Annotated in this window: 52 protein-coding genes (1 of these 52 only partly in view); 26 read left to right on the top strand and 26 right to left on the bottom strand. The window is 71.5% G+C overall.

The window, feature by feature from the left end; translation table 11 throughout:
• The 4 genes from AC07EJ_RS20830 to AC07EJ_RS20815 all read left to right on the top strand — a co-directional run.
• Positions 1-252, top strand: partial view of a DUF6643 family protein gene (locus tag AC07EJ_RS20830; RefSeq protein ID WP_478884682.1) — the 3' portion only. Its footprint begins 189 nt before the window's first position; only the last 252 of its 441 coding nucleotides appear in the window; the start codon falls outside the window, past its left edge; the stop codon is at positions 250-252.
• A gap of 45 nt (positions 253-297) precedes the next feature.
• Positions 298-1,122 (top strand): MOSC domain-containing protein, encoded by an 825-nt coding sequence (locus AC07EJ_RS20825; RefSeq protein WP_478884681.1) that lies wholly within the window; start codon positions 298-300, stop codon positions 1,120-1,122.
• 172 nt (positions 1,123-1,294) lie between these two features.
• The gene (locus tag AC07EJ_RS20820) at positions 1,295-1,900 is read left to right on the top strand and encodes an Rv1733c family protein (RefSeq protein ID WP_478884680.1); all 606 of its coding nucleotides are present in this window, start codon (positions 1,295-1,297) and stop codon (positions 1,898-1,900) included.
• Positions 1,901-2,015: 115 nt separating this feature from the next.
• On the top strand, positions 2,016-4,424 hold the full coding sequence (locus AC07EJ_RS20815; protein ID WP_478884679.1) for a right-handed parallel beta-helix repeat-containing protein: 2,409 nt from the start codon (positions 2,016-2,018) through the stop codon (positions 4,422-4,424).
• Here AC07EJ_RS20815 and AC07EJ_RS20810 read toward each other — a convergent pair.
• Positions 4,394-6,730: a hypothetical protein gene (locus AC07EJ_RS20810; RefSeq protein WP_389484821.1), complete on the bottom strand. Its 2,337-nt coding sequence runs from the start codon at positions 6,728-6,730 to the stop codon at positions 4,394-4,396. The two genes, AC07EJ_RS20815 and AC07EJ_RS20810, sit on opposite strands and share 31 nt — an antisense overlap.
• A 216-nt stretch (positions 6,731-6,946) precedes the next feature.
• Here AC07EJ_RS20810 and AC07EJ_RS20805 point away from each other — a divergent pair, with 216 nt between their 5' ends.
• Both AC07EJ_RS20805 and AC07EJ_RS20800 read left to right on the top strand, forming a co-directional pair.
• Positions 6,947-7,774, top strand: coding sequence for a DeoR/GlpR family DNA-binding transcription regulator (locus tag AC07EJ_RS20805; protein WP_389484819.1), 828 nt, complete (start codon positions 6,947-6,949; stop codon positions 7,772-7,774).
• A 66-nt stretch (positions 7,775-7,840) separates the two neighbouring features.
• Positions 7,841-8,338 (top strand): SRPBCC family protein, encoded by a 498-nt coding sequence (locus AC07EJ_RS20800; RefSeq protein WP_478884678.1) that lies wholly within the window; start codon positions 7,841-7,843, stop codon positions 8,336-8,338.
• 43 nt (positions 8,339-8,381) lie between these two features.
• Here the strand turns inward: AC07EJ_RS20800 and cds1 are convergent, their stop codons facing one another.
• Positions 8,382-9,539 (bottom strand): L-cysteine desulfhydrase Cds1, encoded by a 1,158-nt coding sequence (cds1, locus tag AC07EJ_RS20795; RefSeq protein WP_393581696.1) that lies wholly within the window; start codon positions 9,537-9,539, stop codon positions 8,382-8,384.
• 306 nt (positions 9,540-9,845) lie between these two features.
• Here cds1 and AC07EJ_RS20790 point away from each other — a divergent pair, with 306 nt between their 5' ends.
• Both AC07EJ_RS20790 and AC07EJ_RS20785 read left to right on the top strand, forming a co-directional pair.
• Positions 9,846-10,190: a hypothetical protein gene (locus AC07EJ_RS20790; protein WP_389484903.1), complete on the top strand. Its 345-nt coding sequence runs from the start codon at positions 9,846-9,848 to the stop codon at positions 10,188-10,190.
• A 212-nt stretch (positions 10,191-10,402) separates the two neighbouring features.
• Positions 10,403-10,921 (top strand): ATP-binding protein, encoded by a 519-nt coding sequence (locus AC07EJ_RS20785; RefSeq protein WP_389484812.1) that lies wholly within the window; start codon positions 10,403-10,405, stop codon positions 10,919-10,921.
• Positions 10,922-10,983: 62 nt separating this feature from the next.
• On the opposite strand, the gene AC07EJ_RS20780 is transcribed toward AC07EJ_RS20785, so the two are convergent.
• Genes AC07EJ_RS20780 through AC07EJ_RS20770 form a run of 3 tightly spaced genes read right to left on the bottom strand, consistent with a single transcriptional unit; the run spans position 10,984 to position 14,617 of the window.
• Positions 10,984-13,545: an ABC transporter permease gene (locus AC07EJ_RS20780; RefSeq protein ID WP_478884762.1), complete on the bottom strand. Its 2,562-nt coding sequence runs from the start codon at positions 13,543-13,545 to the stop codon at positions 10,984-10,986.
• 5 nt (positions 13,546-13,550) lie between these two features.
• Positions 13,551-14,339, bottom strand: coding sequence for an ABC transporter ATP-binding protein (locus AC07EJ_RS20775; protein ID WP_478884677.1), 789 nt, complete (start codon positions 14,337-14,339; stop codon positions 13,551-13,553).
• A complete protein-coding gene (locus AC07EJ_RS20770) occupies positions 14,336-14,617 on the bottom strand; it encodes an SHOCT domain-containing protein (protein ID WP_389484808.1) in 282 nt (93 codons plus the stop codon). Before AC07EJ_RS20770 ends, AC07EJ_RS20775 begins: the two co-directional genes overlap by 4 nt.
• A 183-nt stretch (positions 14,618-14,800) precedes the next feature.
• On the opposite strand from AC07EJ_RS20770, the gene AC07EJ_RS20765 reads away from it, so the two are divergent.
• The 3 genes from AC07EJ_RS20765 to AC07EJ_RS20755 are packed head-to-tail and all read left to right on the top strand — an operon-like array spanning position 14,801 to position 16,882.
• On the top strand, positions 14,801-15,361 hold the full coding sequence (locus AC07EJ_RS20765; RefSeq protein ID WP_389484806.1) for a TetR/AcrR family transcriptional regulator: 561 nt from the start codon (positions 14,801-14,803) through the stop codon (positions 15,359-15,361).
• A gap of 19 nt (positions 15,362-15,380) precedes the next feature.
• The gene (locus tag AC07EJ_RS20760; RefSeq protein ID WP_393581694.1) at positions 15,381-15,965 is read left to right on the top strand and encodes a DUF4865 family protein; all 585 of its coding nucleotides are present in this window, start codon (positions 15,381-15,383) and stop codon (positions 15,963-15,965) included.
• Positions 15,959-16,882: a phosphotriesterase family protein gene (locus AC07EJ_RS20755; RefSeq protein ID WP_389484802.1), complete on the top strand. Its 924-nt coding sequence runs from the start codon at positions 15,959-15,961 to the stop codon at positions 16,880-16,882. The genes AC07EJ_RS20760 and AC07EJ_RS20755 overlap by 7 nt, the downstream gene beginning before the upstream one ends.
• Before the next feature lie 9 nt (positions 16,883-16,891).
• On the opposite strand, the gene AC07EJ_RS20750 is transcribed toward AC07EJ_RS20755, so the two are convergent.
• From AC07EJ_RS20750 to AC07EJ_RS20735, 4 genes are all read right to left on the bottom strand, one after another.
• Positions 16,892-17,482, bottom strand: coding sequence for a DUF1097 domain-containing protein (locus AC07EJ_RS20750; protein ID WP_389484800.1), 591 nt, complete (start codon positions 17,480-17,482; stop codon positions 16,892-16,894).
• A gap of 94 nt (positions 17,483-17,576) precedes the next feature.
• On the bottom strand, positions 17,577-18,827 hold the full coding sequence (locus AC07EJ_RS20745) for an amidohydrolase family protein (protein WP_478884676.1): 1,251 nt from the start codon (positions 18,825-18,827) through the stop codon (positions 17,577-17,579).
• Between the two features lie 127 nt (positions 18,828-18,954).
• On the bottom strand, positions 18,955-20,022 hold the full coding sequence (locus AC07EJ_RS20740; protein ID WP_389484796.1) for an acetamidase/formamidase family protein: 1,068 nt from the start codon (positions 20,020-20,022) through the stop codon (positions 18,955-18,957).
• 94 nt (positions 20,023-20,116) lie between these two features.
• Positions 20,117-20,341, bottom strand: coding sequence for a hypothetical protein (locus AC07EJ_RS20735; protein WP_393581692.1), 225 nt, complete (start codon positions 20,339-20,341; stop codon positions 20,117-20,119).
• 171 nt (positions 20,342-20,512) lie between these two features.
• Here AC07EJ_RS20735 and AC07EJ_RS20730 point away from each other — a divergent pair, with 171 nt between their 5' ends.
• From AC07EJ_RS20730 to AC07EJ_RS20715, 4 genes are all read left to right on the top strand, one after another.
• Entirely contained in the window at positions 20,513-22,129 is a 1,617-nt protein-coding gene (locus AC07EJ_RS20730) for a PucR family transcriptional regulator (protein WP_389484792.1), read from the top strand.
• A 133-nt stretch (positions 22,130-22,262) separates the two neighbouring features.
• Positions 22,263-23,891, top strand: coding sequence for an acyl-CoA synthetase FdrA (gene fdrA, locus AC07EJ_RS20725; RefSeq protein ID WP_478884675.1), 1,629 nt, complete (start codon positions 22,263-22,265; stop codon positions 23,889-23,891).
• The gene (locus tag AC07EJ_RS20720) at positions 23,888-25,345 is read left to right on the top strand and encodes a YlbE family protein (RefSeq protein ID WP_478884674.1); all 1,458 of its coding nucleotides are present in this window, start codon (positions 23,888-23,890) and stop codon (positions 25,343-25,345) included. The genes fdrA and AC07EJ_RS20720 overlap by 4 nt, the downstream gene beginning before the upstream one ends.
• A gap of 41 nt (positions 25,346-25,386) precedes the next feature.
• Positions 25,387-26,340 carry an oxamate carbamoyltransferase subunit AllH family protein gene (locus tag AC07EJ_RS20715; RefSeq protein WP_478884673.1) on the top strand — a complete coding sequence of 318 codons (954 nt, stop codon included), beginning with the start codon at positions 25,387-25,389 and terminating at the stop codon, positions 26,338-26,340.
• Here the strand turns inward: AC07EJ_RS20715 and AC07EJ_RS20710 are convergent.
• From AC07EJ_RS20710 to AC07EJ_RS20690, 5 genes are all read right to left on the bottom strand, one after another.
• Positions 26,306-26,800 (bottom strand): levansucrase, encoded by a 495-nt coding sequence (locus tag AC07EJ_RS20710; RefSeq protein WP_389484781.1) that lies wholly within the window; start codon positions 26,798-26,800, stop codon positions 26,306-26,308. The genes AC07EJ_RS20715 and AC07EJ_RS20710 overlap by 35 nt on opposite strands.
• Before the next feature lie 61 nt (positions 26,801-26,861).
• Positions 26,862-28,088 carry an ROK family protein gene (locus AC07EJ_RS20705; RefSeq protein WP_389484898.1) on the bottom strand — a complete coding sequence of 409 codons (1,227 nt, stop codon included), beginning with the start codon at positions 28,086-28,088 and terminating at the stop codon, positions 26,862-26,864.
• A 105-nt stretch (positions 28,089-28,193) separates the two neighbouring features.
• On the bottom strand, positions 28,194-28,919 hold the full coding sequence (locus AC07EJ_RS20700) for an alpha-ketoglutarate-dependent dioxygenase AlkB family protein (protein WP_478884672.1): 726 nt from the start codon (positions 28,917-28,919) through the stop codon (positions 28,194-28,196).
• A 60-nt stretch (positions 28,920-28,979) separates the two neighbouring features.
• Positions 28,980-29,831: a class II fructose-bisphosphate aldolase gene (locus AC07EJ_RS20695; RefSeq protein WP_478884671.1), complete on the bottom strand. Its 852-nt coding sequence runs from the start codon at positions 29,829-29,831 to the stop codon at positions 28,980-28,982.
• A gap of 39 nt (positions 29,832-29,870) precedes the next feature.
• Positions 29,871-30,755, bottom strand: coding sequence for an SIS domain-containing protein (locus AC07EJ_RS20690; RefSeq protein WP_389484774.1), 885 nt, complete (start codon positions 30,753-30,755; stop codon positions 29,871-29,873).
• A 179-nt stretch (positions 30,756-30,934) separates the two neighbouring features.
• Here AC07EJ_RS20690 and AC07EJ_RS20685 point away from each other — a divergent pair, with 179 nt between their 5' ends.
• From AC07EJ_RS20685 to AC07EJ_RS20675, 3 genes are all read left to right on the top strand, one after another.
• Complete coding sequence (locus tag AC07EJ_RS20685) at positions 30,935-31,714, top strand: DeoR/GlpR family DNA-binding transcription regulator (RefSeq protein ID WP_389484771.1); 780 nt, start codon at positions 30,935-30,937, stop codon at positions 31,712-31,714.
• 154 nt (positions 31,715-31,868) lie between these two features.
• Positions 31,869-33,086 (top strand): MFS transporter, encoded by a 1,218-nt coding sequence (locus AC07EJ_RS20680; RefSeq protein ID WP_478884670.1) that lies wholly within the window; start codon positions 31,869-31,871, stop codon positions 33,084-33,086.
• A 65-nt stretch (positions 33,087-33,151) separates the two neighbouring features.
• Positions 33,152-33,898: a maleylpyruvate isomerase family mycothiol-dependent enzyme gene (locus AC07EJ_RS20675; RefSeq protein WP_389484766.1), complete on the top strand. Its 747-nt coding sequence runs from the start codon at positions 33,152-33,154 to the stop codon at positions 33,896-33,898.
• A 27-nt stretch (positions 33,899-33,925) separates the two neighbouring features.
• On the opposite strand, the gene AC07EJ_RS20670 is transcribed toward AC07EJ_RS20675, so the two are convergent.
• The gene (locus tag AC07EJ_RS20670) at positions 33,926-34,330 is read right to left on the bottom strand and encodes a MarR family winged helix-turn-helix transcriptional regulator (protein ID WP_389484764.1); all 405 of its coding nucleotides are present in this window, start codon (positions 34,328-34,330) and stop codon (positions 33,926-33,928) included.
• Positions 34,331-34,417: 87 nt separating this feature from the next.
• Between AC07EJ_RS20670 and AC07EJ_RS20665 the strand changes: the two genes are divergently transcribed.
• On the top strand, positions 34,418-35,956 hold the full coding sequence (locus tag AC07EJ_RS20665) for an MFS transporter (protein WP_389484762.1): 1,539 nt from the start codon (positions 34,418-34,420) through the stop codon (positions 35,954-35,956).
• Positions 35,957-36,046: 90 nt separating this feature from the next.
• Here AC07EJ_RS20665 and AC07EJ_RS20660 read toward each other — a convergent pair whose 3' ends face one another.
• The 3 genes from AC07EJ_RS20660 to AC07EJ_RS20650 form a co-directional block, all read right to left on the bottom strand.
• Positions 36,047-36,712 carry a response regulator transcription factor gene (locus tag AC07EJ_RS20660; RefSeq protein WP_326777164.1) on the bottom strand — a complete coding sequence of 222 codons (666 nt, stop codon included), beginning with the start codon at positions 36,710-36,712 and terminating at the stop codon, positions 36,047-36,049.
• The gene (locus tag AC07EJ_RS20655) at positions 36,709-37,956 is read right to left on the bottom strand and encodes a sensor histidine kinase (protein WP_389484758.1); all 1,248 of its coding nucleotides are present in this window, start codon (positions 37,954-37,956) and stop codon (positions 36,709-36,711) included. The genes AC07EJ_RS20660 and AC07EJ_RS20655 overlap by 4 nt, the downstream gene beginning before the upstream one ends.
• Positions 37,957-38,101: 145 nt before the next feature.
• The gene (locus AC07EJ_RS20650; protein WP_478884669.1) at positions 38,102-38,851 is read right to left on the bottom strand and encodes a TetR/AcrR family transcriptional regulator; all 750 of its coding nucleotides are present in this window, start codon (positions 38,849-38,851) and stop codon (positions 38,102-38,104) included.
• A 254-nt stretch (positions 38,852-39,105) separates the two neighbouring features.
• Between AC07EJ_RS20650 and AC07EJ_RS20645 the strand changes: the two genes are divergently transcribed.
• Complete coding sequence (locus tag AC07EJ_RS20645; protein WP_393581683.1) at positions 39,106-39,597, top strand: nitroreductase family deazaflavin-dependent oxidoreductase; 492 nt, start codon at positions 39,106-39,108, stop codon at positions 39,595-39,597.
• On the opposite strand, the gene AC07EJ_RS20640 is transcribed toward AC07EJ_RS20645, so the two are convergent.
• Positions 39,581-40,897, bottom strand: coding sequence for a geranylgeranyl reductase family protein (locus AC07EJ_RS20640; protein ID WP_389484750.1), 1,317 nt, complete (start codon positions 40,895-40,897; stop codon positions 39,581-39,583). The two genes, AC07EJ_RS20645 and AC07EJ_RS20640, sit on opposite strands and share 17 nt — an antisense overlap.
• Positions 40,898-41,108: 211 nt before the next feature.
• Between AC07EJ_RS20640 and AC07EJ_RS20635 the strand changes: the two genes are divergently transcribed.
• Positions 41,109-42,467, top strand: coding sequence for a dipeptidase (locus tag AC07EJ_RS20635; protein ID WP_389484747.1), 1,359 nt, complete (start codon positions 41,109-41,111; stop codon positions 42,465-42,467).
• A gap of 97 nt (positions 42,468-42,564) precedes the next feature.
• Entirely contained in the window at positions 42,565-43,317 is a 753-nt protein-coding gene (locus AC07EJ_RS20630) for an MBL fold metallo-hydrolase (RefSeq protein ID WP_478884668.1), read from the top strand.
• Positions 43,318-43,333: 16 nt separating this feature from the next.
• Here the strand turns inward: AC07EJ_RS20630 and AC07EJ_RS20625 are convergent, their stop codons facing one another.
• Positions 43,334-44,374 (bottom strand): NUDIX hydrolase, encoded by a 1,041-nt coding sequence (locus tag AC07EJ_RS20625; RefSeq protein WP_389484741.1) that lies wholly within the window; start codon positions 44,372-44,374, stop codon positions 43,334-43,336.
• Between the two features lie 148 nt (positions 44,375-44,522).
• Here AC07EJ_RS20625 and AC07EJ_RS20620 point away from each other — a divergent pair, with 148 nt between their 5' ends.
• Both AC07EJ_RS20620 and AC07EJ_RS20615 read left to right on the top strand, forming a co-directional pair.
• Positions 44,523-44,753, top strand: coding sequence for a hypothetical protein (locus AC07EJ_RS20620; protein ID WP_389484738.1), 231 nt, complete (start codon positions 44,523-44,525; stop codon positions 44,751-44,753).
• A 61-nt stretch (positions 44,754-44,814) separates the two neighbouring features.
• On the top strand, positions 44,815-45,192 hold the full coding sequence (locus AC07EJ_RS20615; protein ID WP_389484735.1) for an STAS domain-containing protein: 378 nt from the start codon (positions 44,815-44,817) through the stop codon (positions 45,190-45,192).
• A gap of 18 nt (positions 45,193-45,210) precedes the next feature.
• On the opposite strand, the gene AC07EJ_RS20610 is transcribed toward AC07EJ_RS20615, so the two are convergent.
• From AC07EJ_RS20610 to AC07EJ_RS20600, 3 genes are read right to left on the bottom strand one after another with little or no spacing between them, the layout of a single operon-like run.
• Positions 45,211-46,143 (bottom strand): carbohydrate ABC transporter permease, encoded by a 933-nt coding sequence (locus AC07EJ_RS20610; RefSeq protein ID WP_389484733.1) that lies wholly within the window; start codon positions 46,141-46,143, stop codon positions 45,211-45,213.
• Positions 46,140-47,048 (bottom strand): carbohydrate ABC transporter permease, encoded by a 909-nt coding sequence (locus tag AC07EJ_RS20605; protein ID WP_389484895.1) that lies wholly within the window; start codon positions 47,046-47,048, stop codon positions 46,140-46,142. The genes AC07EJ_RS20610 and AC07EJ_RS20605 overlap by 4 nt, the downstream gene beginning before the upstream one ends.
• Positions 47,049-47,074: 26 nt before the next feature.
• On the bottom strand, positions 47,075-48,343 hold the full coding sequence (locus AC07EJ_RS20600) for an ABC transporter substrate-binding protein (RefSeq protein WP_478884667.1): 1,269 nt from the start codon (positions 48,341-48,343) through the stop codon (positions 47,075-47,077).
• Positions 48,344-48,609: 266 nt separating this feature from the next.
• On the opposite strand from AC07EJ_RS20600, the gene AC07EJ_RS20595 reads away from it, so the two are divergent.
• Complete coding sequence (locus AC07EJ_RS20595) at positions 48,610-50,676, top strand: NPCBM/NEW2 domain-containing protein (RefSeq protein WP_478884666.1); 2,067 nt, start codon at positions 48,610-48,612, stop codon at positions 50,674-50,676.
• 75 nt (positions 50,677-50,751) lie between these two features.
• Here AC07EJ_RS20595 and AC07EJ_RS20590 read toward each other — a convergent pair whose 3' ends face one another.
• Complete coding sequence (locus AC07EJ_RS20590; protein WP_478884665.1) at positions 50,752-51,699, bottom strand: ROK family protein; 948 nt, start codon at positions 51,697-51,699, stop codon at positions 50,752-50,754.
• A gap of 159 nt (positions 51,700-51,858) precedes the next feature.
• Here AC07EJ_RS20590 and AC07EJ_RS20585 point away from each other — a divergent pair, with 159 nt between their 5' ends.
• Positions 51,859-52,896 (top strand): LacI family DNA-binding transcriptional regulator, encoded by a 1,038-nt coding sequence (locus AC07EJ_RS20585; RefSeq protein ID WP_389484723.1) that lies wholly within the window; start codon positions 51,859-51,861, stop codon positions 52,894-52,896.
• Between the two features lie 31 nt (positions 52,897-52,927).
• Here AC07EJ_RS20585 and AC07EJ_RS20580 read toward each other — a convergent pair whose 3' ends face one another.
• Positions 52,928-54,601: a serine/threonine-protein kinase gene (locus tag AC07EJ_RS20580; RefSeq protein WP_389484720.1), complete on the bottom strand. Its 1,674-nt coding sequence runs from the start codon at positions 54,599-54,601 to the stop codon at positions 52,928-52,930.
• 93 nt (positions 54,602-54,694) lie between these two features.
• The gene (locus AC07EJ_RS20575; RefSeq protein WP_393581676.1) at positions 54,695-55,987 is read right to left on the bottom strand and encodes a DUF6986 family protein; all 1,293 of its coding nucleotides are present in this window, start codon (positions 55,985-55,987) and stop codon (positions 54,695-54,697) included.
• Between the last annotated feature and the right edge of the window lie 260 nt (positions 55,988-56,247).

Genomic DNA, 56,247 nt, shown 5'->3' with positions numbered 1-56,247 from the left:
GCGCCCTCCGCTCCCATGCCCCAGTACGGTTACGCGGCCCCGCAGCAGGCACCTCTGCAGCACGCGCCGGCGCCGTACATCCCGCAGCAGGTCTCCGGGCCCCGCGGCTACGCGGGCATGCAACAGCCGCAACAACAACAGCAGCAGCGGCCCGCGCCCGGCACCGGTTACGAGGCCATGCGCCCCGCGGCGCCCCGCCCTGCCGCGCCGTACGAGGATCCGTACAACCGTCAGCAGTACCGCGGTTACTGATCTCCCGGACATGGGGCTGTCCTCGCCTGCTGGCAGGATGGCCCCATGCCGTACGCCTCGCTTCGCTCCATCCACATCCACCCACTGAAGTCGGTTCGGGGGCACGCGCCGCGCGAGGCGGCCGTGGAACCGTGGGGTCTTGCAGGAGACCGCCGGTGGGTGCTCATCGACGCCTCGGGCAAGGTCGTCACCCAGCGCCAGTACCCGCGTCTCGCTCTCGCCTCGGCCGAGACCCCGGACGGCGAAGGTCTGCGCATGTCGGCCCCCGGCCGCGCGCCCCTGACGGTCCCGGTACCCCGGCCCGCCCGGACGACCACGGTGAACATCTTCGGGGACAAGGTCGAGGCCGTACTCGCCGACGACGCGGCGCACACCTGGTGGAGCGCGCACCTGGACGCTGACGTGCGCCTCCTCCACCTGGATTCCCCGGCGACGCGGCGCCCCATCGATCCCGAGTACGCGAAGCCCGGGGAGACGGTCAGCTTCGCCGACGGGTATCCACTGCTGCTCACGACCCTGTCCTCCCTGGACGCCCTCAACTCCCTCATCGCGCAGGGTGATCACGCGGACGAGGGCCCGCTGCCCATGAACCGTTTCCGGCCCAACGTCGTGGTGGACGGCACCGCGCCCTGGGCGGAGGACGAATGGTCACGTATCTCGATCGGGTCCGTCACATTCCGTATCACCAAGAAGAGCGGCCGATGCGTGGTGACCACCACGAATCAGTCAACTTCGGAGCGTGGCAAGGAGCCGCTGCGGACCCTCGCACGCCACCGCCGCTTCGGTGACCAGCTGTGTTTCGGGACGAACCTGGTTCCGGAGACGACCGGGACGGTCCGGATCGGTGACGCGATCACGATCCTGGGCTGACGCGTGGCCGCGCGGGGAACCCCGCGCCGGAACACGGTCGTTGGAGCACAATGGAAAGGCGGGGACCGGCGCAGAGCTTCGTCGAGCGGGGTGACTTCGCTCTCTCTTCGCCCTACCCGCGCGTGAGCCGGCCCGTTCACGGTTAAGACGGACGCGGAAGGGGGTGCTGGCTGTGCGGGCAATCGTCGGACTCTGGCGGTGGCGACACAATCCGCTGCGCCGCGCGACCGACCTCGCCGAGGCCTGGGTCGCCCTGGTGGCGGTGCTGCTGATCGTCTTCGTCGTACCGCTCATCGGCGTCGCGACGGGAACCCTGGCGCAGGGCGCTCTGATGCAGTCGGTACAGGAACAGACCAAGGACCGCCGGGAAGTTCCCGCCACGGTCGTACGGAAGCTGGCCCAGCCGCCGCTGGACCCCGACCCCGAGACGTCGACGGCGAGAGACGCGCACAGTCGCGTCGTCGCCGACTGGAAGGGACCCGACGGCGCCCACCACAAGGGCCAGGTCCTGTCGAGCCTCAAGACCCCGCATCCGGGCGACCGGTTCAGGCTGTGGGTCGACGGCACGGGTCAGGTAGTGGGCCGCCCGCTGGACACGGCGACGGCCACAACACACGCCGCGCTGGCCGGATTCGGGACCGCGGCGGCCGTGGCCGGGCTCGTCGAGGGCACCCGGCGCCTGGTCGTGTGGCGCATGGTCCGCCGCCGGTACGACCGTTGGGACCGTGCCTGGGACAAGGCGGGCCCGGACTGGGGCAGGACAGGGACCGGCAGCTGAGCGGCCTTCCACTCCGGTCAACTCAGCGGCTGCGCGCACGCTACGGTTGACCCACCTTCGCCGCGGGGATCGCAGCGAGGACCCGCGTACGACGAGGTGGGGGCACGACAAAGCCATGGCACAGGGCACGGTCCAGGTGACGCACACCGGCACGTCGCGGTGGCGGCGCCGCACTGGGGAGTACGGATCGCTCGCCGCAGCCCTGGAGGCCGCGGGTGACGGTGACGTACTGACCGTGGCGTCGGGCACGTACAGAGAGAACCTCGTCGTGGACCGTGCGGTGACACTGCGTGGTCCCGAGGGCTCGCCCGGTTCCGTGCGGATCGCGCCGGTCGACGGGGTGCCGCTCACGGTGCGCGCGTCCGCGACCGTCCTCGATCTGCACGTCGAGGGACAGGATTCGGCGGCCCCCGCGCTCCTGGTGGAGGAAGGCGCTCCCGAGCTCTGCGATCTGCGGATCGTCACGCGTTCGGCGGCCGGCATAGAGGTGCGGGGCGGCGCGCGGCCCACCGTGCGGCGCTGCACGGTCGACAACCCCGGAGGGGTCGGCATCGCCGTGCTCGACGGCGGGGGCGGTGTCTTCGAGGAGTGCGAGATCGTCTCGGCGGGACAGGCCGGAGTGGCCGTACGCGGCGGCGCACACCCCCGTCTGGAGCGCTGCCGGGTGCATCACGCGTCGGGTTCCGGACTGTCCGTCACCGGCGAGCACAGCGGCCTGGAAGCCGTCGGCTGCGAGGTGTACGAGATCAAGGGCACCGGCGTGCAGATCACCGGGCGTGCCACGGCGCACCTCACGGACTGCGATGTGCACCGCACCACGGCGGACGGTGTCACGCTCGACACGGACGCCGTGCTCACCCTCGCCGACTGCCGTATCCACGACATCCCTGAGAACGCGATCGACCTGCGCTCCCGCTCGGTCCTGACGCTGACGCGCTCGACGGTGCGCCGGTTCGGGCGCAACGGCCTGTCCGTCTGGGACCCCGGCACGCGCGTGGACGCCAACCAGTGCGAGATCCACGACAGTACGGGCGACTATCCGGCGGTGTGGGTCAGCGACGGTGCGACCGCCGTGCTCGACGCGTGCCGGGTGCACGACGTGCCGGACGCCCTGTTCGTCCTGGACCGCGGCTCCCGCGTGGACGTCGTCGACAGCGATCTCTCCCAAGTGCGCAACACGGCCGTGTCGGTGAGCGACGGCGCCACCGCCCAGCTGGACGACTGCCGGGTGCGCGAGGCCGCGACGGGTGCCTGGTTCCGGGATCACGGGAGCGGTGGCACCCTCGCCAACTGCACCGTGGACGCCGTGCAGACCGGCGTCATCGTCACCAAGGGCGCCGACCCGACGATCGAGCGCTGCACGGTCACTTCCCCTGCCGAGGCCGGCTTCTACGTGTCGGCCGGGGGCCGGGGCAGCTTCCACGGCTGCCGCGTCACCGGCAGCGAGGGCTACGGCTTCCACATCATCGACGGCTGCCGCACGACGCTCAAGAAGTGCCGTACGGAACGGTGTTCGCGCGGCGGTTACGAATTCGCCGAGGACGGTCCCGTCGTCGAGGACTGCACCAGCGACGAGAGCGGCGGGGTGCGCTCCGCGGGGCGGGCCGCCGCTCCGGTGCCCGGCGTGCAGAAGGCCACGCAGACCGTGGGGCTGCTCAGCGCGCTGCCCGACCAGCGTGCCGTGGCACCCGTGACAGAGGCGCCGGACACGACGCGTACGTCGACGGACGTCCTCGGTGAACTCGACACCCTGGTGGGCCTGGAGAGCGTCAAGCGCGAGGTGCGTGCCCTGACGGACATGATCGAGGTGGGCCGGCGTCGGCAGCAGGCGGGCCTCAAGGCGGCTTCCGTCAGGCGGCACTTGGTGTTCACCGGCTCCCCCGGCACCGGCAAGACGACGGTGGCGCGTCTGTACGGGGAGATCCTCGCCTCACTCGGTGTCCTGGAGAAGGGCCATCTCGTGGAGGTGTCCCGGGTCGACCTGGTCGGCGAGCACATCGGCTCGACCGCCATCCGTACGCAGGAGGCCTTTCAACGGGCCACCGGCGGTGTGCTGTTCATCGACGAGGCGTACGCCCTGTCCCCCGAGGACTCCGGCCGTGACTTCGGGCGTGAGGCGATCGACACGCTGGTGAAGCTGATGGAGGACCAGCGCGACTCCGTCGTGGTGATCGTCGCGGGCTACACCTCCGAGATGGAGCGCTTCCTCTCCGTCAACCCCGGTGTCGCGTCCCGTTTCTCACGGACCATCAGGTTCTCCGACTACCTGCCCGAAGAACTGCTGCGGATCGTGGAGCAGCAGGCCGACGAGCACGAGTACCGGCTCGGCGAGGGTGCGTCCGAGGCCCTCCTGAAGCACTTCACGGCGCTCCCGAAGGGGCCCGCCTTCGGCAACGGCCGCACGGCACGGCAGACCTTCGAGTCGATGGTCGAGCGCCACGCGGGCCGGGTCGCCCAGCTCGCCGAGCCGAGCACGGACGACCTGACCCTGCTCTACGAGGACGACTTGCCCGAGCTGCCCTGAGGCGCGGTGGGCTCGCCGTCCGGGCGTGGCGACGGTACTTCCGGGCGCAGCCTGGCGAGGAGGCGGGCCCGTTCCTCGGCGAAGACGGGGTCGGCCTGGTAGTCGGAGTGGCCCAGGATCGGTGCGGGCAGCGGATGTTGCTCGGTGCGGCCGTAGGCGAGGGGGTCCTTCAGCGCCGGGTGGTCGACCTCGGGGCCGCCTTCGCCGGGCAGCCGGACGGGGCCGCCGATCGGGTCGGTGGTGCGGTGCAGATTGCGCCAGCAGTCGACCTCGCGGTGCAGGGCGCTGAGCGCGGCGGGCCCGAAGTGGGCCGGGAACCAGCGTCCGTAGAGCCGCTCAAGAGGCGAGCCGTAGGTGAGCAGGGCGACGCGGCGGCGGACCGTGGGATGCAGCTGCCAGGCCGCCGCCGCGGCGAGGACGCTGCCCTGGGAGTGCCCCGACAGGACGAGACGGCCGCCCGTGGTGCGGATCCAGGTGGCCATGCGCCAGGTCAGGTCGGGCACGGCGCGCTCCGCGTAGCAGGGCGGCGCGAAGGGGTGCGCGGCGCGCGGCCAGAACGTGCCGACGTCCCACAGGATGCCGATCGTGCGGCGGGCCGACGCGTCGCGGTAGGCGCGCCTTCCCCAGGTGACGAAGAGTATGAAGCCGAGGCCGATGAGCCAGGAGCCCATCGCCTGCGCGGTCTGCGCGGCGCCCTCCACGATGTCGTACGTGCCCTGTGCCGCCCGTCCCGGGACCTGGTGGGTCGCCCAGGCGCCGATGAGGGCTCCCGCGCCGAGGAGGAGGGTCGCGGTGGAGACCGTGCCGATGATCATGGGCGCCTGGTCGGTGAGGGCGGCCCGCGCGCGCGTGCCCGCGATGCGGCTGGTGCGGGCGGCGTCCTCGGGCTCCCCCGGGTAGTCGGTCGCGACGGTGGCCATCTCGCGGCGCTTGAGCCGCATGGTGCGCTGGGCGAGCAGGGCGCACACCACGGCGACGACGATCAGCAGGGGCGGGATCACCGAGGCCTGCCAGGACAGCAGGACGGGCGGCCCCTCGATGGTGCCGCCGGCACCCGGCGTGCCGGATCCGTCCAGCCAGTCGGCGACGCGCTGGGCCACTCCCCCGGACATCACACCGCCGAGGGCACAGGCCAGCATCGCGGTCGCGGGTCCCCCGAGGCCGCGCAGGGCCGCACGGAAGTCGCGGGCCCGGCGGTGAATGGCGTGGCCGACCACGGCGAGCGCCACGATCACCGCGCCCTGGACGAGGACGATGCCGCCGAACGTCGCGTCTCCGGGCAGTCGCCCGTGCGACCGCCACTCGGGGCGCGACCAGCCCGCGTACAGGAAGGCGAGTACCAGGAGGGCGAGTGCGGCCGCGGGCAGGAGGCGGACGAGGGTCCGGTCGAGGGTGCGGTCGATGGTGTTCTCGCTGCGGCCCCTGCGGCACACCACCCAGACGACGACGGTGGTGCCTGCGACGAGTGCGCCGTCGAGGATCCGGCCGAGCACGTCGAGGAGGGCGGGGCCGCCGCTCTCGCGGTCGAAGCGGGCGGCCGAGGTGCCGACGGCGGCCGCCACCGTGAGCAGGCCCGCGGCGGTGTGCGCGGCGCGCAGCCGGGCGACGAGACGGCGGCCGTACCAGAATCCCGGCCTGCCGAGCGCGTTGGTCGGGGCCTCCTCGGAGTCGGGCTGATGGGGCAGCGGCTGCTGGGACTCGTACGCGCCCCAGGTGCGGTGGGAGAGGTACCAGAGGAGGCCGGTGAGGGCGGCCGGGACGATCGCGGCGAGGGCGAGGCGGCGGCCGGGCTGGCTCCACCAGCCGCCGTGTCCGTGCGCGTCGACCGACAGGAAGCCGAGCCAGGAGCGTTCCTCTGCGCACGCGTGCGTGCCCGCGCACTGCCAGGCCACCAGGTCGAGTGCCACCTCGCAGGCGGCGGCGACCAGGAGGACGGTGAGGCTGAGGCCGGCGAGGCGCACCAGAAGGCCGTAGGCGCGCACGGTCCGCGTGCGGCGGTGGGCGTTGGGGCGCATCCAGTGGGCGAGGTTGACCACCATGAACGGCAGGAGCAGCAGCCATAAGGCGCGCGAGCCGTTGCCGGACGTGAGGTTGCACCAGACGTACGCCTCGGGGACGGGCTTGCCCCGGTAGTCGTCGGGGCGTTCCTCCGCGTCGACGTCGTCGGCGCGGCGGTAGACCGCGGCCGTGTCGTCGCCGGAGACGCGGACCGTGCGCGGGTCGCCCAGCATCGCCTCGGGGGTGGTGCCCCCTACGCCGTGGACCAGAAGTTCGAGGGCGGACTCGTCCGCCGTGTCACGCTCCACCGTTCAGCATCCCCCGATTGACGTGCGCGTGTGGTGCCGGAATCAGAATCCCCGCTCACGCCCGCGCTACGCATCCTTCGTCACCGAATCTCCCCCATCCGTGCGACCGCGCGTCATATGGCCTGTGCGAGTGGGCAGCGGTACGGCTGTCGGTGGCGCGTGCGAGGATGTGGCGACCATGGACGGCTGGGACGAGGCGAAGGGATCCGACAGGACGTGAGCGAGAATCAGAACCTCCTCGCGGAGCAGCGCCGGGCCCTGATCCTCGACGAGGTCAGGCGCCGTGGCGGTGTCAGGGTCAACGAGCTCACGCGCAAGCTGGGCGTCTCCGACATGACGGTCCGCCGCGATCTCGACGCGCTCGCCCGGCAGGGTGTCCTGGAGAAGGTGCACGGCGGCGCGGTCCCCGTGGTCGAGGCGAGCACGCACGAGCCGGGCTTCGAGGCGAAGTCGGGGCTCGAGCTCAGCGCCAAGGAGGACATCGCGCGGACCGCCGCGGCGCTGGCTGCGCCGGGCACGGCCATCGCGCTGTCCGGCGGCACCACGACGTACGCGCTGGCGCACCACCTCCTCGACGTGCCGGACCTGACCGTGGTGACCAACTCGGTGCGGGTGGCGGACGTGTTCCACGGTGCGCAGCGCTCGTCGGGGCAGCGGCAGGGCGCGGCGACCGTGGTCCTCACGGGCGGCGTGCGGACGCCTTCGGATTCTCTCGTGGGGCCCGTCGCGGACCAGGCCATCGCGGCGCTCCACTTCGACGTGCTCTTCCTCGGCGTGCACGGCATATCGCTGGAGGCCGGCCTGTCGACGCCGAACCTGGCGGAGGCGGAGACGAACCGGCGGCTCGTGCAGTCCGCGCGCCGGGTCGTGGTGGTCGCCGACCACACCAAGTGGGGGACGGTGGGCCTGAGTTCGTTCGCCTCGCTCGACCAGGTCGACACGCTCGTGACGGACGCGGGGCTGCCCGCCGAGGTGCGCGCGGAGATCTCGGAGGAGCTGCGGCTCGTCATCGCGGGCGAGCCCGGAACAGGTACAGACATCTGACGGTTCCGCCGCTATGGTGACCCCTGCCCGGTCAACCGCCTGATTCCGCTTGGGGGCTGAACGTCCATGGCACGCCGACTGGAGCCTGTGGGGCTCGAGTTCACCGAGTCAGCGCCGCTGCGCCTGGTGTTCGCCCGCGAGGTGTCCGCGCCTCCGCAGGCGGTGTTCCGGGCGCTCTCCGAGGACGTGACGGGCTGGCCCGAGTGGTTTTCCGCCGTGACGCTCGTCCGCCCGACGGACGGTGGCACGGGGCGCGAGGTGCGACTCAAGGGCGGCACGCGCATGCGGGAGACCATCCTCGCGGCCGACCCCGGCGAGGTGTACGCGTACCGGGTGGACGAGACCAACGCGCCGGGGATACGGGCCCTGGTCGAGGAGTGGCGGCTCACGCCGTCGGGCACCGGTGGGACACGCGTGCAGTGGACGTTCGCCGCGGACGGGGCCGCCGCTTTCCGGGTGGGGCTGCGGCTCGGCCGGGCGGGGCTCGGTCGCGCGTTCCGTGGCGCGGTGGCCGCGCTCGACCGCAGGATCACGGCCAACTCACCGGATTCCAGGGCGAGTTGAGCGACGACCCGACGACCGCCGAGCCTTTCCCGGCGGACGGGCCTCAGGCGGCGCTCGGCCAGACTCCCGTCGCGAGCAGCGTCTCGATGGCCCGCGTGTAGGGCCCGATGTCCAGGCCCTGGTGGGCCAGCCACTGGTCGGAGTAATACTTGTCGAGGTAGCGGTCCCCCGGGTCGCACAGCAACGTGACGACGCTGCCGGTCCTGCCCTCGGCCACCATCTCGGCGACGATCTTCAACGCGCTCCACAGGCCCGTACCGGTCGAGCCGCCCGCCTTGCGGCCGATGGCCCCTTCCAGGGCGCGCACGGCGGCGACGCTCGCCGCGTCCGGGACCTTCATCATGCGATCGATCGCGCCGGGCACGAAGCTCGGCTCCATGCGCGGCCTGCCGATGCCCTCGATGCGGGAGCCGCAGTCGCAGGTGACGTCCGGGTCCCCGGTCGTCCATCCCTCGAAGAAACAGGAGTTCTCGGGGTCCGCGACGCAGATGCGGGTGTCGTGCTGCATGTAGTGGACGTAGCGGGCGATGGTCGCGGAGGTGCCTCCGGTGCCGGCGGTGGCGACGATCCAGGTCGGCTCGGGGTAGCGCTCCAGCTCCAGCTGCCGGTAGATCGACTCCGCGATGTTGTTGTTGCCGCGCCAGTCCGTGGCCCGCTCCGCGTACGTGAACTGGTCCATGTAGTGACCGCCGGTGTCGACCGCCAGGGCCGCCGACTCCTGGTACATCGTGCGCGAGTCGTCGACGAAGTGGCACCGGCCGCCGTGGAATTCGATCAGGCGGATCTTTTCGGGGCTGGTGGTGCGGGGCATCACGGCGATGAAGGGCACCCCGATGAGCTTCGCGAAGTAGGCCTCGGACACGGCGGTCGAGCCGCTGGACGCCTCGATGACAGGGCGGCCGGGCCGGATCCATCCGTTGCACAGGCCGTAGAGGAACAGCGAGCGGGCGAGCCGGTGCTTGAGGCTGCCCGTGATGTGCGTCGACTCGTCCTTCAGATAGAGGTCGATGCCCCACTCCTCAGGGAGCGGGAAACGCAGGAGGTGGGTGTCGGCCGAGCGGTTGGCGTCGGCCTGCACCTTTCGTACGGCTTCTTTGAGCCAGCTTCGGTACTCGGCGTCCGTGTGGTCCACGTCCTGCGTGGGCACCGGGTCCGCCCCTTGGGGGGTCCCGGCCGACTGGTCCTGCTGAGGGGTGCTCACCGCATGGCTCCTTGGCGTCGTTCCGAGCGCCGGTCCGACGCCGTCCACACCCGGCCGTCGTCTTTACGACCGGTCGGACGCCTCGATCATAAACACCTTCCGCACGCTTCTCACCTGCATAAACACCCCTTTGAGCAACTCAAAGGAACACCTGCCCCAGGGCAGGAACAGGCGTGCGGAGGAACAAAGGCGTGAGTGGGCCCTTCCCCTGCCGGGCGCACCGCCTCGCGCACTGGTGCGGACGCCGTCGTGCGGGCAGACTGCACCGCGGGGCCGGTGAGTGCTCACAGCAAGGGGGCGGACGACATGGCGGAGCCGGAGTTCATGGCGACGGGTGTGCGCATAGGGCGGCTGCTTCGCTCGCTCACCCGGGCAGGGGAAGTCCGCATCAAGGGCGGCCGTCTCGAACTGCTCACCAGTTACGGCAGTGAGATCGACAGTGCGCCGCTCCAGGAAGTCCGCGCCGCCAAGGCCTGGTTCGCGCCCGGCGACCGGGCGCTCGCCGATGTGGGCGGCAGGCGCTACCTGCTGAAACTCGGCAACGATCATGACCCCGGCGACGCGGTCCCCCGTCTTGTCGGTGAGAGCGGGCCGCCCACGACGCGTCGGTTCCTCGAAGCGGTGCGCAGGGCGCGCGGCCGGCTGACATAGGCCGGTGGCGTACTGGGGGACTGCGCGCGCGAGTTGCAGGCTCGCACCCCCTGGGTCACTCTGGTCACACATCACTACTCAGGGTTTACCGGCGATAACGCTGCGAACCAGCCCGCCGGACACGCAGCAGGCGGGCCTCGGCTGACATCGCGACCCTCTGCTGGCTCGGTACTCCGCCTTCTTCCGGACCTTCAATTCGGGGAGTCGCAGCCGTGATCAGCCACCCAAGCAGGCATTGCACGGTGGAGCTCCAGGCCCTGCCGTCGCGGATCCGCCAGGTCCGCAGAATCGTATCGGCGCAGTTGCGCTACTGGCATCTGGATCCCCTGATCGACGAGGCGATGCTCGGCGTGACCGAGCTCCTGACCAACGTCCATCGGCACGCCGGTCCCGACAAGATGTGCACCGTCGAGATCGAGCTGCTGCGCGACCGCCTCACGGTCTCGGTGCACGACCACGACCCGCACCTGCCGCAACTGTGCGACGCCGACCCGCTCGCGACCTGCGGCCGGGGCCTCGCCCTGGTCGCCGCGGTCAGCGAGAGCTGGGGCGCACGGCCGCAGGGCGAGGACGGCAAGGTCGTGTGGTTCACGCTCCCTGCGCCGCCGGCGGCGCTGCCGCTGCCGCCGATTCCCGAGTACCGGGTGGCGGACGCGTTCCCGGAGCTGGACTCCCCGGCGGACCGCCGCGCGGCCCGACATGCTCCCGCCCGGTCGGCCGTTGTCGGCTGACCGGGCGGTGACCCCCCTCTCGTACGGCACGGGCCACGTCGCTCCTTACGGCACGGGCCGCGTCACTCGGTGGCGATGGCCCGCAGCACGTCGAGGCGTGCGGCGCGCCGGGCCGGGCGCAGTCCCGCGAGCGCACCTGCGGCGAGGCCCACCAGGGCCACGACGACGAGCTGGAGCGGGGGCAGGGCGAACGCGAACGCGCTGTCGCTCGCGCCGTCCGAGGCCTCGACCAGCACCCAGCCGAGGAATCCGCCGAGCACCAGGCCACCCGCGGTACCGAACACGGCCACCAGGACGGACTCCCACCGGACCATGGCCCGCAGCTGGGCGCGGGTCTGTCCGACGGCCCTCAACAGCCCCAGTTCACGGGTGCGTTCGTGGACGGCCAGGGTGAGGGTGTTGGCGATGCCGAGCAGGGCGATCAGCACGGCGAGGGCCAGCAGCGCGTAGACCAGGGTCAGCATCATGTCGATGCCGCCGGCGGACGACTGCGCGTACTCGTCGCGGGTCTGCACCTCCGGATTCCCGTACGCCGCAGCGACCTTGGAGACGGCTGCCTTGCCGTCGGCCGTGCTCACGCCGTCCTTGAACGTGACGGCGATCAGGGTGTCGGAGTCCTGGGCGCGGTGCGGGGCCCAGGCCTCGCGCGTGATGACGTAGTCCCCGGCGAGCTCCGACCGGCCGTAGACCGCGCGGACGGTGAAATCCTGCTGCTTGCCGTCGGTGAAGGCCAGTCGGATGGGGCTGCCCGGTTCCAGGTGCTGCTTGTCTGCCTCCTTGCGGGTGATGGCGATGCCGTCCGTGCCGAGGTCGTTCAGCGAGCCGCGGACGGCGCCCAGGTCGAAGGACTTGGCGAGCGCGGCCGGGTCGGTCACGGTGAGGGCGCGGCCCTCGCCGTCGACATCCGCGACGCCCTTTCCCAGGCCGACGGCCCTCGCGACCTGCGGCTGCTCGGCGATCGCCGGGGCGAGCTGCGGGCTGAGGCCGCTGCCGCCCGCGCCGAACGACGGCGCGGACACGGCGATGTCGCCGGCGAAGGAGCGGGACACCGTCTGGTCCATGGTCGCCTTCAGCGAGGCGCCGAAGACGGTGAACAGGGAGACGACGGCGACCCCGATCATCAGGGCACTCGCGGTCGCGGCGGTGCGCTTGGGGCTGCGCAGCGCGTTGCGCCGGGCGAGGGAGCCGGTGACGCCGCGCAGCTTGTCGAGGGGGCTGCCGAGGACACGTACGGCGCGCGACGAGGCGACGGGGCCGAGGACCACGAACGCGGTGAGGATCAGCACGCTGCCGAGTCCCGCGAGCCAGATGGACGGCGAGGCGAGGACACCGACGAGCGTGACGGCGACCGCCGCGACGCCGAGTGCCGTGCCGATGACGGCGCGGCGGCGCGAGGCCCCGGACTGGTCGACGGCCGTCTCGCGCAGGGCCGCGAGGGGTGCGGTGCGTCCGGCCCGTACGGCGGGCAGGAGCGCGGAGCCGAGGCAGACGAGGATGCCGACGGCGAGCGGGAGCAGCATGGACAGCCCGCTGATCACGAGAGCGCCCTCGGGGAACGGGAAGCCGATCGCCGGGAAGAGCGCCTGGAGCCCGGCCGCGATGCCGATGCCACCGGCGAGACCGGCGACCGACGCGAGGACGGCGACGGCGCTCGCCTCGACGAGCGTGGTGGCGGTGACCTGGCGGCGGGAGGCGCCGAGGGCGCGCAGCAGCGCGTTCTCACGGGTGCGCTGGGCTACGACGATCGCGAACGTGTTGTGGATGGAGAAGGTCGCCACGAGCAGGGCGATGCCGGAGAACACGAGGAGGAAGGTGGTGAAGAGGGTCAGGAACTGGCCGGAGATCATGTCGGTGTTCTCCTGCGCCGACGCCTCACCGGTGATGGCCTCGACTCCCTTGGGCAGTACGGGAGTCAGCTCGTCGACGAGTTCCCGCTGACTGGTGCCGGGGCCGGCCCGCACCTGGATGGACGCGGCCTCGCCGGGCCTCGGCGTGAGGTACTTCTCCGCGTCGGCCTGCGTCATGCCGGTGTACGTCACCTGGGCCATGCCGTCCTCGCCGCCGAACGTGGCGAGGCCGACGATCGTCACCCTGACGGGGTCGGGGGTGCGCAGGGTCGTGGTGTCGCCGATCTTGAGGTCGCCCTTCTTGGCGGCTCCGCGGTTGACGACCACCTCGCCGGTCTTCGAAGGGGTGTGTCCTTCGGCCAGGCGGTAGGGGTTGAGTTCGTGGTCGTTGATCCAGTTGCCCGCGAGGGTGGGCGGGCCCTGGCCGCCGATCGCCTTGCCGTTGCTGCCGACGAGCTGGCCCGCGCCCTGGATGCCGGGCACGGCGGCGGCGACCCCCGGGGTGGCCGCGAGCTTCTTCGCGAGCGACGCGGCGACGGGCTGCCGGGTGCCCTGGCTCTCGCCGGGGGTCGTGATCACGTTCGTGCTGCGGACGACGGCGTCCGTGCCGCTCGACGCGTTGCCGAACATGGTGTCGAAGCTGGCGCGCAGGGTGTCGCCCATGACGAGCGTGCCGGTGAGGAAGGCGACGCCGAGCAGGACGGCCAGGAAGGTGCCGGCGAAGCGCCGCTTGTGGGCCCTCAGAGACGACAGGCTCAGGCGCGCGGAGGTGCTCAGGGAGCTCATGACGGAGCCTGCCCCGCATGCCGTGCGCCGCCGGCCGCGTCGAAGGCCTTCATGCGGTCGAGGACCTTGTCCGCGGTCGGGTCCTGCATCCGGTCGACCAGGCGGCCGTCGGCGAGGAAGACGACCTCGTCGGCGTGGGCTGCGGCCACCGGGTCGTGGGTGACCATGACGACCGTACGGTCCATCTGCCGTACGGCGCGGCCGAGGAGCCCGAGCACCTCCTCGCCGGAGCGCGAGTCGAGGTTGCCGGTGGGCTCGTCGGCGAAGACGACGTCGGGGCTGCCGGCGAAGGCACGGGCCACGGCGACGCGCTGCTGCTGTCCGCCGGAGAGTTCGGACGGCCGGTGGTGCAGGCGGTCGCGCAGGCCGACGACGTCGATCAGGGCGTCGGTCCACTCCCTGGAGCCGGCGTCTTCCTTCGCGCCCGCGAGGTCCATCGGCAGGGTGATGTTCTCCGCGACCGTCAGCGTCGGCACCAGGTTGAAGGCCTGGAACACGAAGCCGCTGCGGTCGCGGCGCAGCAGGGTCAGGCGGCGGTCGTCGAGGTCGCTCAGGTCGGTGTCACCGATGAAGGCGGAGCCGGCGCTGAGGGTGTCGAGGCCTGCCGCACAGTGCATGAGGGTGGACTTGCCGGAGCCGGAAGGACCCATGATCGCGGTGAACCTCCCGGCCTCGAAGCCGACGCTCACGCCGTCCAGGGCCCGGACCGCGGTGTCACCACTGCCGTAGATCTTCACGGCGTCGGCGACTCGGGCCGCGGTCCGGGTGAGCGTGGTGGTGGTCATTCCGCACCGCCCTTGGGACGGCTGAACTCCTCGTTCAGGACGGAGCTGCGGCGCCAGTACTCGTCCTCGTCGATCTCGCCCGCGGCGAAGCGCCGGCCGAGCACGGTGAGGGGCGAGTTCTCGTCGGCGGCGGGCCGCCAGGGGCCGCCTCGGCGGCGTCCGCGCCACACCGTGCGGCGCAGCAGCGTGACGACGCCGATGACGACGGCCGCCCAGATCAGCGGGAAGAACAGGATCCACGGGCCGGGCCCGCCGTCCCAGTTCGCCAGGGTCTGCATGAGAGTCATCTCCTCGGAACGTGTGTTCACGTTTTCTCGATGACACGAGACTCGCTCCGAAGGGGGGTCGAAGTCGTCATACAGCCAGCGGCAGCACGCGTACGACCACGGGAGTACGGGGGCCACTTCCGCCTACTCTCACCCACTCTCGCTTCTGTACCTACTAGTATGTACAGTAGCTTCATGAGCACTTCGGACCGGTTGATCGAGTCCACTCGTGAGCTCCTGTGGGAGCGCGGTTACGTGGGCACGAGCCCCAAGGCGATCCAGCAGCGCGCGGACGCGGGGCAGGGCAGCATGTACCACCACTTCGGCGGGAAGCAGGACCTCGCGCTCGCCGCGATCGAGCGGACGGCGCAGGAGATGCGGACCTCCGCCGCGAAGTCGTTCGGCGGCTCCGGCTCCGCGTACGCCCGTATCGAGGCGTATCTGCGGCGCGAGCGCGATGTGCTGCGCGGCTGCCCGATCGGCCGGCTCACGATGGATCCGGACGTGATCGCGAGCGACGCGCTGCGCGCACCCGTCGACGAGACGATCGACTGGCTGCGGGAGCAACTCGCCGCAATCGTCGAAGAGGGCAAGGAACAGGGCGAGTTCGTGCCCTCGCTGGACGCCGAGGAGATCGCGGCGACGATCGTCGCGACCGTCCAGGGCGGCTATGTCCTGGCCCGCGCGTCCGGCGCGCCCGCCGCCTTCGACGCGGGGGTGCGAGGACTGCTCGCGCTGCTCGCACCCGCCGCCTGAACCGAGGAGAGACCCGACCGTGCACGCGATGCAGTACGACATCACACTGCCCGCCGATTACGACATGGGCATCATCCGCAAGCGGGTGGAGGCCAGGGGGCATCTCCTGGACGAGTTCCCCGGACTCGGCCTCAAGGCCTATCTGATGCGGGAACGCGGTGTCGCCGGGTCGCCCGTGAACCAGTACGCGCCCTGCTACCTGTGGAACACCCCTCAGGGCATGAACTCGTTCCTGTGGGGGCCCGGTTTCCAGGGCATCGTGGATGACTTCGGCCGGCCCGAGGTGCAGCACTGGGCCGGACTCGCATACGAGGAGGGCCCGGCCTCGCACGTCACCCCGACCAGCGCGGTGCGCCGGAGGACACCCCTCACGGGACAGGCGCCGCTCGCCGAGCAGACGGACGCCGCTGTGCGTGACGCGGCCCGTATCGCCGGGCGGAACGGCGCGGTGTGCGTCGCCGTCGCCGTGGACCCGCGCCACTGGGAGCTGCTCACCTTCTCCCTCTGGGACCACGCGTCACCGGACACGCCCGGCGACCTCTACGAGGTGCTGCACCTGAGCGCCCCCGAGCGTGACCGGCTCCCCAGGGGGAGGGAATGGTGACCGCGACCGTACGGACCGTGCTCGGGGACGTGGCTCCCGAGGAACTCGGCGTGTGCGACGCACACGACCATCTCTTCTTCCGCAGCCCACTGCTTCGCGGCCAGGAACTCGACGACGCGGCCGCCGCCGAGGCCGAACTGCGCGCCTACCGTGAGGCGGGCGGTGGCGCGGTCGTCCAGTGGACACCGCACGGGCTCGGACGCCGGGCAGAGCTGCTGCCCGGCCTGTCGACGGCGACGGGTGTACGGATCGTGGCAGCGACCGGGCTCCATCAAGCGGCCCACTACACGCCGGAGTTGCTCGCCCGGCTGCGTCCCGTCCTCGCCGACGTGTTCGTGCGGGAGCTCACGGAAGGGATCGGCGACAGCGGTGTGCGGGCCGGACTCATCAAGGTCGCGGGCGGCTTCCACGCCCTCGACGACCACGCGGTGTGGACCATGCGGGCGGCTGCCGAGGCCCATCACGCGACCGGCGCCCCGATCGCCGTACACCACGAGCTGGGGACGGGCGTCCTGGACGTACTGGACCTGCTGTGCGGGGAGTTGGGGGTGGCGCCGCAGCGGGTCCTGCTCGGGCACCTCAACCGCTCCCCCGATTTCGCCGTGCACCGCCAGGCCGCCGAGTCCGGCGCGTATCTCGCCTTCGACGGGCCGTCGCGCGCGAACCACGCGACGGACTGGCGGATGCCGGACGCGATGGCGGAGCTCGCCGACGCGGGGTTCGGCGACCGGCTCCTGCTCGGCGGCGACACGACGACCGCCGGAGCGCGCTCGGTGAGCGGCGGGCCCGGGATGCCGTATCTGCTGCGCCGCGTCCGCCCACGGCTCGAACTGGCCCTGGGCAAGGAGCTGGTGGACCGGATCCTCGTCGACAACCCGGGCAGGGCGTTCGCGGTGGAGCGGCTGCCCGAGCGGTGACGGACGGCCTCACTCGGCCTGTGCGGTTCCGGCCGGCGGTGTACGGCCGTCGTGGTGCACAGGCCCCGCGGACGCCACGACCGACGTCGGCACCGGCGAGAAGACCGGGTACATGAGCCGGTTGGACAGATAGGCGAAGACCGGCCCGAGCGCGTTCATCGCGACCACGCAGACCCACGCCGCCCAGATGTTGCCCGGCTTGTAGCCGAAACCGCCGAAGAACGTGGCGAAGAAGCTGGCGAAGCCGAGGAACATGCCGGGAATCAGTGAGAACACCTTGATGCGGCCCGTGTACATCAGGACGGTGTTGACGACCATGATCACCAGGGCCAGCACCGCGTTCCGGGCGAACTGGCTGCCGCCGAACGCCGTGCCCACGTGCTGGTCGATCAGCACGATGATCAGGGCGAAGGAGGAGCCGGCGGGCATCGTGCACCACAGCCTGCGTGCGTTCGCCCAGCTCGGCCCTCCGAGCGCGAAGACGGCCGCCCACGAGATGAAGATCGCCCAGGGCGGGAGATGGAGCGCGGTCCCTCCGATGAACGCCGTCAGACCGGCGAGTACGGAGGCAACGATTTCGTGAGAGAGGCGTTCGCGCATGGGGATTCCTCTGCTGGAGTCGGATGGCAGTGCGCGGTGCCGTGCGGGGGCGGGTGCGAGTGCGGGGGCTGGCTGGTGCGAGGCGGGTGGAGGGTCAGTGGACGAGGAGTTCGCTGGTCCTGATCGTGCGGGCCACCACCTTCCCCGCCTTGATGACATGGGCGCGCTCGGGCCGGTCCAGGACGATGTCGTCGTAGACGTGCGTGTCGAGCACCACCAGATCGGCGCGGGCGCCGGGCCGTACGCCGTAGTCGTCGGCGACGCCCACGACCCGGGCAGCGTCGTGCGTGACCATGCGAAGGACCCGGTGGAGGTCGTCGGGCCCGGACAGATGGCCGGTCTGCGCCAGCAGGAGCGCCGTGTCCAGGGGGTCCGCGCGCCCGAAGGGGGTGAACGCGTTGCGGATGTTGTTGGAGGAACAGGCGGCCAGTACGCCGTGGTCCCACAGTTCCCGGACCGGGGCGATCCCCCGCCGTACCGACCGCGTGTCCCGTCGCCCGCCGAGGTGCAGGTCGGTCGCCGGGAGCGGCACGACGGCGACGCCCGCGTCGGCCAGTGCGGCCATCGCTCGTGCCCGGTCCGCGGGTTCCCGGCCGCCGAGCGAAGTCATATGACCGAGCGTCACCCGGCCCCCCATCCCCCTGCGCGCGGTCCGGTCGGCGATGAACTCGGCAAGCGCGTACCGGGGGTCGGACGCGTCGTCGGCGAAGTCGGCGTGCAGGTCGGCCGGTACGCCATGCTGTGCGGCGAGGTCGAGTACGAGCTCGACATGGCGCCGGCAGTCCTCCAGGGTGGCCTCGTTGTACGTGCAGCCGCCCACCACGTCGGCGCCCGCCGCCAGCGCCGAGACCAGGAGCTGCTCGGTTCCGGGTGACCGCAGGATGCCTTCCTGGGGGAACGCCACGATCTGGAGGTCCACCAAGTCCGCATACTCCTCGCGGAGTTGGAGCAGCACCTCGACGCCGAGCAGTCCCGCGATCGGGTCGACGTCCGGGTGCGCACGGATCACGGTCGTGCCGTTGAGGACCGCCGCCTCCAGGACCCGGCGCGCACGGGCCCGTACGTCGTCGTGCGTGAAAGCGCTCTTCAGTTCGCCGGTCACGGCGATCGCTCCGGCGAGGGTGCCGTCGGGGTTGCTCCGTACGCCGTCCAGGAGGGCCTTGTCGAGATGCAGATGCGGTTCGACGAAGCCGGGCAGGATGACGCGGCCCGCGCAGTCGATCACCTCGTCGGCGTCCTGGCCCGAGGCGTCCCCGACCGCCCGCACCCGGCCACCGTCGATCACCACGTCACAGGGCAACCGGGCGTCTTCGACGCGTGCTTGACGCAGTATCAGTTGAGGCATGCGGGCTCCCGGTGGGTGGATGGGCGGGGGCGGATGCGGGGGCGGATGCGGATGCGGATGCGGATGCGAGGGTGACCGGTGTGCGTGACCGTCGGGATCAGCCAGGATCAATCGGGATCAGTGCGGATCAGGCAGGGAAGTCCGCCTTGCGGATCAGGCAGTGCACGCCCTGGACCTGGTCGACGACCTGCGAGATCTCGAAGTCCGCCGCTGCACTCAGGTAGGCGTACGCGGCGGGGCCGTCCATGCCGAAGCGGTCCGTGAGGAAGCGGACGGCGGAACGGACCGCTTCCCGCATCGCCTCGTCGAGGTCCTCGTGGAGTCCGATGGGGATCCAGTGCCGGTCGGTCTCGCCGAACGGATGCGCGAGGGCCGCGGCGGCCGCGCGGGCCCGTGCGCTCTTGAGGAGGGTGAGCCGGAACGTGGCGCGCAGCGGCGCCTCCAGGGCGGTGAGGGCGACTTCGCCGTTGCCCTGGGCGTAGTGCGGATCGCCGGTGTAGAAGCCCGCTCCGGCCGTCTGCACGGGCAGATACAGCGCGGAGCGCGTCGCGAGGTCCTTGATGTCGAGGTTGCCGCCGTGCCGTCCCGGCGGCACGGAGTGCTCCGGCCCTTCCGTGTCGGTGGCCACGCCCATGATGCCCATGAACGGCCGCAGCGGGAACCGGGCCGCCGCCGGGCCCTCGCCGTATCGGATCACACCCACGTCCCGGCCGTCCGCACGCTCCACCTCACAGAACGTGAACTCCGGTCCTGTACAGGCGAATTCGTCCGGCAGGGCGCCGCGGCCGTGCCGGCTGGAGATGACGCCGTAGTCGGCGCGCCGGTGCAGGGACAGCACTTCGGCCTTGAGGAGGTCACCCGGCTCGGCGCCCCGGATATGGACGGGCGCGCTGACGACGTGAGGGCCGTCGCCGTCCGGGTCCCGTGGAGGCGGTGACTTCGCCAACAGGCGGGCGTCCGAAAGCACTTCGGTCGCGGCGATGCCGTACCGCCCGAAGAAGGCCGCCGGGTCGCGCCCCTGGTCCTCCAGGATGCCCTCGTGCGAGACGGTGTCGAAGGTGACGCTGTCGCCGGAGTCGATCGTGAGCGCCGGCGTGGTGGTGCGGCAGGGCAGCCGCCCCCAGCCGACGGTCTCCGGTGTGGCCCGTAGATAGTGCGTGCCGTCGATCGGTCCCTGTCCCGCTTCGAGTATCACTGCGGCCTCCCTGCCGTGACGGTGCCGTTGAGGGGCTCTTCGGTGGTTCGCGCAGGCTCGCTCCCGAGCCGGGTGCCGCCGCCACCGGCCGCGATCACCGTGGATCCTGTCGAGGACAGTGCCCGTACGGTCTCCGTCTCGAGGACCCGGCGCGCCCGAGCGACCTGAGCCGCCCCGAGTCGGCCGGCGCCACCACGGGCGGGGCGAGCCGGCGTGCGGCGTCGGCCTGTTCGGCGACGGTGGCGTGGGTGCCACCGCGCAGCAGCGCGTTGCCGCCGATGGCGACCACCGCTGTCCTCGGCACGGCTCGGGGAGTCATGCGGGTCACCGTAGGGGCGGCCGGAGGAGCCGGTCATGGGCACCGGACGCCAGGATGCGCGGCCCGCCGTTGACACCCTCTGACAAGGGACGTCCCCGACCGGAGCGGGAAACACGGAAGTTACGCGCGGGGTATTACAGGTTACTCGCGGCTGTCGCATAGTGACTGCGCATGACAGGCATAGGCATCGGCACCGTCCCGACCGTCCCCTACGGCCTCTCGCCCGGTCTGACCGTGAGCGAGGCGCTGGCCCTGCCCTGCCTCAGCGGCGCACGACTTGTCGCCGGGGCGAGCGGCGACGGCCGCCGTATCCGCGTCGTCAACATCATGGAAGTCCCCGACATCGTGCGCTGGATGCGCGGCGGCGAACTCCTGCTGACCACCGCCTATGCCGTCCGTGACGACGCACAGGCGCTGAGCGACCTGATCCCCGTGCTCGCCGAGCGCGGGCTCGCCGCCCTGGCCGTCAAGGTGGGGCCGTATCTGCCGGAGCTGCCGCCGGTGATGCTCGCCGTGGCCGACGAACTCGGCTTCCCTGTCGTCGAGTTGCCGGGCGCCGTCATGTTCAACGACATACTCTCCGAGGTGTTGGGCACCGTGCTGAACCGTCAGGCCCTGGAGCTGGAGCGTTCCCGCGCCATCCATGAACGGCTCACCGCGGTGGCCCTCGACGGAGGCTCCTATCAGGAACTCATGAATGTCCTGCTCGAACTGTCCGGCTGCGCGGCCGCCGTCCTCGATGAGCACGGCTGGATCCTGGCCTCCGCCGGGTCCCCGCCCTCCGACCGTCCGCCCGCCGCCGAGCGCGTCATCGAGACGGGCACGGGCGCGAGCGGCGCCGTGGCCCTGTGGCGGGACGACACGGAGGCCGCGAACCCGGGCGCCGGGGCCGCCACTCCTTCCACGAGCGAGCTCGACACCCACCAGCGGATGGCGCTGGAGCACGCCACGACCGTCGCCGCCACCATCGCCGCCCAGGAACGCGCCCTGGCCAGCCGCCAGCAGCGCTACCGCACCCTGCTCCTGATGGAGCTGGTCTCACGACCGCCGCGCGACCGCTCCGAGACCGCCCGCCGCGCCGCGGCCATGGGCTGGAACCTGCGGCTGCCCCGCGCAGTCGTGCTCATCGAGGTCGCCTCCACCGGCGCCGGCGGCCCCACCGACACCGAACTCGCCCTGGAGGAACGGCTGCTGCCGCTCGTGCGGTCGGCCGCCGGGCCCGCCGCGATCATCTGGGGCAGCCAGAGCGGACTCGTCCTGCTGATGGAACCGGGGCCGTCACTCACCGGCCGGTGTCAGGCCCTGCACGCGGCTGTCACCGCCGCACACCCCGACTGGGACGTGGCGGTCGCCGCCGGGACGGTTCGGGACGACTTCACCGACTACCACCACAGCTACGAGGAAGCGGCGCAGACTTTGACGCTCGGCCGCGAACTGCACGGCCCCGACTTCGTTCGCGGCTACGCGGACCTGGGGGTGTACCGGCTGCTCGGACAGCTGCCCGCGGCGGAACTCAGGGCCCTCGTCGACGACGCGCTCGGCCCGCTGCTCGCCCACGACGCCGAGCACGAGGGCAGCCTCGTCGAGACTCTCGGCGTCTATCTCCTCCAGGACCGCAACGGCGTGGCCACTGCCGCCCGGCTGCACGTCCACTACAACACCCTGCGCTATCGGCTGCGCCAGATCGACCGCCTCACCGGCGGTCTCGAGCGCCGGCCGACGGCCCGGCTCCAGACCGAACTTGCCGTCCATGCCCACCGGTTGCTCTCGGCGCGCGAGCGGCACTGAACAGGCCTTCCTCACGGCTGACGTCGACCCCCGCAAGGGCGGGTCACTGTCACCCGTTGCCGGTAATTCCCCTGCTGGTTCTGACACTTCGAGCCATGCTCCGAGCGGCGGGCCACTGCCTAGAGTCGGAGCCATGGTGCTGCGAAACGCCGTGCACAAGGACCTATACGCCGACTCCGTCGCCCTCATGAGGGTTGCCGCCCGCCTGGCCGAACCGCCGGGCGTCGAGACCGTCAGCCTCGTGATGGGCACACCCGCCAACCGCGACGTCCTCGCGCGGTCGGGGCTGCTGACCGACCCGGGACGGGACGCCGGCCCCAACGACCTGCTCGTCGCCGTCCGGGGCGAGCCCGATGCCGTGGACCACGCCCTCGCCCTGGTGACCGATGCCCTGTCCGGTCCCGGCGAGGGCGCCCCGGGCACCGGGGCGGACACCGGCACGGACACCGGTCCGCCGGTGCGCTCGCTGGTCGGCGCACCCGCCGGCGCCAGTCTCGCGCTGATCTCCACCCCCGGCCCGTACGCGGCCGCCGAGGCCTTCAAGGCGCTGCGCCTGGGCATGCACGCCTTCGTCTTCAGCGATCACGTGCCGATCGAGCAGGAGGTGCTCCTGAAGCGGGAGGCCGCCCGCCGCGGGCTGCTCGTCATGGGCCCGGACTGCGGAACCGCCGTCATCAGCGGCATCCCTCTCGGCTTCGCCAACGAGGTGCGGCCGGGCCGCGTCGGCCTGGTCGGCGCCTCCGGCACGGGACTGCAACAGGTGTCGAGCCTGCTCCACTCCATGGGCGCCGGGGTCAGCCATGTGATCGGCACGGGCAGCCGCGACGTGAGTGCGGAAGTGGGCGGCCTGACGATGCGGGCCGGGCTCGACGCCCTGGCCGCGGACCCCGCCACGGAGGTCATCGTCCTCGTATCCAAACCGCCTGCCCCACAGGTGGCCGAGCAACTGCTACGGCACGCAAGCGCGTTGGGGAAAACGGTGGTGGCCTGCTTCCTCGGCTCACAGGACTCCGCTGTCGCCCCGCCCGGGGTCACACTCGCCCCCACCCTCTTCGAGGCGGCGCGGTCCGCCGCGTCCCTTGCCGTCGGCGGGGCACTGCCGCCCGGCGAAGAACTCCCCGAGGTGCCCGCCCCCACTCCGCCACGTCACCTCCTGCGGGCCCTGTATGCGGGCGGCACGTTCACCCACGAGGCGGCCTGGCTCCTCGGCCCGGTGCTGGGTGACATCACCCGCACCGCTCCCCCGCCCGTGCCGGGCGCCGCCCCGCGCCTCCCGGACCGGCATCTCGTACTCGACCTCGGCGACGACGAGTTCACCGCGGGGCGCCCTCACCCGATGATCGACCCCACGGTCCGCACCGAGTATCTGCGGGCAGCCCTTGCGGACCCGCGCAGCGCCGCGGTCGTCCTGGACGTGGTCATCGGGCACGGCGCCGCCGCGAATCCGGCAGCGGCTCTCGCCGGGGCCCTGGCCGAGGCTCCTGCCGACGCCCCGCCGGTGATCGCGTTCGTCGTGGGCACCGATGACGACCCGCAGGGGCTCACCGCACAGCGGCGGATTCTGCGCGACGCGGGCGCGCACGTCGTCGACAGCAGCACGACCGCCGCGCGGGCGTGCGCCGAACTCCTCGCCACCAGTTGCGACTTGGCGCTCGCCCCAGCTGCGTCAGCCTCTGCGTCTGCGTCTGCGTCTGCGTCTGCGTCTGCCCCAGTCTCTGCCGCCACCTCCGCCTCTGCCTCCCGGATCGGAGAGACCGCATGACCGCACAGGCCTCGCCCGCGCAGGCCTCACCCGCGCAGGGCCTCCTGACCGCCGTACCGCATGTCGTGAACGTAGGCGTCGACGCGTTCGCCGGGCCGCCGCGCGCCGCGGGTGCGACGGTGACCGCGGTCGACTGGCGCCCCCCGGCCCACGGCGATCCGGAACTCGGCGCCCGGCTCGCCCGGCTGGTCGCGCACCCGGCCGTCGAGGCCGCCAACGCCGAAGCGCTCGAGCGGATCCTGGGCGTCGTGCCGTTGTGGACCGACGTCCGCCCGGCCGGGGAACTCATCCCTGAACTCGCCCAGGAGAGGCTGCTGTTGCACGCCGGGCCGCCGATCGCATGGGAGCGCATGTGCGGCCCGATGCGGGCAGCCGTCGTCGGCGCCGCCCTGCTGGAGGGCTGGGCGGCGACGGCGACGGAAGCGGAATCACTCGCCGGCTCAGGAGCCATCCGCTTCGCCCCCTGCCATCACCACGACGCGGTCGGCCCGATGGCGGGCATCATCTCCGCATCCATGCCCCTGCTCGTCGTGGAGGACGAGGCCACGGGCCTGCGGGCCTACTCGAACCTCAACGAGGGGCAGGGCCGCTGCCTGCGCTACGGCGCGCTCGGCGACGACGTCATGGGGCGGCTGCGCTGGATGGGGGAGCGCCTCGGCCCCGCCCTGCGTGCGGCGATCGGCTCGCTCGCCGAGCCGGTGAACCTTCGGTCGGTCACCGCGCAGGCCCTGCAGATGGGCGACGAGTGCCACAGCCGCAACACCGCCGCGAGCGCCCTGCTCACCCGCGAACTGGCCGCCGCGCTCGCCCGGCACGCGGACCTCGGCGGGATCGAGGCGCTGGACTTCCTGCGCGACAACAACTACTGGTTCCTCAACTTCTCGATGGCCGCGAGCAAGTTGGCGCTCATGGCCGGACACGGCGTGCCGCACTCCACGGTCGTCACAGCCTTCGCGCGAAACGGTGTCGAGGTCGGCATCCGCGTCAGCGGCCTCGGCGACGGGTGGTTCACGGCGCCCGCAGCCCCCGTGGACGGCCTCTACTTCGCCGGATACGGGCCTGCCGACGCCAATCCCGACATCGGTGACAGCGCCATCACCGAGATGCACGGCCTGGGCGGGTTCGCGCTGGCCGCCGCCCCGGCGATCGTCGGCTTCGTGGGCGGCACCCCCGAAGGGGCCCGCCGCGTCAGCCAGGAGATGGCGACACTCACCGTCGGCCGCCACCGCGACTACCGCCTCCCCGGCCTCGACTTCGTCGGCAGCCCCGTCGGCCTCGACATCCGCAAGGTCGTCGACACGGGCCTCGAACCGGTCATCACCACGGGCATCGCCCACCGCGAACCGGGCATCGGCCAGATCGGCGCCGGCCTCACCCACGCCCCGATGCGCTGCTTCACGGACGCGCTGAGCGCCTTCGAAGAACCCCCGTCGGCCACGGAGCCCGACGAGTGACGGGCACAGCGGCCGACGGGGGTTGTTCTGTTCGTGCTGGGGTGGCACGCCCTGAGCAGCACGTACGCCTCGGCGCCATCAGTCACGCACACCTCAGCGCCATCAGTGACGTACACGTCGGCACCATCAGTACAGCCGTCGCCTCGCTGCTGCACGGTCCTCTCCGGCCGGCACGCATCGTCGCCGCCACCCGCTACGCGGTCCATCTCGCCACCGGTGAGCGGGAGTTGCCCGCGCTCGCCGTGGTGACCCGGGACGCGATCCGGCTGCCGAACGCGTTCGTCCTGCCCTTCTCGTCGGTGGACCGGCCGTTGGACCGGAACACACCACGAGGGGCCGCCACTGTCCAGGCCCGCTTCGGGGCAGGGAGCGTAGTCATCGGCCCGGTTCGCTTCGAGCCGGAGGCGTCCTGGACACCGCCCCGTGTCCAGGGCGCCTCCTCCCCACCGGGCGCCGCGCGGCTCGCCCGCGTGACGGCGCTGCTCGAAGCCCTGGCCCAACCCCTGCCGCCTCCTCTGGCGCCCCGCCTGACGGACCTGCGCCACACCCTGGACGCGGACGACGCGAGCGAAGTCCGGCGGGCCGCCCACGCGCTGGTCGGCCTCGGCCCCGGGCTCACCCCGTCCGGTGACGACGTCCTGTGCGGCGCGCTGCTGGCGAGCCGAGCGTGGGGAGGCCCTCTCGCGCCCCTCTCGGAGGCGGTCGCGGACGCGGCCCGCCGCACCCCGCTGCTCTCGGCAGCACTCCTGCGGCACGCGGTGCGCGGCGAATGCGTACCGCAGGCCCACGCGTTCCTGCGGGCGCTGAGCGGGGACGGTCTTGCCTTGGAACCTGCGGTGCGCGAACTGCTCGCCGTCGGACACCACTCGGGAGGCGACCTGGCGCGTGGGGTGCTCGCGGTGGGCCTGAGCAGAGCGTGCGCGGCGGCCGGTGGCCGTAACGACCACCCGTGCCAAACGACTACCCGTGGAAGTAGCGGTTGCCCTTGTCGATGAGGTGGGAGGCGTAGACGCGGCCGATCGCCGGCTTGCCGCGGTAGAAGCCGACGTAACGCTGTGCACTGTCCACGACGACGGGGCGGGCGAAGCAGGCGAAGCGGTTGCGCTGCTGCTGCTCGGCCCAGGCCATGGCGGCCGGGTCGACGCGCTCGCTGACGAGGACGGGGAAGGCCGCGACACCGGTCTGCAGGCCGACCGGGAGGCCGCCCTTGTTCTTCTTCGCGTACGTCAGGACCTGCGAGGTGAACGCGTCGACGCTCTGCGCGGTGATCTCGGGCACGGCGGCGGCGACGGTGAACAGGTGCAGGTTGGTGGCCATCCAGCTCATCCGGAAGTCGGCCCGCCGCCCCACGAGGACGGGCACACCGAACCAGTCCTCCCAGCGCGTCGCGCAGCCGTCCGCCTGGAGGCGGCTCTCCACCGAGGCCAGGTAATTCCGTGCCGATTCACCGATCATGGCGGTGATTGTGCACGGTCAAGCCCGTTGCGGACCAATCAGGGTCCGCAGGGCCCGCCCGTCAGGCCAGGCCCAGCGCCGAGAGCGGATCGTCGAGGACGGGCTGCCACGCCAACTCGGCAGCTCCGACAAGGCTGTTGTGGTCGAGCGTGCACGCGAGGATGGGCACGCCCCCGCTGCGGCCCCACAGACTGCGGTCCGCGACGACGGCCCGCAGGCGGTCCGGGTCCGCGTCGAGGAGCGCCCGGTGCAGGCCGCCCAGGATGATGCGGTCGGGGTTGAGGATGTTCACCAGGCCCGCGAGGCCCAGTCCGAGACGGTCGATCAGGGCCTCGGTGGCCATCCGCACCTTCGGGTCGTCGTGGCTGCCGGCGATCAGGTCGCGGGCCTGCTGGAGCAGGGATCCGTCGGGGCCCGGTTCGCGGCCTGCCGCGTCGAGCAGGGCCAGCGGGTCGGTCTCCACGTCCAGGCAGCCGCGGCTGCCGCAGTAGCAGGGACGGCCCTCGGGGTTCACCGTGAGGTGCCCGACCTCCAGAGCGAGGCCCGAACTGCCGGTGTGCAGACGGCCGTCGAGGACGAGCGCGCCGCCGACGCCGCGGTGGCCGGTGGCGACGCACAGCAGGTCACGCGCGCCACGGCCCGCGCCGTGCCGGTGCTCGGCGAGGGCGGCGAGGTTGACGTCGTTCGCGGCGAACGCCGGCCGCTCGATGCCCGCCTCCCGTACCCGCTCGGCGAAGATCTCGCGGACGGGCGAGCCCGCGGGCCAGGCGAGGTGCAGCGGATTGAGGGCCGTACCCTCGGGCTCGGCCACCGCGGACGGCACGGCGAGGCCCGCGCCGACGCAGTGGCGCCCGGTCTCGCGCAGCAGTTGGGCGCCGGCCTCCACGACCGAGCCGAGCACCTGCGCCGGGTCCGGGTCGATGATCTCGCAGCCGGGCGTCGTCGCGACGATCCGGCCGCCGAGACCCACCAGGGCCGCGCGGTAGCCGTCCGCGTGGACCTGCGCGGCAAGGGCGACGGGTCCGTCCTCGGCGACGGAAAGACGGTGCGAGGGACGCCCCTGCGAGCCCGCGGCGGCGCTCGGCTTGGCGTCGATCCTGATCAGCCCGAGCGCCTCCAGCTCGGCGGCGACCGCGCCTGCCGTGGCCCGCGTCACCCCCAGTTCGGCGGTGAGCACGGCGCGGGTCGGCGCGCGGCCGGTGTGCACGAGTTCGAGCGCCGGACCGAGAGCACCACGCCCCCGCTCGAGACGCGGCGCCCGCACGGAACCCTCCGCCTCGCCCGCCATCTGGCCCCCGGCCCCGGAGGCCGCCTTGCCACGCATCAGCAACTCCTCGCCCTGATCACCGTGTCGCATCGTATCCGGTGAACGCCGCAGCCTCTGCGGGTGAACTCACTCCTGCGGGGAGGGCGAGGAGGGCGGTCCGGTGAGTCCGGTGAGTCCGGTGACGCGCATCGTGAGATTCAGGCGGCCCTGGGAGAGGCCGGTGGCCGGGTCGCCGGTGCCGGGGTGCACCTTCTGCACCCCGTGGAAGGCGAGCCGTGACGGCCCTCCGAAGACCAGCAGGTCTCCGGAGACCAGCTCCACGTCCTCGTACGGTTTCCCGCGGTTCTCGGTGTTCCCCAGCCGGAAGACGCAGGTGTCGCCGACGCTGAGGGAGACGACGGGTTCCCGTGCGCGCTCGTCCTTGTCCTGGTGCATGCCCATGGTGGCGGCGCCGTCGTAGAAGTTGACCAGTGCCGTGTCGGGGTCGTAGCCGTCACCGGCCGCGTCGTCCTCGTACGCGTCGGCGAGCGCGCGTCTGCCCAACTCCCGTAGCCAGTCGGGGAAGGCAGCCACCTGCGCGCCGTTCACATCGGATGCCGTACGCGTGTAGCGGTAGGGCTGCCAGTGCCATCCGACACACACGGTCTGCACGGACATCACACCGCCGCCCGGCAGTCGTGTGTGGCGCATCGGCACGGGCCCGGCTGCCCAGCCGCGGCAGGCGTCGACGAGTGCGCGCTGGGCCTCGGCGTCGAGCCAGCCGGGCACGTGCACCGCGCCGGGGGTGATCTCCCGGCGCTCCCGGTGCACCGGGAAGAGCGGGGGCGCGTGTGGTTCGTGCCTGGCGGCCATGGATCCATTGTCCCCGGTACGAGGATCCCTCCGCGTACCGGGGCGGGAGCGGTGGACGGGTCAGCGGCGCATCACCTCGACCAGCTCCGTCACGGTGCGGGCCATCGCCTCGCGGCCCACGCTCAGGTACTTGCGGGAGTCGACGGCGTCGGGATGTGCGGCAAGGAACTCCCGGATGGCCGCCGTCATCGCTATGTTCAGGGCCGTACCGACGTTCACCTTGGCGATGCCGCCCCGGACGGCCTGCGAGAGTTCGTCGTCACCGACACCGGAGGAACCGTGCAGGACCAGCGGTACGTCGAGGCCCTCCGAGAGCTGCTTGAGGAGGTCGTGGTCGAGCGTCGCGGTGCGGGTGGTCATGGCGTGCGAGGAGCCGATCGCGACGGCGAGGGCGTCGACGCCCGAGTCCGCCACGTAGGCGCGGGCCTCCCCCGGGTCCGTGCGGGCACCCGGCGCGTGCGCGTCGAGCGGCGCCGAGCCGTCCTTGCCGCCGACCTCGCCCAGCTCCGCCTCGACCCACAGCCCGTTGGCATGGCCCCAGTCGGCGGCCGCGCGGGTGGCCGCGAGGTTCTCGTCGTAGGGGAGCCGGGCCGCGTCGTACATCACCGAGCTGAACCCGGCGTCCGCGGCCTGGCGGAGCAGCTCGTCGCTCTGGACGTGGTCGAGGTGGAGTGCGACGGGCACCGAGGACGCCCCCGCGGTGGCGGCCGCGGCCCTCGCGAGGGGCAGCAGGCGCCCGTAGCGGTAACGCACGGCGTTCTCGCTGACCTGGAGGATCACCGGCGCGCCGGCCGCCTCGGCGCCCGCCACGACGGCCTCGATGTGCTCCAGGGTGATGACGTTGAACGCGGCCACCGCGGTACGCGCCGCGGTGGCTTCGGCGACGAGCGCGCCGGTTGCTGCGAGGGGCACAGCCCCTCCTTTCGGAAGGCTCGGAAGCTCGGTCGACGGTCAGCCGGCGGTGAGGATCACCGAGCGGGTGAGGTGGCGCGGCTGGTCGGGGTCGAGGCCGCGGGCGGCCGCGACGGCGACGGCGAGGCGCTGCGCGCGCACGAGTTCGGCGAGCGGGTCGAGGCTGCCCTCGACCCAGAGCGCGCCGGTGCCGGCCACTTGCTCGGCGAGGCCTTCGGGGGCCGTGCCGATCATCCAGGTGGCGGTGCCCGCGGTGGTGACGCTGATGGGGCCGTGGCGGTACTCCATGGCGGGGTACGCCTCGGTCCACGACAGGGACGCCTCGCGCATCTTCAGGGCGGCCTCGTTCGCGAGGCCGACGGTCCAGCCGCGCCCCAGGAAGGTGAACTGGCCGCACTCCACGAGGCCTTCGGGCAGCGGCGTCTCGAGCGCGGTGCGCGCGTCGGCGACCGCCTGCTCGGTGTGCAGGCCGAGGTGGGCGCGCAGGAGCGTGAGCGCCGTCGTCGCGAAGCGGGTCTGGACGACGGACTGCTCGTCGGCGAAGTCCAGGACGATCACGTCGTCGGCGGCGGAGACGGCCGGTGTGTTCGGGTCGCCGATGACAGCGGTCGTCCGGATACGGCCCTTGACCGCCGCCAGGAGTTCGAGGACCTCGGTCGTCGTGCCGGACCGGGACAGCGCGATGAGTCGGTCGTAGGGGCGCCCGGCCGGGAACTCCGAGGCCGCGAACGCGTCGGTCTCACCCTGTCCGGACTGCTCGCGCAGCGCGGCGAAGGCCTGCGCCATGAACCACGAGGTGCCGCAGCCCACGATCGCGACGCGCTCGCCCGGCGCGGGCAGCTTGGCGGCCTCGCCCGCGGCCAGGCCCGCCGCGCGCGTCCAGCACTCCGGCTGGCTGTTCAGCTCGTTCTCGACATGGCTCATGCCGTGCCCACTCCCTGATGTGTCGTGTCCGTGGGCCGGTCGAATGCGCCGCATGCGTCGCTCTCGAACGGCCCCGCCGAGCGTATGCTCGTTCCTGCAAGAATTCGATACCTTTCGAGCATAACCAAGCATCAGGTAGTGCGCTAGGGTCACCGGAGAACGACGATTGGAGGCCGCGGATGTCCCGCGACGCCCGCTGGAAGTCCCTGCTCGAACTGCTCGTGGAGCGGGGGCGCCTGGATGTCGAGGAGGCGGCGGCCGACCTGGGGGTGTCCGCGGCCACGATCCGGCGCGACTTCGACCAGCTCGCCGAGCAGCAGATGCTCGTACGCACCCGGGGCGGCGCCGTCGTCCACGGGGTCTCCTACGAGCTGCCCCTGCGCTACAAGACCGCGCGCAACGCCTCCGAGAAGGAACGGATCGCCAAGGCGGTCGCCGAGCTGATCACGCCGGGCGAGGCGGTCGGCCTCACCGGCGGCACGACGACGACCGAGGTGGCGCGCGCACTCGCAGTCCGCCCCGACCTCGCCTCCGGCTCCCCGGCCCTCACGATCGTCACGAACGCACTGAACATCGCCAACGAGCTCGCGGTGCGCCCCCAGTTCAAGATCGTGGTCACGGGCGGAGTCGCCCGGCCGCAGTCGTACGAGCTCATCGGCCCGCTCGCGGACGGCGTGCTGAGTCAGATCACCGTCGACACCGCCGTGCTCGGTGTCGTCGGTTTCGATGTCGCCCACGGCGCCGCGGCGCACGACGAGGCGGAGGCGGCCATCAACCGGCTGCTGTGCGAGCGGGCGGAGCGGGTCATCGTCGCGGCGGACTCCAGCAAGCTGGGCCAGCGCGCGTTCGCCCGGATCTGCGCGACGGAGCGGATCGGCACCCTGGTCACGGACAGCGCCGTGGACGCGGCAACGGTGGAGCGCTTCGAGGAGGCGGGGGTCAAGGTCCTCGCGGTGTGACACCCCGAGCCACATCTGCGGTTCTTTCATGGCTGCGGCCCCGCCCGGACGGGTGGGGCCGCAGCCGTTTCCATGCGCCGGCGCGACGGATGTCGTGACCGTCACCCCTCGCACCGGCTTGTCCCCGGCCGGGGTGCCGCCCTACCCTGACTTTGTGCCGACACTAAACAAACTCGGGTCAGTCAAGGACGACAGCCCGCGGACCTCACCCCTCACCCGCCTCCGCATCGCTCTCACGATCTTCTTCGCGCTCGACGGCTTCATCTTCGCGGGGTGGGTCGTGCGCATCCCCGCCGTGAAGCAGCAGACCGGCGCTTCGGCGAGCACACTCGGACTCGCGCTCCTCGGCGTCTCCGCGGGGGCCGTGATCACGATGATGCTCACGGGGCGCCTGTGCCGGCGCTTCGGCAGCCATCCCGTGACCGTGGTGAGCGGTGTGCTCCTGGCGCTGAGTGTCGCGCTGCCCCCGCTCACCCACTCGGCGCTCACCCTCGGCCTGGTCCTGCTCGTGTTCGGCGCCGCCTACGGCGGGATCAATGTGGCGATGAACAGCGCCGCGGTCGATCTGGTCGCCGCCCTGCGCCGCCCCGTCATGCCGAGCTTCCATGCGGCTTTCAGCCTCGGCGGCATGCTCGGCGCCGGACTCGGCAGCCTGGTCGCGGGTCACGTCTCCCCCACCCGGCACCTCCTGGCCCTCACCGTCATCGGCCTGCTCGTCACAGCCGCTGTCGGCCCCACGCTGCTGCGCCACGACGCTCCGACGCCCCCGGACGACCGCGTCCGTATACGGAACGAGCCCGCGTCGGCGTCCGAGCGGCCCGCCGGACGCGTGCGCGGGCTCGTCCTCGTCTTCGGCCTCATCGCCCTGTGCACCGCGTACGGGGAGGGCGCGCTCGCGGACTGGGGCGCCCTGCACCTGGAGCAGGACCTGCACGCCCATCCGGGCGTGGCCGCGGCAGGGTATTCCTGCTTCGCCCTGGCCATGACCATCGGCCGGCTCAGCGGAACGACTCTGCTCGAACGCCTCGGCAGGACCCGCACGCTGGTGTTCGGCGGTGCCACCGGCGCGGCCGGCATGCTGCTCGGCTCACTCGCCCCCACCGTGTGGCTGGCGCTCCTCGGATTCGCCGTCACGGGCCTCGGCCTCGCCAACATCTTCCCCGTGGCGGTCGAACGCGCCGGCGCCCTGGCCGGACCCACCGGCGTCGCCGCCGCGTCCACGCTCGGCTACGGCGGCATGCTGCTCGGGCCGCCGATGATCGGCTTCATGGCGGACTGGTTCTCGCTCCCCGCCGCGCTGACCAGCGTGGCCGTACTCGCGGGCGTCGCCGCTCTGATCGGCTTCGCGACCCGGCGCGCGGCCGTCTCCTGACCTGTACGCCACGAGCATCCCGCAAGGACGCATTCAAGCCAGGTCCCATCGGGCAGACTCCCGCCATGGAGACTGCGGAACACATCGAGACGCTCGACGAGGAGGGCCGCCTCCTCGCCCGCGCCGCCGAGACGGCGGGCACGGACGCCAAGGTGCCGACCTGTCCGGGCTGGGACACAGGGGACCTGCTGCGGCACGTGGGCATGGTGCATCGCTGGGCCACGGCGTTCGTCGCCGAGGGGCGCACGTCTTACCACCCCGACGACGGTCTGCCGGAGCTGGACGGCGCGGAGCTCATCGCCTGGTTCCGCGAGGGCCACGGCCGGCTCGTCGGGACGCTGGCCGGCGCCCGGCCCGACGTGGAGTGCTGGACGTTCCTGCCCGCGCCGTCGCCGCTCGCGTTCTGGGCACGGCGGCAGGCGCACGAGACGACCGTCCACCGGGTGGACGCGGAGTCCGCGCTGGCCGGGACACCCGGCGTGATCCCCGCGGACTTCGCGGTCGACGGCATCGAGGAACTGCTGCTCGGCTTCCACGCGCGCGGCAGGAGCAAGGTGCGCTCGGACACCCCGCGCCTGCTGCGCGTACGGGCCACCGACGCGGGCCGGGCATGGACCGTACGGATCTCGCAGGAGCCGCCGGTCACCGAGCGGGACGGGGCGGGCGGGGCCGACCAGGCCGACTGCGAGCTGTCGGGTCCCGCGGCGCGGCTGTACCTGTCGCTGTGGAACCGGCTGCCGTTCCCGAGCCTCACCGGCGACGCCTCACTGGCCGCGCTGTGGCGGGAGCGGTCGGGGATCACCTGGAGCTGAAGGCCGCCGCCGGGCCGACTGCGCAGATCAGCCCTTCGGACCGTCCGCGAGCATCCTTCCCAGTACCGCCCGCTGCAACGGTCGCACCTCGGTGTGCAGGTCGCGGCCCTTCTGCGTCAGGCAGACCCGTACGCCGCGGCGGTCCTCGGCGCACATCCCGCGCGTCAGGAGGCCGTCCTTCTCCAGGCGGCCGATCAGGCGCGAGAGGGCGCTCTGGCTGAGATGGACCTGCGAGGCGATCTCCTGCACGCGGAAGGAGGAACTGCCGTCCTCCGCCGTGCCGTCGGCCAGGACGTCCAGCACCTCGAAGTCGCTGGCGCCCAGTCCGTGCTGATGCAGCTCACGATCGAGCTCGCACATGGTGCGTGCATGCACCGCGAGGATGTCCCGCCACTGATCCACGAGGCCGGGCTCGGCCTTTTTCGCCGCCATAACCGCACCGTAGCAGAAGAGACAGGCATTGTTGCATCGGAATTAAATGCACTTGCAGTCAATGCACATGCATGTAGTCTGCTCCGCATGACCTCTCCGCTCACCAACACTCCTACGTCCCAGGAGCGTTGGTCCCCCCGTCTGTGGGGCACACTGCTCGTCCTCTGCGCCGCGATGTTCCTCGACGCCCTCGATGTGTCGATGGTCGGAGTCGCCCTGCCGTCCATCGGCTCGGAGCTCGACCTGTCCACGTCGACGCTGCAATGGATCGTCAGCGGCTACATCCTCGGCTACGGCGGCCTGCTGCTGCTCGGCGGCCGCGCGGCCGACCTGCTCGGCCGGCGCCGGGTGTTCCTGATCGCCCTCGGCGTCTTCGCCCTCGCGTCGCTGCTCGGCGGCCTCGTCGACTCCGGGCCGCTCCTGATCGCCAGCCGCTTCATCAAGGGCCTCAGCGCCGCGTTCACCGCGCCGGCCGGCCTGTCCATCATCACCACGACGTTCGCCGAGGGCCCGCTGCGCAACCGCGCGCTCTCCATCTACACGACCTGCGCCGCGACCGGCTTCTCCATGGGCCTCGTCCTGTCCGGCCTGCTCACCGAGGCCAGCTGGCGCCTGACGATGCTGCTGCCCGCGCCGATCGCCGTGATCGCGCTGCTCATCGGCATCAAGCTCATCCCGCACAGCGAACGCGAGAAGAACCACCGCGGCTACGACATCCCCGGCGCCATCACCGGTACCGCGTCGATGCTGCTCCTCGTGTTCACCGTCGTCCAGGCGCCGGAGGCGGGCTGGACCTCGGCCCGCACCCTGCTGTCCTTCCTGGCCGTCGCCGTCCTGCTCACCGCCTTCGTCACCATCGAGCGCCGCTCCCCGGGCCCGCTGATCCGTCTCGGAGTGCTGCGCTCCGGCTCACAGATCAGGGCCCAGCTGGGCGCGATGGCGTTCTTCGGCTCGTACGTCGGCTTCCAGTTCCTGGTCACCCTGTACATGCAGTCCCTGCTGGGCTGGTCCGCGCTGCACACCGCTCTCGCGTTCCTGCCTGCGGGTGCCCTCGTGGCGCTCTCCTCGACGAAGGTCGGCGCGATCGTCGACCGGTTCGGCACGCCGCGCCTGATCGCGGTGGGCTTCACCTTCATGGTGATCGGCTACGCCCTGTTCCTGCGCATCAACCTCGACCCGGTCTACGCGTCCGTCATCCTGCCGACGATGCTCCTGATCGGCGCGGCCTGCGCCCTGGTGTTCCCGTCGCTCAACATCCAGGCCACGAACGGCGTCCACGACGACGAGCAGGGCATGGTCTCGGGCCTGCTCAACACCTCGGTCCAGGTGGGAGGCGCCATCTTCCTCGCCGTCGTGACGGCCGTCGTCACCGCGAACTCCGGCGAGGGCTCGTCCCCGCAGGCCGTCCTCGACAGCTTCCGGCCCGGACTCGTCGTCGTCACCGCGATCGCCCTGGTGGGCCTGCTGATCACCCTCACCGGCCTGCGGACCCGTCGTCCGCAGAGCACGGTCCTGATCGCGAAGTCGGTGCAGGAGGAGGGGCCGGTGCAGGAGTCGATGCAGGAGTCGATGAAGGAGGAGGCGGACGCCGTCGCGCGCACGGAGCGCGTCGCGGTCCGCGACTGACCCACAGGTCCTCGACCCCTCACACATGGGTGCGCCCGGCCGGCAGTCCCCTGCCCGCCGGGCGCACCTCTGTCCGCTGCGCGCGTCCGCTCAGCCGAGCCAGCCGGGCCGTACGAGGCCCGACTCGTAGGCGAGCACGACCAGTTGGGCCCGGTCACGCGCGCCGAGCTTCACCATCGTGCGGCTCACATGAGTCTTCGCGGTGAGCGGGCTGACGACGAGACGGCGGGCGATCTCCTCGTTCGACAGGCCGATGCCGACCAGCGCCATCACCTCACGCTCGCGCTCGGTGAGCTGCCCGAGCGACTCGGCGGCTGCCGGTTCCTTGGAGCGCGCCGCAAACTCGGCGATCAGACGGCGGGTCACCCCCGGCGAGAGCAGCGCATCCCCGTGCACCACCGCCCGTACGGCACGCAGCAGTTCCTCGGGCTCGGTGTCCTTGACGAGGAACCCGGAGGCTCCGGCGCGGATCGCCTCGAAGACGTACTCGTCCAGTTCGAAGGTGGTCAGCATGACGACCTTCACGCCTTCCAGCGCGGCGTCGTCACTGATGCGGCGGGTCGCGGCGAGTCCGTCGAGGACCGGCATCCGGATGTCCATCAGGACGACGTCGGGCCGCAGTTCGCGTACGAGGCGCACCGCCTCGTCGCCGTCGGAGGCCTCCCCCGCGACCTCGATGTCGCTCTGCGCGTCGAGCAGCGCCCGGAATCCGGCGCGGACGAGCGACTGGTCGTCGGCCAGCAGTACGCGGATCAACGGTTCTCCTCCGTCGGCGTGAACGGCAGTTCGGCGAGCACGCGGAAACCGCCGTCGGGCCGCGGTCCCGCCTCGATCGTGCCACCCAGCGCGGCGGCCCGCTCACGCATCCCCGCAAGCCCGTTCCCACTGCCGCCGGCCGCCTCATGGCTCGCCGGCCCGTCGTCGTCGATGCGCAGGGACAGCGCGGTTCGCGTGTACCGCACCTCTACGCGCGCGTTGCGCGACTCGGAATGCCGTACGACGTTGGTGAGCGCCTCCTGCACGATACGGAACGCGGCGAGGTCGGCGCCGGGCGGCAGCGCGGCTCGGGATCCTTCCGTGGCGATGGCGACCGTGAGGCCCGCGCTCGCGGCCTGCTCCACGAGTTCCGGGAGCCGGTCGAGGCCCGGGGCGGGGGCGCGCGGCGCGTCGCCCGGGGTCCGGAGGGTGTCGAGGACCTGGCGGACCTCGCCCAGCGCCTCCTTGCTCGCGGACTTGATGGTGGTCAGGGCGGTACGGGCCTGCTCAGGGTCGGAGTCCAGCAGAGCCAGGCCCACGCCCGCCTGGACGTTGATGACCGAGATGGAATGGGCGAGCACGTCGTGCAGCTCCCGCGCGATCCGCAGCCGCTCCTCGTCCGCGCGCCGCTCGGCGGCCTTCGCCCGCTCGGCGCGCTCCTTCGCCCACTGCTCGCGCCGCGTTTTGACCAGCTCGGAGAAGGCCACGATCGCCAGGACCCACGCGGCGATGAAACCCTCCTGCCCCCAGGACGCGGCGTCGTCCCCCGACGGCGGCAGATACGCGTACAGCCAGTGCGACACGAGGACGTGCCCCACCCAGAACATCCCGACCGCCGCCCACGCGGCTCTGCGGTGCCCCGCGACGATCGCGGCGTAGCAGCCGACGGCCACCGTGATGAAGACCGGCCCGTACGCGTAGCCCGCGCCGAGATAGACCGTCGCGCACGCCGCCGTACCGAAGGCCACGAGGACCGGGTACCGCTGACGCCACAGCAGGAGAACGCCGCCCGCGAGCAGCAGCGCGCGGGCGAACACATCGAGGTCGGCACGATGGCCCTGGGCTTGCGCCGCGTAGGTCGAGCCGACGAGGACGAACACCGTGATCAGGACGGTGGAGCGCCAGGGCAGGCGCGGCCCCTGGCCGGGTCCGCCCCACCAGGGCGGCCCGTAGCGCCTGAGGTGCGGCGGACCCGACCAGGTCCAAGGCGGGCCGCCGGCGCCGCGTACGTGCTGCTCATCCATGACCGCAACGCTAGACGCCGGGCACCGTCGCGGGCGTCAGCCGGGCGTGGTGATCACACCTACTCCCCGGGGAGTACGCGACGGCGCTCGGGCGGGGCGCGTCACGCCCGAAGACAGCGTCCTGCGCTTGCGGGCCGGGCGCATGTCATTCCCGCGGAGGCACCAGGCCCACACCGTGGGCGATCTGGGTCGTGGCGTGGGTGAAGAAGGCGGCACGGTCCTCCACGACCCGGTTGAACTGGCCGAACAGCTCGAAGCCGATCAAGCCGAACAGCTGCGCCCAGGCTGCGACGAGCGCGGCCACCACCGCGGGCGGCAGGTCGGGGGCCAGGTCGGCGGCGAGCCGCTCGGCCTCGGGCCGCAGCTCCTCGGGGAGCGGCGGCTCGGCCACCCCTTGGCCCTGGTGGGCGTCGCGGACGATGCTGAAGAACAGCAGCCCGACGCGCGACGCGGCCGGGACGGTCGTCAGTGGCGCGGTGTATCCGGGCACGGGCGAGCCGAAGATCAGCGCGTACTCGTGCGGGTGGGCGAGCGCCCAGGCGCGGATGGCTTCGCTGACTGCGACCCAGCGGCGTACAGGTTCGAGCGCTTCGGTCCTGTTCGCGGCGCGGCTCGTCGCGGGAGCCTTCGCGGCCTTCTTGAGGAGGAGGACGTCCGCCTGCTCGGCGGCCTCGCCGATGGAGTCGTAGGCGTCGATGATGAGCGCCGTCAGCAGGTCGTCGCGGCTGGGGAAGTAGCGGTAGAGCGCCGAGGAGACCATGCCCAGCTCGCGGGCGACGGCGCGCAGGGACAGCTTGGCAGCGCCCTCGGCCGCGAGCTGTCTGCGGGCTTCGTCCTTGATAGCGGCGGTGACTTCTTCCCGCGCCCTGGCCCTGGCTCCTCGTGCGGTGCTCATACGGGCATTCTCCCACGCGACCGGAGCAGTGCACACGTTCCGGATCGCTGCACACGTTATGGATCGGTGCACTCATCCGGGAGCGATGCACTCGCTCTTCCTTCGGAGCGATGCACTCGGTGGCGGGCGCGGCTCATCCGGCAGCGAACAGAAAAGAGAGCACTGCTCTTGCTTTGGATCACCGATCTCGTGCACACTGATCTCAAGCGAGAGCAGTGCTCTCGGAATCGAGACCGAGATCCAGGAGAACCGCTATGACCGCGAACGCCCCGTCCGGCTCGTCCTCCCCCAGCCCCTCATCGCCCTACTACCTCAAGGGCAGCCGTCTCAACGTCCGGTTGAACGGCGTGATCGGCTGGCTCGCGCGGCACGGCGTCAGCCTGATGGGGTCCGCCGAGCTCTCCGTACGCGGCCGCAAGAGCGGCCAGATGCAACGCATCCCGGTCAACCCGCACACGTACGGGAACGCGCAGTACCTCGTGTCGGCCCGCGGGCACTCCCAGTGGGTGCGCAACATGCGCGTCGCCAAGTCCGGCGAGCTGCGCGTCGGGCGCAAGGTCCGCACGTTCACCGCGACCGAGGTGTCCGACGCCGGACAGAAGGCGGCGATCCTGCGCAGCTACCTGGAGAAGTGGGGCTGGGAGGTCAACCAGTACTTCCAGGGCGTCACCGCCAAGTCGACCGACGAAGAGCTGACCGCGGCCGGGCCGGACCACCCGGTCTTCGTCATCACGGTCGAGAAGTAGCGTCCGCTTCGTCGGCCGACGAGTCGGCCGAGGACGCAGCCGCGGCCGCGGGCACGGGCGCCGACCGGTCCAGGCGGCTCAGGACGCGACCGGCGATCGGATACGTCCTGACGATCTCGCCCAGCGTCGTCGATCCACGGGTGATGCGGGCGAACGCCTTCCACGCGGGGCGGAACCCGGTGATCGCCGCGTGCAGCATCCCGGGCCTGCGCTCGAAGAGCGTCAGCATCCGCTTGCCGACGCTCATCTCGACACCGAGCCCGGCCTTGACCGCGAACGCGTAGTTCAGGGCCTGCCGGCGCGCGTCCACCGCGTCGTGCGCCTCGGAGACACGGACCGCCCACTCCCCCGCGAGACGACCGGACCGCAGCGCGAACGAGATGCCCTCGCGGGTCCACGGCTCCAGGAGACCCGCCGCGTCACCGCACACGAGGACCCGGCCGCGCGAGAGCGGCGAGTCGTCGGCGCGGCAGCGCGTGAGATGGCCGGAGGAGACCGAGGGTTCGAAGCCGGCGAGGCCGAGCCGGGCGATGAAGTCCTCCAAGTACCGCTTGGTGGCGGCGCCCTCGCCCCGCGCCGAGATCACACCGACCGTCAGGGTGTCGCCCTTGGGGAAGACCCAGCCGTAACTCCCGGGCATCGGGCCCCAGTCGATGAGGACGCGGCCCTTCCAGTCCTCGGCGACCGTCTCGGGCACGGGGATCTCCGCCTCGAGGCCGAGGTCGACCTGATCGAGCTTCACCCCGACGTGAGCCCCTATGCGGCTGGCGCTGCCGTCCGCCCCGACGACGGCGCGGGCGAGGATCGTCTCGCCGTCCTGGAGGGTCACGGCGACGGTGCGCCGGTCGGGCACCGCCGAGCCGTGCTGCTCGACCCGCGAGACCGTCGTCCCCGTGCGCAGCTCGGCGCCCGCCTTCTGGGCGTGCTCGACGAGCTGGTGGTCGAAGTCGGCGCGGTTCACCAGGCCGAAGAGCATGTGGCGCGAGCGCCGGGTGCGGGAGAACTTCCCGTCGAGGGAGAACGTCACCGCGTCGATCCGGTCCCGGAAGGGCAGCTCGAACCCCGGGGGAAGCGCGTCCCTGGAGGGGCCGATGATGCCGCCTCCGCACGTCTTGTACCGGGGCAGTTCAGCCTTCTCCAGAAGGAGGACGCTGCGTCCGGCGACCGCTGCCGCGTACGCCGCGCTGGCGCCCGCGGGGCCGGCGCCCACCACGACGACGTCCCACACCTGCCCGCCGTCACCGGCGTCCGCCGCGTGCTCGCCCGTTCCGTTGCCGTCCGCCGAGTTCTCGCTGCTCACGATGGTCTACTGCTCCCGATCCAGCCGCCTGCCGCACCTTTCCCAGGCATCCTACGGCGGTGTCCCGCCGACCCCTTGTGGCAGGATCGGCACCGCATGCCCTGTGCACGAAACGCTCACGCACACCAGCCGACGGCGGACCCGCACGGACGCGTGCGAAAGCCGCATACGTACACACACGTGCAACGTCGCACCTACGAGGAGCGTTCCCATGTCACCGAATCCGATCGCCGAGACCGTCGCCTCGCTCATGCCCGGGGCCCGGACCGAGCTCTCCGAACTGGTGGCGTTCAAGTCGGTGGCGGACTTCGACCAGTTCCCGAGGAGCGAGAGCGAGGGCGCCGCGAACTGGGTGGCGGACGCGCTGCGCGCCGAGGGCTTCCAGGACGTCGCGCTGCTCGACACCCCGGACGGGACGCAGTCGGTGTACGGCTTCCTGCCGGGCCCCGAGGGCGCGCCGACGGTTCTCCTCTACGCGCACTACGACGTGCAGCCGCCACTGGACGAGTCGGCGTGGGTCACGCCGCCGTTCGAGCTGACGGAGCGCGAGGACGGCCGCTGGTACGGGCGCGGCGCCGCGGACTGCAAGGGCGGCGTCCTGATGCACCTGCTCGCGGTGCGGGCGCTCAAGGCCAACGGCGGTGTCCCGGTGAACGTCAAGGTGATCGCCGAGGGTTCCGAGGAGCAGGGCACGGGCGGCCTCGAGCGGTACGCCGAGCAGCACCCGGAGCTGCTGAAGGCGGACACGATCGTCATCGGTGACGCGGGCAACTTCCGGGTGGGCCTGCCGACGGCCACGTCGACGCTGCGCGGCATGACGCTCGTCCGCGTCCAGGTCGACACTCTCGGTGGCAATCTCCACTCGGGCCAGTTCGGCGGCGCGGCGCCGGACGCGCTCGCGGCGCTGGTGCGTGTCCTCGACTCGCTGCGCGCGGAGGACGGCTCGACGAGGATCGACGGTCTCGCGGGCGACGCCGCGTGGGACGGCCTCCAGTACGACGAGGGCCAGTTCCGCAAGGACGCCAAGGTCATCGACGGTGTCGAGCTGATCGGTTCGGGCACGGTCGCCGACCGCATCTGGGCCCGCCCCGCCGTCACCGTCCTCGGCATCGACTGCCCGCCGGTCGTCGGCGCGACGCCGTCCGTGCATGCCGGGGCGCGCGCCCTGATCAGCCTGCGGGTGCCGCCGGGCACGGACGCCGTGGAGGCCAATAAGCTCCTCGTCGCGCACATCGAGTCGCACACCCCGTGGGGCGCCCGCGTCCAGGTCGAGCAGATCGGGCAGGGCCAGGCGTTCCGTGCGAACACCGACAGTCCGGCGTACGCGGCGATGACCGAGGCGATGAGCGTCGCTTACGACGGTCAGGAGATGCAGTACGCGGGCCAGGGCGGCACGATCCCGCTGTGCAACACGCTCGCGTCGCTGTACCCGGAGGCGGAGATCCTGCTGATCGGCCTGAGCGAGCCCGAGGCGCAGATCCACGCGGTGAACGAGAGCGTGTCGCCTCAGGAGCTGGAGCGTCTCTCGGTCGCCGAGGCGCTGTTCCTCCAGAAGTACGCCGCGATCTGAGACACGGAGCAGCCGTTGTCTTCCGCCCCGGGCAGAACGCTTCTGCCCGGGGCGTAGCCGTGTCCCCCGGGCAGCGGCCTGTCCCTACGGTCCGCGTATGGGTATCTACGGCATCACCGATGTGATCGAGGTCGTCCCGCGCCGTCTGCACCTGTTGCGTTTCCCGGTGGGGCAGGCCTATCTGTGGGACGACGGGGACGAGTTGACGCTGGTGGACGCGGGGGCCGCCGGAGCCGGGACGGAGATCGCCGACGCCGTGCGCGCGCTGGGCCGCCATCCGCGCGAGGTACGCCGCATCGTTCTGACGCACTTTCACGAGGATCACGCGGGCGGCGCGGGCGAGTTCGCGGCGCTCAGCGGGGCGCAGGTGTGGGCGCACCCGCTCGACGCGCCGTTCGTGCGCGGTGAACGGCCGGGTCCTGCGCCGGTGTACGAGGACTGGGAGCGGCCGTTGCACGCGCAGGCGCTGAAGTGGCTGCCGCCACAGCCGACGGATCCCGTACTTCCGCATGAGGTGAGGGAGTTGACGGACCCAGACGTGCTCGACTTCGGCGGTGGCGCCCGCGTCGTCGCGGTACCCGGGCACACGGACGGCAGTATCGCGCTCCATCTTCCGCACCACGGTGTGCTGTTCACGGGCGACGCCATGGCCGCGTCCCCGCTGGACGGGCAGGTCATGCTGGGCGTGCTAAACCTCGACCGCGGGCGTGCCGTCGACTCCTTCCGCACCCTGGCCGCACTCGACTCCGACGTGGCGTGCTTCGGGCACGGCGATCCTGTCGCGAGCGGGGCGGCGGCGGCCCTGCGCGCGGTGGCCGCGCGCCTCGACGCCCCACAGGCACCCCGATAGGCACCCCTGTACTGCGTCAGCCCACCGGCACTCCGCCCTCCAGGTACAGGGCGGCGCCACGCTCGCGGGCCCGCAGTGCCCAGCGCAGGCGCTCGTAGCGCACGGGCGGCAGGAGTCCGGCGGCCTCCTGCTCGGTGACGAACCGCCAGCCGCGCAGCTCCGGGCCCGGAAGGATCACGCGGCGGGCCTCGGGGCCGCCCAGGCGTCCGCCGTCGAACAGCATCCGCAGGCCGCCGTACGCGGGTGGTGCGGGCGCCTCCCAGTCCACGACGAGGAGACCGGGCAGTTCGGGAAGCTGGATGCCGGTCTCCTCGGCGACCTCACGTACGCCGGCCCTGGCGGGGGCCTCTCCGGGTTCCACGACGCCGCCGGGGAACTCCCAGCCGGCCTTGTACGTGGGGTCGACGAGCAGGACGCGGTCCTCCTCGTCGAAGAGCAGCACGCCCGCGGCGACGGTCTCCCCGGTGGGCTCGGGCGTCTGGACGATGTCGCACGGCTCGACGGCCCCGGTGCGCACGGCCTCGGCGATGCGGACGGCCGCTGCGTAGGCGCTGAGCGCGCCGGTGTCGACGGGGTGGGCGTCGGTGGTGAGCCAGGTGGCCAGCGCGGTGCGGTAGGCCTCGATGTGGTCGTAGGCCCACTGCCGGACGCGTATCTCGCCGTCGGGTGTCTCGGGAGGTGTCTCGCGCCGTGCGATCCGCTCGCGCAGGATCGTTTCGGCCGGGGTGAGGAGCACATGGCGTACGGGGATCCTGCGGGCGGCGAGACCGCCGAATATCTCGTCGCGGTACTCCTGTCTGAGGAGGGTCGCCGGGACGACGAGGACGCCGCCCACCTCGGCGAGCAGCGCTGCGGCCGTGTCGACGACGAGCCGCCGCCAGATGCGCAGGTCCTGGATGTCGGTCACCTCGGCCAGCTGCTTGGCGGGCAGCAGCTGCGCCAGTTCCCCGCCGATCACGTCGGGGTCGAAGAGCGTGCTGTTCGGGATCAGCTCGATCAGTTCCCGTGCGGTGGTGGTCTTCCCCGCACCGAAAGCACCGTTGATCCAGACGATCACGGTTCCCCCTCTTCTGTCGGCCCACTGAGGCTTGCCCGCAACAGCGTGCGGTGGAAACCAGCACCTGATGGAGGCGCGCCTCGCGTACGCCTCGCGCACGTCACGAAGGTCCGTGAACCAGCCGCAAGGGCCGCTTAGGATCCGCTCCGTGGACCTTCCCGAAGAGTTGATTCGCTTGCAGCACGACGCCGACGACAAGGGACGCACCCTGGAGCATCTCGATGACGGGGAGCGTCAGGCGCAGCGGGAGGCCTGGTTCGAGGCGGCGGCCAAGGTCGAGAAGGCGGTCACGGCGTACGCGCAGGAACAGGGCCTGAACCGGCACGACGTGGAGAAGTCCCTGCGCCAGGCCGCCCGCCGGCCGCACTCCCAGACCTGACTCCGGAAGGTGCACGGAAGCGCTCTCCCCATGACGTGTGCCGGTGCGGCCGAGGGGATCCATGCGACAGGGTGAACAGCGCCGAGGCGGCACGGACGCGCCCCCGGCGCCTCCGGTGGTCTACGAGACCGATGACTGCGTCGTCGTCGAACTGCGCGGCGAGGTCGACATCGTCGCGCTCCAGAGCTCCCTCGCCCTGCTGGAGACGGTGGCGGCGGGCCCGTCCGCCACCGTGGTGATCGACCTGAACCGCACGACGTTCCTCGACTGCTCGGGCCTGACCCTCCTGATGCGCGCCCGCCGCCGCGTGGAGTCCCGCGGCGGCCGCCTCAGACTGGTCTGCGACCGGCCCCTGACGCTACGGCTGCTGGAGGTGACGGGCCTGCTGTCACTCTTCGACCCGGCCCCGACCGTCGAGGCGGCGGCACGACAGGACTAGGACCTCTCGTTGCGATCGCTACCCCTTGCTGGACCCCAGCGTGAGCCCCGCGATGAAGTGTCTCTGCAGGAGCAGGAAAACCAGGATCGTGGGGAGGGCCACGAGGACCGACCCGGCGGCCAGCAAGTTGTAGTCCGTGAAAAATTGGCCCCTGAGGTTGTTGAGGGACGAGGTGATCGGGAGTTTGTCGGGATTGGAGATGAAGATCAGGGCCCAGAGGAAGTCGTTGTAGATCCAGGTGAATTCGAGCGTCCCGAGTGCCGCGAGAGCGGGGCGGCACAGCGGGAGCGTGATGCGCCAGAACTGCGTCCACAGGCCCGCGCCGTCGACGATCGCCGCTTCCAGAATCTCCTGGGGAAGCGTCCGCATGAAGTTCGCCAGGACGAAGACGCAGAACCCCAGCTGGAATCCGATGTTGACGATGATCACGGCCCAGTACGAGTCGTACATCGTCAGCGAGTCCGACATCCACCAGGGCAGTGGAATCTTCAGGAAGAGGACGTACAGCGGGGTGACGATGACCTGGGGCGGCAGCAGGTTTCCCGCCGTGAAGAACATCAGGAGCACGATTCCGCCGCGCACCTTGATGCGTGACACCGCGAAGGCGACGAACGAGGCGAGAAAGAGTGTGATCAGGACGGCCGGGACCGCGATGATCAGGGTGTTCTTGAAGTATTCGCCCATCCCCGAGTCACTGAAGGCCTCGCGGTAGTAGTCGAAGGACAGGTGTCTGGGCAGCGAGAAGTACCCGTGCTGCGCCGTCTCCTCGTAGGGCCGCAGCGAGGCGTAGACCGCGAGCAGGAGCGGCGCGAGGAACGCCAGCGAGACGCCCATGAGGAAGATGTGCACCCCGAACCGGCCGCGCCTGCGCGGGTGTTCACCGCGCCGGTCGCCGCCGGCCACCGAGCGGCCCCGGGCGGCGGGGGATGTCGTACGGATGTCGGCGGTCATCGGTCGCGCGCACCTCGCAGCTCTTGGACCAGGAACGTCACGATGAATCCCAGGGAGACCGTGAGGAGGACGACCGCGATCGCCGAGCCGAATCCGATGCGGCTGGCCTCGCCGATGACGTTGTCCGTGATGAGGACGGACAGCAGTTCCAGGCCGTTGCGGCCCTTGTTCACGGCGTAGACGATGTCGAAGGCGCGCAGCGACTCGATGACGGTGATGACGGCGACGATGACATTGACCGGGCGCAGGGTCGGGAAGACGACGCGAAGGAAGGTCTGGCGGGCGTTCGCGCCGTCGATCGCCGCGGCTTCCTTCAGCGTCGGGTCGACGGATTTGAGGCCGGCGAGATAAAGGATCATCACGTAGCCGGTGTGCCGCCAGCTCGCGGCCAGCATCATCATCCAGATGTTGATGTCGGAGTCGCCCAGCCAGTCGATCGGATTCTCGTGATTGTTGAGAACGGTGTTGATGACGCCCTGGTCGGTACCGAGGATGAGCTGCGCCATGAATCCGACGACGGCCAGTGAGAGCACGACCGGCATGTAGAGGGTCGACTGGTAGAAGCGGCTGAAGCGCACGCCCCGGTCGATGAGTACGGCGAGGAAGAGGCCGAAGGGCGTGGCGATGAGGCCGAGAAAGGCGAGCCACAGGAGGTTGTGCCGCACGGCCGGCCAGAACGGTGGATAGTTGTCGACCAGGTTCTGGTAGTTCTTTCCGCCGACCCAGTGGATGTCGCCGATGCCGTCCCACGACGTGAAGGACAGGCCGATGGAGGCGAGCGTGGGGCCCCAGATGATGACGATGTCGAGCAGTACGGGTATTCCCAGGAGCACGGCAAGGACGGCGAGGTCACGGCGCGAGAAACGCCGTGACTTCCGCCGCCCCGCGCGCCGCGTGGTGTTCATCGCCACGGAACGCATTCCCCCACTACTCAGCTGACGGCGGACGAGAAGATTTCCTTCTTCTGCCGCTCGATCCGGTTGACGAGGCCGTCGACGTCGTTCGGATTTCCGATGAAGTCCTGAAGCGCCTTGATCATCACGGTCTGCGCGAAGTCGGGCCGGGTGTCACGGTCCATGAACTGCGATATCTGCTTGGCCCCGGAGACGAGTTCGGCCGACTTCTTCTGCAGCGGGCTGTACTTGGAGGTGTCGGCGCCGTCGTTCACGGCGACGTTGTTCGGGTCGCCCGCGAGATAGATGTCCTCGGCCCCGGGCGTGCCGAGGTATTTGAGGAGCGCCTTGCCCGCGTCGACGTTCTTGGCCTTCTTCGCGATCAGGAATCCGTCGATGGGAGCCTCCACCGCGTCCTGCCCGTACTGGGGATCGATCTCCGGGAACGCGAAGAAATCGATGTCGCCGCGCTCGTTCTCCGGGAACTGCTGGCCCGGGTGCGGCATCCCGAAGACCGCCATGCCGGTCTGGCGCTTCTGCAGGCCCTGCCCGGCCTCCTCCCAGGTCCGTCCGAGCGCCCCCTTCTGGTAATACGGCATGAGTTCGCGCCAGAGGTCGAAGACCTTCTTGACCTTGGTGTCGGTCCACGCTTCCGTGCCGGCCATGAGGCCCTTGTGGAATTCGTATCCGTTCAGGCGCATGTTGATGTAGTCGAAGGTGCCCATCGCGGGCCAGCCGTCCTTGTCGCAGAACGCGACCGGGGTGCCGTCCTTGTGCATCTTCTTCGCGAGGGCGATGAAGTCGTCCCAGTTCTTGGGCTGTTCGTAGCCCTGCTTCTCGAAGAGGCTCTTCCGGTGGAAGACGGCCCAGGGATAGTAGTAGTACGGCACGAAGAACTGCTTGCCGTCGTGCGTGGACTGGTCATTGAGCGCCTGCGAGAAGCCCTTGAGGCCCTTCCAGACGTCGTCCACGTCGGTCAGGAGGCCCTTCTCGGCGAAATACTGCATGCGGAAGCCGGCGAACCACATGAAGACGTCGTCCGGGGTGCCCTGGAGATAGCGCGTGATGTTCGTCTGGAACTCGTTGTGTTCCGTGGTGTTGACGTCGACTTTCTTCCCGGACTTCTTCTCGTACGCCGTGAAGGCCGCCGCGAACGCCTTCTTCGGCACCGCGTCCGAGGCATTGGACCCCACGGTGACCGTCTTCTTGTCACCGCCCGGGCCCTCCCCGCACGCAGTGAGCAGTGCCGGAAGCGTGAGCGCACCGGCGCCCACCGCCGCCCCCCGCAGAAGACCCCGACGGGACATCCGATGTCCTGTCGCGCTCCCGGGCGCGCCAGAACCGTAGAACGATGACTGTGCCATGTCCCCCTCCTGGGGCCGAACCCAACACAACCGAACGCGAGGGTTGGATCCCACTCCCAACTCCCGAGATCGTCAAGGGTTCTGACGGCGCATCGGGCAACCGTTACCGCTTCTCTTCCAACAGAGTCCAACACGGCCTACCGTAAACGCGCGCCACTGACGCGAACATGACGTCACCCCACCTTTCGCGAGTACGGAGGAACGTAACGATGCGTCACCTTCCCACGCGCACCTCTCGCACCACCCGCCGAAGAGTCGTCGGAGCGTTGGCCACCGGGCTGTTGTGTGCCGCGGGCATCACGGCGCCGGCCGCGGTCGCCGACCCGCCGCACTCCGGTGCGGCCGGCCCGCAGAGCGCAAGCGCACAGGAAGCCTCGCCCACGCTCGCCGACGGCCTCGCGCAGACCCCTCCCATGGGCTTCAACAACTGGAACTCCACGCACTGCCGCGCCGAGTTCAACGAGGTCATGGTCAAGGGCATCGCCGACATCTTCGTCGACAAGGGGCTCAAGGCCGCGGGCTATCAGTACGTCAACCTCGACGACTGCTGGGCCCTGCCGCAACGCGACGCGAACGGCAAGCTCGTGCCGGACCCCGCGCGTTTCCCGGGCGGCATCAAGGCCGTCGCCGACTACGTCCACTCCAAGGGCCTCAAGCTCGGCATCTACACGAGCGCGGGCACCAAGACGTGCAGCGACATCGGCTTCCCGGGCGGCCTCGGTCACGAGTACAGCGACGCCCAGCAGTTCGCCGACTGGGGCGTCGACTACCTCAAGTACGACAACTGCAATAACCAGGGCGTGGACGCCAAGCAGCGCTACCGCACGATGCGTGACGCCCTGAAGGCCACGGGCCGGCCCATCGTCTACAGCATCTGCGAATGGGGTTCCAACAAGCCCTGGGAGTGGGCCGCTGACGTCGGCCATCTGTGGCGCACCACCGGTGACATCAGTGACAGCTGGGGCTCGATGCTCTCCCTGATGAAGCAGAATCTGCCGCTCGCGCAGTACGCGGGGCCCGGACACTGGAACGACCCCGACATGCTCGAGGTCGGCAACGGCGGCATGACCGCGACCGAGTACCGCACGCACTTCTCGATGTGGTCGATCATGGCGTCACCGCTGCTGATCGGCACCGACCTGCGCAAGGCCTCCGCCGAGACCCTCGACATCCTCAGCAATCGCGAAGTCATCGCGGTCGACCAGGACCCGCTGGGCAAGCAGGGTTCCGTGCTCTCCTCCGAGGACGGGCGCTGGGTCGTCGCCAAGGAGATGAAGGACGGCAGCCGCGTCGTCGCGCTCTTCAACGAGTCGGGCAGCGCGCAGCGGATCACCACATCGGCCGACGCGGTCGGACTGCCGCACGCGAGCGCCTACACGCTGCGCGATCTGTGGCAGCACAAGAGCTACAACACCGCCGGGGCCATCTCCGCGACCGTTCCCGCGCACGGGACCGTACTGGTACGGGTAGCCGCCGACGACAAGTGGGCCGCGAACCCGCCCGCCGTCGAACTCGGCCTGAACGGCGCTCCGTTCGTCGAGGCAGGCAAGGCCGCTCGGCTCACGACGTCGGTCACCGATCTGGGCCGCACGCCCGCACGCCAGGTGTCCGTCGCGCTGGACGGGCCCTCGGGGTGGAACGTCGAGCCGACCTCGCCGACCCGCGCCGGATCCGTGCCGACGGGCAAGGCACTCACGACGTCGTGGACGGTGAATGCGCCGGCCGGGACCGCGGCCGGGGCGTACGACCTGTCCCTCAAGGCCACCTACCGCTCACCGAGCGGCGTGCGTGCGCAGAGCGTGCTGCCACTGACCGCGCACGTGGTGGTCGCTCCGCCCGCCGGGGCGTCGTCGCTCGGTGATCTGCCGTGGCTGTCCACGACGAACGGGTACGGGCCCGTCGAGCGCAACACCAGCAACGGGGAGAGCGACGCGGGCGACGGGCATCCGATCACGATCGGTGGCGTCGTCCACCCGAAGGGGCTCGGCGTGCACGCGGACAGTGCCGTCGAGTTCTACACGGGCGGCACGTGCGAAAGCGTCACCGCGAGTGTGGGCGTCGACGACGAGACGGGCACGAACGGCACCGTGACGTTCGAGATCTGGGCCGACGGCAAGAAGGTGACGTCGACCGGTGTTCTCACCAACGCGGACGCGGCGGCGAAGCTGTCGGCCGACGTGAGCGGGGCGCAGACCGTTCGCCTCGTGGTGACCGACGGCGGCGACGGCGTGGACTACGACCACGCGGACTGGGGGGACGCGACCCTGACCTGCTGACGCGTCAGAGCGGGCCGGCCCCGGGGCAGAGCTTCCTGCCCCGGCACCGGCCCTTCGAACTCAGGTGACGCCGCCTCAGAGCGCCGACACGTCCCGGTCGCGCGTGAGCGCCGCCGCCGCCGCTCCGACAAGGCCCGCGTCCGTGCCCATACGGGCCGGGGCCACCGTGAGGCGCTGCACGAACGACAGCGTCGCGTAGTCACGCAGCGAGCGGCGCAGGGGCGCGAAGAGCGCCTCTCCCGCCTTCGCCACTCCCCCGCCGATCACCGCGATGTCGATCTCCACGAGCGTCGCCGTCGCGGCGATGCCCGCGGCGAGCGCCTGGGCGGCGCGTTCGAACGAGGCGATGGCCACCTTGTCGCCCGCGCGTGCGGCCGCGGCCACCGCCGCGGCCGAGACGTCGCCGTCCGCGCCGGGCCGCCAGCCGCCGTCCAGCGCGCGCCGCGCGATGTTCGGCCCGCTCGCGATCCGCTCCACGCAGCCGCGCGCCCCGCACGGGCACGGGTCCCCGTCCAGATCGACGCTGATGTGGCCGATGTGGCCCGCGTTGCCCGTGGGTCCCGGGTGCAGCTTGCCACCGAGGATCAGGCCGCCGCCGACTCCCGTGGAGACGACCATGCACAGCGCGTTGTCATGGCCTTGCGCCGCGCCCTGCCAGTGCTCGGCGGCCGTCATCGCGACGCCGTCCCCGACCAGCTCCACCGGCAGGCCCCCGGTGACCGCGCGGACCCGGTCCACGAGCGGGAAGTCGCGCCAGCCCGGCACGTTGACCGGGCTCACCGTGCCGGTGGTGGCGTCCACCGGACCCGCGCTGCCGATCCCCACGGCCCGCGCCCGCACCCACAGCGGCGCTTCGGTCAGCTCGCGCAGCACGTCCTCGACGGCCCGCATCACCGTGTTCCCGTCCTCCTGGGCGGGAGTCGGCCGCTGCGCGCGCAGCAGGATGCGGCCGTGGTCGTCCACCAGGGCCCCGGCGATCTTGGTGCCGCCAATGTCGAGCGCGGCGACGAGGTCGGTCTGCATCAGTGTGAGATCCCCTGGTGAAATGGCAGGTCGGATATGCGATGGATAGTCTCTCCCGCATCTGACAACGTTGTCCAGGGCCTATGCTCGACGCCACATCCCCATACAGCATCATGAACCCCCTGGAACCGCAGCGACGACAGGACAGGACAGCCCACCGTGGACCGCACCACCCGCCGCCCCGACAGCCGTTACGGCAACCGCCCGACCATGAAGGACGTCGCGGCGCGCGCCGGGGTGGGCCTCAAGACGGTGTCCCGCGTCGTGAACGGCGAACCGGGAGTCACCCCCGACACCGAGCGCCGCGTCCAGGAGGCCATCGAGGCCCTGGGCTTCCGCCGCAACGACAGCGCGCGCGTCCTGCGCAAGGGCAGGACCGCGAGCATCGGCCTGGTGCTCGAGGATCTGGCCGACCCCTTCTACGGACCGCTGAGCCGCGCCGTCGAGGAGGTCGCCCGCGCCCATGGCGCGCTGCTCATCAACGGGTCGAGCGCCGAGGACCCGGAGCGCGAGCAGGAGCTCGTCCTCGCGCTCTGTGCGCGCCGGGTGGACGGGCTCGTGGTGATCCCGGCCGGTGACGACCACCGCTATCTGGAGCCCGAGATCGCCGCGGGGATCGCGACCGTGTTCGTCGACCGTCCCGCCGGGAAGATCGACGCGGACGTGGTCCTGTCCGACAGCTTCGGGGGCGCGCGTGACGGCGTCGCGCATCTGATCGCGCACGGCCACCGCCGCATCGGCTTCATCGGCGACCAGCCGCGCATCCACACCGCCGCCGAGCGCCTGCGCGGCTACCGGACGGCGATGGAGGACGCCGGGATAGTCGTCGAGGACGCGTGGATGTCGCTCGGCGTGACCGATCCGGAGCGGGTGCGGCGCGCCGCCGAGGAGATGCTCGCGGGGCCCGAGCCGGTCACGGCGATCTTCGCGGGCAACAACCGGGTGACGGTCACCGTCGTCCGCGTGCTGTCGGAGGTGACCCGCCCGGTCGCGCTCGTCGGGTTCGACGACATCGAGCTGGGCGATCTGCTGCGCCCCGGCGTGACCGTCGTCGCGCAGGACGCCGCGCAGCTGGGCCGCACGGCCGCCGAGCGGCTGTTCCGTCAGCTCGACGGCGTGTCGGTGGTCCCGGAGCGGATCGAACTGCCGACCCGACTGATCACCCGCGGCTCGGGCGAACTGCCCCCGGCCGACTGACAGTTGAGCCCGCCGGCGGCTCTGCGGACGGTCAGCAGACAGGGAGCCCGGGAAGCGGCGCGTTGTCGTTGCCACCCTTGACGTAGACGTCGCTGACGAAGACGTTCGTGTTGCCGCTGTCGTCGTCCGTCTTCGCCCACCAGACGTTCGTCCACTGCCCGTACGTCTCGCGGCGTCCGAGGTTCTGCTGACAGTAGAAGTAGTTGGTGCCCGCGTTCAGGACGCCCGCGCGGGCGCCGGACGCGGTGTACGAGTCGGACGTGCGCCAGACCGTGCAGTTGTACTTGCCGCCGCCGGCGGAGTGGCAGGCCGGAGCCGCTGTCGGGCTCTCCCCGCCGCCGCCCCCTCCTGTGGTGCCGCTCCTCGTGGGGCGGGGCGCGGGCGGGGTGGAGGCGGAGGGTACGGGCCGGCCGGCGGACGGCTTCGGGCCGGGCTTCTCCGAGACCTTGCCGTCATCCGGCTCACGCGACTTCTCATGACCCTGGCCCGAGGGCTTCCCCGTGCCGTCCAGGGCGCCACGACTGTGGTCCGCTTCCGGCGTGCCCGTGGTGGCCGCACCCGATGAGGCGGCCCGGTCCCCCTTGTCGTCGGACCCGTTGAGCGCGGCCACGGTCACGCCGGCCGCCCCGAGCACGGCGACCACGGCCGCCACGGCGAGCAGCACACGCGTACGGCGGGGCTTGCGCGGCTCGACGGACGGCGGGGCGTTCACGGGGGTAGGCAGCGGGGCGTTCACCGGGGTCGGCGCCGGGCCGAAGCCGGGCGGCGGCACGGACGGGACGTTGCGCACCGTCGTCTCCCGAGGGCGCTGCTCGGGCCGGCGGAGCGCGGCCGTGGCGGCGTCGGCCGGTGCCGCGGCGACCGCTTCGAGGAGCTGCCGGGCCCGATCGGCGTCCGGCCGCATCAGCGGATCCTTGGCCATCAGCTGCTGGAGTACGGGGGTGAGGGGGCCGGCCCGCCGGGGTTCGGGCAGCGGCTCGACGACGATCGCGGTGAGCGTCGACCAGGTGGACGTGCGCCGGAAGGGCGATGCTCCTTCGACGGCCGCGTACAGCGTGGCGCCGAGGGCCCATACGTCGGACGCCGGGCCCGGGTCCTGGCCCTGGGCTCGCTCGGGGGCCAAGTAGTCGAGGGAGCCGACGAGTTCGCCACTGCGGGTGAGGTGGGTCGCCGAGCCGTCGCCGGGGTCGTCCATCGTCGCGATGCCGAAGTCCGTGAGGACGACACGGCCGGAACGGTCGAGGAGGATGTTGCCCGGCTTCACGTCCCGGTGCAGGACCCCGGCCCGGTGCGCGGCCGCGAGGGCGTCCATGACCTTGGCGCCGATCGCCGCGGCCTCGCGCGGGTCGAGCGGGCCCTGATCGCGCAGGACGTCGTCGAGGGAGGGACCGTCGACGAGCTCCATGACGATGAGGGGCCGGCCGTCGACCTCGGTGACGTCGTGCACGGCGACGACGCCGGGGTGGCGCACGCGCGCTGCGGCGCGGGCCTCGCGCTGCATGCGCACGCCCAGGTCGGCCAGTTCGGACCCGGCCGCGTCCGAGTAGGTGCGCAGTTCCTTGAGGGCGACCTCGCGGCCGAGCACCTCGTCGACGGCGCGCCACACGACGCCCATGCCGCCGCGGCCGAGTTGGCCCCGCACCCGGTACCGCCCGGCGAGGAGGCGGCCGCCTCCTCCCGTCTCTTCCCGATCCCCCGAAGACACCGCTGCCCCGTCCTTGCCGACGCCTGTTTCAGTGGCGTACAGCCTACGGGGCAGCGGTGACAGGACCGGATGCGCGTGACAGGACCGGGACGGTCAGCGCTCCTGCGCGGTCAGGTCGCCGCGGCGCGGTCCCGCGAAGCCCTGGAGGCGGGCCAGCGTGAGGCCGGTGATCCGGGTGACCTCACCCGTGTCGAGGGCGCCGCAGTCGAGACCGCGCAGCAGATACCCGGCGAGCGCCTTGGCGGTGGCGGGCTCGTCCGCCACGTCGCCGCCCTCGTGGTGACCGGCGTAGGCGGCCAGGCGCGCGGCGGCTGACTCGAAGCCCTCGCGGTAGAAGGCGAAGACAGCGGCGTAGCGGGTCGGGATGTGGCCCGGGTGCATGTCCCAGCCCTGGTAGTAGGCGCGGGCCAGGGCACGGCGGGTGAGGCCGTAGTGCAGGCGCCAGGCGTCGTGGACCTTCGCGGTCGTGCCGACGGGCAGGACGTTGGTGGAGCCGTCCGAGACGCGGACTCCGGTGCCGGCGGCGGCCACCTGCATGACGGCCTTCGCGTGGTCGGCGGCCGGGTGGTCGCTGGCCTGGTAGGCGGCGCTGACGCCGAGGCAGGCGCTGTAGTCGAAGGTGCCGTAGTGCAGTCCGGTCGCGCGGCCCTCGGCGGCGTCGATCATGCGGGCGACGGCGGCGGTGCCGTCGGCGGCGAGGATGGACTGGCTGGTCTCGATCTGGATCTCGAAGCCGAGGCGTCCCGCCTCGAGACCGTGCGCCTTCTCGAACGCCTCCAGGAGCCGGACCATGGCGGTGACCTGCTCCGGGTACGTGACCTTGGGGAGCGTGAGGACGAGCCCGTCGGGGAGGCCGCCCGCCTCCATGAGGCCGGACAGGAAGATGTCGAGGGTGCGGATGCCCCGGTCGCGTACCGGCGCCTCCATGCACTTCATGCGGATGCCCATGTACGGGGCGGCGGTGCCGTTCTTGTACGCCTCGGCGATCAGCCGGGCGGCGCGGGCGGCGTCCTGGTCCTCGTCGGGGCCCTTGTAGCCGTCCTCGAAGTCGACGCGCAGGTCCTCGACCGGCTCGCGCTCCAGCTTGGCGCGCACGCGCGTGTAGACGGCCTCGGCGAGGTCGTCACCCAGGCCGAGGACCGCGGCGAAGGAGGCGGCGTCCGGGGCGTGTTCGTCGAGCATCGCCAGGGCCTTGTCGCCCCAGGTGCGGATGGTGTCGGCGTCGAACTGCTCACCGGGGACGTACACGGTGTGGACGGGCTGCCGGGTGCCAGGGTCTCCGGGGTAGCGGCGCTCCAGCTCCGCGTCCACCGGCGCGAGGGAAGCGCTGATGCCCTCGCTGATTGCTCCGGCGAGGCTCGTTGCCACCTTCTCTTGCTGACCCATTCCTGCATCCTCCACACGCTCGACGTTCAGAGTTTCCGCTTCACGGAATCAATAATCCGTATAGCGAAGTTATCTGCGCTCGCCACCTGCGTCAATGGTCCCTGTACGCCAACGGGGCCGCGCGGTGAAGATCACCACGCGGCCCCGTCACCTGCCCGGAGAAGCTCAGCCCTTGCGGGTGTTGACTTCCTCGGTGAGCTGGGGGACGACGTCGAAGAGGTCGCCGACGACGCCGTAGTCGACGAGGTCGAAGATGGGGG

This window comes from Streptomyces sp. NPDC045026 (genome assembly GCF_056432625.1).
Note: the sequence above shows the minus strand (reverse complement) of the source record. Positions and strands in the feature narration are given on the sequence as shown.

Bases quoted from the DNA above. Each gene is read 5' to 3' on its own strand.
- AC07EJ_RS20825 (WP_478884681.1), top strand. From the start codon at position 298: ATGCCGTACGCCTCGCTTCGCTCCATCCACATCCACCCACTGAAGTCG.
- AC07EJ_RS20815 (WP_478884679.1), top strand. From the start codon at position 2,016: ATGGCACAGGGCACGGTCCAGGTGACGCACACCGGCACGTCGCGGTGG.
- AC07EJ_RS20800 (WP_478884678.1), top strand. From the start codon at position 7,841: ATGGCACGCCGACTGGAGCCTGTGGGGCTCGAGTTCACCGAGTCAGCG.
- AC07EJ_RS20790 (WP_389484903.1), top strand. From the start codon at position 9,846: ATGGCGGAGCCGGAGTTCATGGCGACGGGTGTGCGCATAGGGCGGCTG.
- AC07EJ_RS20775 (WP_478884677.1), bottom strand. From the start codon at position 14,339: ATGACCACCACCACGCTCACCCGGACCGCGGCCCGAGTCGCCGACGCC.
- AC07EJ_RS20770 (WP_389484808.1), bottom strand. From the start codon at position 14,617: ATGCAGACCCTGGCGAACTGGGACGGCGGGCCCGGCCCGTGGATCCTG.
- AC07EJ_RS20765 (WP_389484806.1), top strand. From the start codon at position 14,801: ATGAGCACTTCGGACCGGTTGATCGAGTCCACTCGTGAGCTCCTGTGG.
- AC07EJ_RS20755 (WP_389484802.1), top strand. From the start codon at position 15,959: ATGGTGACCGCGACCGTACGGACCGTGCTCGGGGACGTGGCTCCCGAG.
- AC07EJ_RS20750 (WP_389484800.1), bottom strand. From the start codon at position 17,482: ATGCGCGAACGCCTCTCTCACGAAATCGTTGCCTCCGTACTCGCCGGT.
- AC07EJ_RS20745 (WP_478884676.1), bottom strand. From the start codon at position 18,827: ATGCCTCAACTGATACTGCGTCAAGCACGCGTCGAAGACGCCCGGTTG.
- AC07EJ_RS20735 (WP_393581692.1), bottom strand. From the start codon at position 20,341: ATGACTCCCCGAGCCGTGCCGAGGACAGCGGTGGTCGCCATCGGCGGC.
- AC07EJ_RS20730 (WP_389484792.1), top strand. From the start codon at position 20,513: ATGACAGGCATAGGCATCGGCACCGTCCCGACCGTCCCCTACGGCCTC.
- fdrA (WP_478884675.1), top strand. From the start codon at position 22,263: ATGGTGCTGCGAAACGCCGTGCACAAGGACCTATACGCCGACTCCGTC.
- AC07EJ_RS20720 (WP_478884674.1), top strand. From the start codon at position 23,888: ATGACCGCACAGGCCTCGCCCGCGCAGGCCTCACCCGCGCAGGGCCTC.
- AC07EJ_RS20710 (WP_389484781.1), bottom strand. From the start codon at position 26,800: ATGATCGGTGAATCGGCACGGAATTACCTGGCCTCGGTGGAGAGCCGC.
- AC07EJ_RS20705 (WP_389484898.1), bottom strand. From the start codon at position 28,088: ATGGCGGGCGAGGCGGAGGGTTCCGTGCGGGCGCCGCGTCTCGAGCGG.
- AC07EJ_RS20700 (WP_478884672.1), bottom strand. From the start codon at position 28,919: ATGGCCGCCAGGCACGAACCACACGCGCCCCCGCTCTTCCCGGTGCAC.
- AC07EJ_RS20690 (WP_389484774.1), bottom strand. From the start codon at position 30,755: ATGAGCCATGTCGAGAACGAGCTGAACAGCCAGCCGGAGTGCTGGACG.
- AC07EJ_RS20685 (WP_389484771.1), top strand. From the start codon at position 30,935: ATGTCCCGCGACGCCCGCTGGAAGTCCCTGCTCGAACTGCTCGTGGAG.
- AC07EJ_RS20675 (WP_389484766.1), top strand. From the start codon at position 33,152: ATGGAGACTGCGGAACACATCGAGACGCTCGACGAGGAGGGCCGCCTC.
- AC07EJ_RS20670 (WP_389484764.1), bottom strand. From the start codon at position 34,330: ATGGCGGCGAAAAAGGCCGAGCCCGGCCTCGTGGATCAGTGGCGGGAC.
- AC07EJ_RS20665 (WP_389484762.1), top strand. From the start codon at position 34,418: ATGACCTCTCCGCTCACCAACACTCCTACGTCCCAGGAGCGTTGGTCC.
- AC07EJ_RS20655 (WP_389484758.1), bottom strand. From the start codon at position 37,956: ATGGATGAGCAGCACGTACGCGGCGCCGGCGGCCCGCCTTGGACCTGG.
- AC07EJ_RS20650 (WP_478884669.1), bottom strand. From the start codon at position 38,851: ATGAGCACCGCACGAGGAGCCAGGGCCAGGGCGCGGGAAGAAGTCACC.
- AC07EJ_RS20645 (WP_393581683.1), top strand. From the start codon at position 39,106: ATGACCGCGAACGCCCCGTCCGGCTCGTCCTCCCCCAGCCCCTCATCG.
- AC07EJ_RS20635 (WP_389484747.1), top strand. From the start codon at position 41,109: ATGTCACCGAATCCGATCGCCGAGACCGTCGCCTCGCTCATGCCCGGG.
- AC07EJ_RS20630 (WP_478884668.1), top strand. From the start codon at position 42,565: ATGGGTATCTACGGCATCACCGATGTGATCGAGGTCGTCCCGCGCCGT.
- AC07EJ_RS20615 (WP_389484735.1), top strand. From the start codon at position 44,815: ATGCGACAGGGTGAACAGCGCCGAGGCGGCACGGACGCGCCCCCGGCG.
- AC07EJ_RS20610 (WP_389484733.1), bottom strand. From the start codon at position 46,143: ATGACCGCCGACATCCGTACGACATCCCCCGCCGCCCGGGGCCGCTCG.
- AC07EJ_RS20605 (WP_389484895.1), bottom strand. From the start codon at position 47,048: ATGAACACCACGCGGCGCGCGGGGCGGCGGAAGTCACGGCGTTTCTCG.
- AC07EJ_RS20600 (WP_478884667.1), bottom strand. From the start codon at position 48,343: ATGTCCCGTCGGGGTCTTCTGCGGGGGGCGGCGGTGGGCGCCGGTGCG.
- AC07EJ_RS20595 (WP_478884666.1), top strand. From the start codon at position 48,610: ATGCGTCACCTTCCCACGCGCACCTCTCGCACCACCCGCCGAAGAGTC.
- AC07EJ_RS20590 (WP_478884665.1), bottom strand. From the start codon at position 51,699: ATGCAGACCGACCTCGTCGCCGCGCTCGACATTGGCGGCACCAAGATC.
- AC07EJ_RS20575 (WP_393581676.1), bottom strand. From the start codon at position 55,987: ATGGGTCAGCAAGAGAAGGTGGCAACGAGCCTCGCCGGAGCAATCAGC.